We start from the raw sequence: 56,163 nt of genomic DNA, 5'->3' as shown, positions 1-56,163 counted from the left end.
GGCGCCCGCATGGTGCCCTTCGCAGGCTACGACATGCCGGTGCAATACCCGGCCGGCGTGATGAAGGAACACCTGCAGACCCGTACCGCTGCCGGCCTCTTCGATGTCTCCCATATGGGCCAGGTCATCATCAAGGCGAAGTCCGGCAAGTACGAGGACGTGGCGCTCGCGCTCGAAAGCCTCGTGCCGGTCGATATTCTCGGCCTTGCCGAAGGACGCCAGCGCTACGGTTTCTTCACGGATGAGAATGGCGGCATCCTCGACGACCTGATGATCACCCATCTCGACGACCATCTCTTCGTCGTCGTCAACGCCGCCTGCAAGGATGAGGACGTCGCGCATCTGCAGAAGCATCTGTCTGGCACCTGCGACATCACCGTGCTCGACCGCGCCCTGATCGCGTTGCAAGGTCCTCGCGCCGTCGAAGCACTTGCCGAACTCTGGGCCGATGTCGCCGCCATGAAATTCATGGACGTGCGCCACTGCCGCCTGCACGACGTTTCCTGTCTCGTCTCCCGCTCGGGCTATTCCGGCGAGGACGGGTTCGAAATCTCCATTCCCGCCGACAAGGCCGTGGATGTCACCAACCGGTTGCTCGAGCACCCCGATGTCGAGCCGATCGGCCTCGGCGCCCGTGACTCGCTGCGCCTTGAAGCCGGCCTCTGCCTCTATGGCAACGATATCGACACGACGACTTCACCGGTCGAAGCGGCCATCGAATGGGGCATGCAGAAGGCCCGCCGCACCGGTGGCGCCCGCGCCGGCGGTTTCCCGGGTGCCGAGCGTATCCTCGGCGAACTGGACAAGGGCGTTTCCCGCAAGCGCGTCGGCCTGAAGCCGGAGGGCAAGGCGCCGGTGCGCGGCCATGCCAAGCTCTATGCCGATGCCGAAGGCAAGGCTGAGATCGGCGAAGTCACCTCGGGTGGCTTCGGCCCTTCCGTCGAAGGCCCCGTCGCCATGGGCTATGTGCCGGTTTCCCACATGGCACCGGGCACACAGATCTATGCGGAAGTGCGCGGCAAATATCTGCCCATCACCGTTTCCGCCCTTCCCTTCATCACGCCGACCTACAAACGCTGACCCTTATTGCGAGAGGATTTTTCCATGCTGAAATTTACCCAGGAACATGAATGGCTGAAGCTCGAAGGCGATGTCGCGACCGTCGGCATCACCACCTACGCTGTCGAGCAGCTCGGTGACCTCGTTTTCGTTGAACTGCCTGAGGTCGGCGCCACCTTCTCCAAGGATGGCAATGCCGCGACCGTCGAATCCGTCAAGGCGGCTTCGGATGTCTACTGCCCGCTCGATGGCGAGATCGTCGAAGTCAATCCGGCTATCGTTGCCGACCCGTCGCTCGTCAATTCCGATCCGCAGGGCGCAGGCTGGTTCTTCAAGCTCAAGCTCAAGAACCTCTCGGACGCCGATGGCCTGCTCGACGAAGCAGCCTACAAGGAGCTGACTGCGTAATGACGACGCCTACCGAATTCCAGTTCACCGACTATCAGCCCTATGACTTCGCCAACCGTCGTCATATCGGCCCCTCGCCGTCTGAAATGTCGGATATGCTCGGTGTCATCGGCTACAAGAGCCTCGATGCGCTGATCGACGCAACCGTGCCGCCCGCCATCCGCCAGAAGGCGCCGCTCCTCTGGGGGGCGCCGATGACGGAGCGCGAGGCGCTCGACAAGCTGCGCGAAACCGCCAACAAGAACAAGGTTCTGACCTCGTTGATCGGCCAGGGCTATTACGGCACGATCACGCCGCCGGTCATCCAGCGCAACATCCTGGAAAACCCGGCCTGGTACACSGCCTATACGCCCTACCAGCCGGAAATCTCGCAGGGCCGCCTCGAAGCGCTGCTGAACTACCAGACGATGATCTGCGACCTGACCGGCCTCGACGTCGCCAACGCCTCGCTGCTCGATGAAGCCACCGCCGCTGCCGAAGGCATGGCCATGGCCGAGCGCGTCTCCAAGTCGAAGGCCAAGGCCTTCTTCGTCGATGCCGACTGCCATCCGCAGACGATCGAGCTGATCAAGACCCGTGCCGAGCCGCTTGGCTGGTCTGTTATCGTCGGCGACCCCTTCAAGGATCTCGATCCGGTCGATGTCTTCGGCGCGATCTTCCAGTATCCGGGCACGCACGGCCATGTGCGCGATTTCACCGGCCTGATCTCCCGCCTGCACCAGACGGGCGCGATCGCCGTCGTTGCCGCCGACATCCTGTCGCTGACGCTTCTGAAGTCGCCGGGCGAAATGGGCGCCGACATCGCCATCGGCTCCTCGCAGCGCTTCGGCGTTCCGGTCGGCTACGGTGGCCCGCACGCGGCCTACATGTCGGTCAAGGATGCCATCAAGCGCTCCATGCCCGGCCGTCTCGTCGGCGTTTCCGTCGATGCCCGCGGCAATCGCGCCTATCGCCTGTCGCTGCAGACGCGCGAACAGCATATCCGCCGCGAAAAGGCGACGTCGAACATCTGCACCGCGCAGGTTCTGCTCGCCGTCATGGCCTCCATGTACGCCGTCTTCCACGGTCCGAAGGGCATCAAGGCGATCGCCCAGCAGGTCCACCAGAAGGCCGTTCTGATGGCCAAGGGTCTGGAAAAGCTCGGCTATAAGGTCGAGCCGGACACCTTCTTCGACACGATCACCGTCGATGTCGGACATATGCAGGGTCTCATCCTGCGCGCAGCCGTCGCCGAAGGTGTCAACCTGCGCAAGGTCGGTCAGACGAAGATCGGCATGTCGCTCGACGAGCGCACCCGCCCGGCAACGCTGGAAGCCGTCTGGCGCGCCTTTGGCGGCAATTTCCAGATCGCCGATTTCGAGCCGTCCTATCGTCTGCCGAAGGATCTCTTGCGCACCAGCGAATACCTGACGCATCCGATCTTCCACATGAACCGCGCCGAAAGCGAAATGACCCGCTACATCCGCCGGCTCTCCGACCGCGATCTGGCGCTCGACCGCTCCATGATCCCGCTCGGCTCCTGCACGATGAAGCTGAACGCCACGGCCGAAATGCTGCCGATCACCTGGCCGGAATTTTCCGACATCCATCCTTTCGTGCCGGCCGATCAGGCGCTCGGCTACCGCGAAATGATCGATGACCTGACGGAAAAGCTCTGCGCCGTCACTGGCTATGACGCATTCTCCATGCAGCCGAATTCCGGCGCGCAGGGCGAATATGCGGGCCTGCTGACCATCCGCAATTACCACATTGCCAATGGTCAGGGTCACCGCGACGTCTGCCTCATCCCGACCTCGGCGCATGGCACCAACCCGGCCTCGGCCCAGATGGTCGGCATGAAGGTCGTGGTCGTCAAGGTACGTGAAAACGGCGATATCGATCTCGACGATTTCCGCGCCAAGGCAGAAGAACATGCGGCAAACCTTTCCTGCTGCATGATCACCTACCCCTCGACGCATGGCGTGTTCGAGGAAACCGTCAAGGAAATCTGCGATCTCGTGCATCAGCACGGCGGCCAGGTCTATCTCGACGGCGCCAACATGAACGCCATGGTCGGCCTGTCCCGTCCTGGTGACATCGGCTCCGACGTCTCGCATCTCAACCTGCACAAGACCTTCTGCATCCCGCATGGCGGCGGTGGTCCCGGCATGGGTCCGATCGGCGTCAAGTCGCATCTGGCGCCTCACCTGCCCGGCCATCCGGAAACGGACGGTCGTTCGGGCGCGGTTTCGGCAGCAGCTTTCGGTTCGGCCTCCATCCTGCCGATCTCCTGGAGCTACTGCCTGATGATGGGCGGCGAAGGTCTGACGCAGGCAACGAAGGTGGCGATCCTCAACGCCAACTATATCGCCGCCCGCCTGAAGGGTGCTTACGACGTGCTCTACAAGTCGGCTGCCGGCCGTGTGGCGCATGAATGCATCATCGACACGCGTCCGCTGGTCGATAGCTGCGGCGTGACCGTCGATGACGTTGCCAAGCGCCTGATCGACTGCGGCTTCCATGCCCCGACCATGAGCTGGCCGGTTGCCGGAACGCTGATGATCGAGCCGACCGAGTCCGAAACCAAGGCCGAACTCGACCGCTTCTGCGAAGCGATGCTGGCGATCCGTCAGGAAGCCCGCGATATCGAGGAAGGTCGTTCGGACAAGCTCAACAACCCGCTGAAGAATGCCCCGCACACGGTCGAAGACCTTGTCGGCGAATGGGATCGACCCTATTCGCGTGAACAGGCCTGCTTCCCGCCCGGCGCCTTCCGCGTCGACAAGTACTGGTCCCCGGTCAACCGCGTCGACAACGTCTTCGGCGACCGCAATCTGATCTGCACCTGCCCGCCGGTCGAGGCCTACGCAGAGGCAGCCGAGTAGCGGCCAAGCTAGCTGCCCAAAGCGCAAGCGAAGGGCCGAGAATCAAAGCCCCTTCCATCATGGGAGGGGCTTTCCTAATTCTGATAGAAATGCGCGAAGGAAGTCACACCATGCCTCAGGATCAAAGCGAAGCTAGAATGCAGGCGCCATGGTCGAAGCCCGTGCTCGTCGCACTCGAAGAGCCCGGCCAATATGAGACCATCGCCAATACTCAGGCGGCCTCCTGGGCGATGATCGAGGACTGGCCGACGGAAGATGGTGCCGCACTGGATCAGGCGCTGCTGATCTGCGCCGATGTCATCAAGGGCAAGCGCACCGGCGAGGATGCGCGCAAGGCTTTCATCGCCGCCGCAGTCGAAGCTGGCCTCGACATCAAGGCTTGAGCAGCGGCGATTGGCAAAGAGCCGCGAGACTGGACGATGCGCGGCTCTGCTTTCCCGGCGATGAGGGCGTTGAGACTTTTTCGGGACTTTTGCCCGCACCGGTGAACCATTTTCGATTCTCTGCGTAATCATTCATGCTGGATGCTTTAAAGACCAGCTGGGAGAAGGGCTGCCTGCCCCTGTACCGGGCGCCCTTCTCCTGTATCCGCCATCTGCGGCAGGTTAACCTTACTGCCTAACCGTCTGTTGAAGCTCCGTTCGCCTGCGGACGTCGTTTCTGGCATAAAGACACCACGCCCCTCGTAGCTCAACGTCAGAGCAGCTGTCTGGTTTGCAGCCGATCCAGGTTCAATTCCTCGGCAGGGGCACCAGTCTCCCGGCCCCCTGCTCTCTGTCGTTGGCGAAGCGAGGGTTTGATGCCTAGAAGCGCTCGCCAACCATTTCTTCACTCCTGGCCCACAATGCCTTCGCCGTTTCGGGATCGAGCGCATAGGAGCGTACGCCCTCGGAAATCGGGCTGATCTCGGCGTCCGTCACGTGTGAGACGTGGCAATTCTCGCAATATTTGCCGCCGATCGCGTCTGCCGGGGCGACGAAACCGGCCCACACGGAAGTCGCTGCACCCTGCGGTATTGTCTTCCACTCGAAGCCCGACTTGCCCTCGGCAGCAAGTGCCGCGTTGATCTGCGCCAGCATGCCTTCGATCATGCCGGGGTCGAGATGACGGCCGAGCTCGGTCTGGATGCCGCCGGGATGCAATGCCGTTGCGCGGATGCCGCGCTCCCCGAGGCGCCGGTCGAGCTCCACCGCGAAGAGGATATTTGCGGTTTTCGATTGGGCATAGGCCGCCCAGGGCTCATAGGTCTTGCTCTCGAAATTGAGGTCGTCGAGGCTGAAAGGTGCCATGCGATGGCCTGAGGATGCGACGATCACCACACGGCCACCGGATTTGACGAGCGGCGCTATGCGGTTGACCAGCACGAAATGACCGAGATGATTGGTGCCGAACTGTGTTTCGAAACCGTCTGCGGTGCGGCCGAAGGGGGCGGCCATCACGCCGGCATTGGCAATGATGACATCGAAGGGCCGCCCATCCGCAATGAGCGCATCGGCGCAGGCTCGTACGCTTGCCAGAGAAGCAAGATCGAGCTCGACGATCTCAAGGCCGCCTCCGTCGGCCGCACCGGCGCGCACGACCTCCGTTGCCACCCTCGCCTTTGCGAGATCACGTGCCGTACCCACGACTTGTGCTCCATGGCCAGCCAGCACCCGCGCGGTTTCCACACCGAGACCGGCCGAAACACCTGTCACGAAAACACGCTTCCCCTTGAGATCGATGCCGGAAAGCACCTCGTCGGTGGTCGATGTCGCGCCAAAAAGTCCACTCATGATTATCTCCTTGATCATGGACGCACCGCTCCGGGCTGGTGGACCATTGCCCGCCGGCCTCTGATGGAATAAAAGGAGGATGCCTCCAGATAAATACGGAGGGACCCTCCGTTTATCAAGGGGACGTCTCGAAAAATGGCCGGAAAAAGTGACGGGCCTGCCGTCCGAAAGCCGCGTGCGGATGCCGAGCGCAATCGCCTTTTATTGATGGAAACGGCAAAGACCGTCTTCGCCGACAAGGGCTCCAGCGCCAGCCTGGAGGAAATCGCCCGCCTCGCCGGCGTTGGCATTGGTACGCTCTATCGCCATTTCCCGACGCGCGATGCGCTGATTTCCGCCGTCTATCGCAACGAGACTGCCCAGCTTGCGGCTGCGGCCGGGAGCTTGTCCGAAACGCATCCGCCTGTCGAAGCGCTCCGCCTGTGGCTGGTGCAGTTCGTCGACTATGTGGTGACCAAACACGGCATGTCCGAGCTGCTGGATTCGCTCGTAGGAGGCACGTCGCAGCTCTATGCCGATTCCGTTACCCCGATCACCGATGCCGTCAATCTGCTGATCGACCGCGCCACTGAGGCCGGCGAGATCCGCCTCACCATGGACCCGCTCGACCTTCTTCGGGCACTTGCCGGTGGTGCAAGCATCAGCTGCGGCCCGGCCTGGAGGCAAGCGGCCCGCCAGCTCATCGATATCCTGATCGCGGGCATGAGGGCCAATCGCTAAGGCCTCGTGCCATTCCGGCACAGCCGTTTAAACACCCTCGCCTTTCGCTAACCGAAGCCGTTCAGCATTCCCTAAATCCTTGCCGATACAACGCTCATGTCCGGAACAGGGAAACGGTCGATGAGCATTTCTGCAATCACGCATACGGCTCTTTCGGGAATGCTGGCGCAGACGAAGCGCGCAGGCGCGATCGCCAACAATGTCGCCAATGCGAGCACGCCGGGCTACGGCCGGCTGAACACGAGCTTCCAGTCTGTTGAACCGACGGGTGTTCAGGCAAGCGTCACCGCGACCGACCAGGACGTGGATTTCGCCACCGAACTGACCGACCTCGTCGAAACCGAACAGAGCTACAAGTCCAATGCCGCGGTCTTCGAAACCGGCGCCGATCTCTGGGACGTGCTGATGAGCATCAAGCGCGATTAACGCGCTCTCCTGCTCTATACGATCGAATAAGCCACCGAACCGAGCGCCACCGCGCCGAAGGCGATCAGCATGTAGCTTGTCGCTCGGCCGACCTTGGCCGTGAAATCGGTCGACAGCCGGTCTCTTGCAAGGCTGACGGCGCCGCTCAGGCAGAACCACCAGAGCAGAGATCCCATGAAGACGCCCGAGACGATCATTGCCGAACTGAACCGGCGCGTCTCCTCCGTCAGGCCGAGGCCGGCAAACAGTGCGCCGAACGAGAGGATCGTTGCCGGATTGGAAATGGTCAACAGGAAGGTCGAGATGGTCGTATGCAGGAAGTCGGCTGCATTGATCTTGGCCGCCTTGATCTTTCCCTTGTTTTTCAGCCCGCGCCAGCCGAGCCAGAGCAGCATCAGCCCACCCCCAAGCGCCAGCGGAATGGTGGCCATCGACATGGTTTCGGAGAAAACGGCAATCCCGGCGACAGCGACCAGTGCATAGCTTGCATCCCCGAGCGCGGTCCCTAGTCCGCCGGAAAAGCCATACCAGAACCCCTTCTCGAGGCTGCGGTTGATGCAGAGCGTTCCGATCGGCCCGAGCGGCGCAGTGATGATGACACCCAGGAGGGCGCCCTTGAGGAACAGGAGGAGCATTGTCCGCTTCGTTTCTTCTTGGTCGCTTGTCGATCTCGGACAGGCTCGTCAAAATCAAAAGGCCGCCAATTATGGCGGCCATCAGGCAATTTCAATGGAAAACTGTTAATGCTGAGCCGGAACCACGGCATCGCCGCGCGCGGCAAGGGCTGCGAGATCGGCGGGCTTCAGCTCGACAGATTCACCACATCCGCAGGCCGAGGTCTGATTTGGATTCGTAAAGATGAAGCCGGAGCGCAGTGTCGTCGTTTCAAAGCCGAGTTCGGTGCCGAGCAGGTAGAGAACGGCCGAAGGCTCAATCCAGACCCTGGCGCCGTCGCGCTCGATCAGGTCGTCCTTGGCATTGGGTTCTGTCACCATGTCGATGGTATATTCCATCCCGGCGCAGCCACCCTTCTTGATGCCGACGCGAATGCCTTTGGCATCCGGCCCGCCATTCTCGACGATCGCCTTCACGCGGTCCGCGGCGGCTGTCGTCATGCTCATTACTGCAAAGCCCATGGGCCAAATCTCCTTCCACGACCGGGGTCAAGATCCGGCGCTTCATGAATCAATGTAAGGCGATCACCTTAAGCGATCAATACCACGGTACCGTATCAGTACCAGCCAACCGCGACCTGCGCTTCTTCAGACATGCGGTCCGGCGTCCACGGTGGATCGAAGGTCATGGAAACCTCGACGCCCGAAACACCTTCGACTGCGCCCACGGCATTTTCCACCCAGCCCGGCATTTCGCCGGCAACCGGGCAACCAGGAGCCGTCAGCGTCATCATGATTTTCACCATGCGGTCATCTTCGATATCGATCTTGTAGACGAGGCCGAGCTCAAAGATATCTGCGGGAATTTCCGGGTCGTAGACGGTCTTGAGAGCGCCGATCACGTCCTCGCTGAGCCGCGCCAGTTCCGCTTCCGGAATGCTGGAATGCACGATGCCCTCGCGCACGTCGATCTTTTCTTCATCCAGGCTCATGGCTTCTTCCTCAAGCAAAGAACTTGCGCGCATAGTCGAGCGCATCGGCCAGCGCATCCACTTCGGCGCGGGTATTATACATGCCGAAGGATGCACGGCATGTGGAGGTGACGCCGAAGCGTTTCAAGAGCGGCATGGCGCAATGCGTGCCCGCGCGCACAGCAACACCCTGTCGGTCGATTACCATCGAGACGTCATGGGCGTGGATGCCTGCAAGCTCGAAGGAGAAGATCGCGCCTTTGCCCGGGGCATTGCCGAAGACGCGCAGCGAATTGACCGCCTTCAGCCGCTCTTCCGCATAGGCCGAGAGATCAGCCTCATGGGCTGCGATATTCTCGCGGCCGATCTTGTCCATGTAGTCGAGCGCATAACCGAGCCCGATCGCCTGCACGATCGGCGGGGTGCCGGCTTCGAAGCGATGCGGCGGATCGTTGTAGGTGACGATGTCTTCGCTGACTTCGAAGATCATCTCGCCGCCACCCTGGAACGGCCGCATCTCCTTCAGCCGGTCCTTCTTGCCATAGAGCACGCCAATTCCGGAGGGGCCATAGAGCTTGTGGCCGGTCATGACATACCAGTCACAATCGATATCCTGCACGTCGACGGGCAGATGCACAGCACCCTGTGAACCGTCGATCAGCACCGGAATGCCTCGCTCATGGGCGATGCGGCAAACTTCCTTGACCGGGACGATGGTGCCGAGCGCATTCGACATATGGGTGATCGCGACGAGCTTGGTCTTGTCGGTCAGGCTCTTTTCGAAATCCTCGATATGGAAGGCGCCCTCATCATCGACAGGCACCCAGACGAGCTTGGCGCCCTGCCTCTCCCGAATGAAATGCCAGGGCACGATATTGGAGTGATGCTCCATGATCGTCAGCACGATCTCGTCACCCTCGCCGATCTTGGGCATGCCCCAGCCGTAGGCGACGGTATTGATCGCCTCGGTCGAGTTCTTGGTGAAGACGATATCGTCTACAGAAGGCGCATTCAGGAAGCGGCGAACCTTTTCGCGCGCCGCTTCATAGGCTTCCGTTGCCGCATTGGAAAGGTAATGCAGGCCGCGATGCACATTGGCATATTCATGGCTGTAGGCATGCGAGATCGCATCGATCACCGCCTGCGGCTTCTGGGCGGAAGCGCCGTTGTCCAGATAGACCAGCGGCTTGCCATGCACCTTCTCCGCAAGGATCGGGAAATCCCTGCGGATGGCTTCGACATCATAGGCGGTTGCCGGTACGATCTTGTCCATGGCGTTTTCCGATCAGGCGTGCTTTTCCAGCCAGGCCGAGATGACGCCTTCCAGCGCCTCGACTAGGGCTTCGTCTTCCAGTTCCTCGACAATCTCGGCAACGAAGGCGTTGACGAGCATGGCGCGCGCCTTGTTCTCCGGGATGCCGCGAGCCATCAGATAGTAGAGATGGTTGTGGTCGATATCGGCAACCGTCGCACCATGGCCACACTGAACGTCGTCGGCGAAGATTTCGAGCTCGGGCTTGACCGAGAACTCTGCATCATCGGACATCAGCAGCGTGTTGCAGGCCATCTTGGCATCGGTCTTCTGGGCATCGGGTGCAACCCGGATCATTCCCTGGAAGACACCCTTGGCGCGGTCGAAAACGACGTTGCGGATAACTTCCGTCGAGCCGGTATGCGGCACGTTGTGGCCGAGAACCATCGTCACATCGGTATGCGTCTCGCCGCCGAGCAGGTTGATGCCGCGCAGCGTCAGATCGGCGCCCTCGCCGCTCACCTTGATGTTCAGCTCCTGGCGCACAAGCTTGCCGCCGGCATTGATGACGAAGAGCTTCAGCTTTGCGTCAGGGCCGAGATCGACGCGGATCTGGCCAAGATGCGTATCCTCGGCGCCCTGCTGCTGCAGGATGATCCAGGTCAGCTCCGTGCCCTGCCCGACCGTGATCTCGCTGACATGCGACACAAGCGCGGCATTGTCGGTCACCGACTGGTGACGCTCAATGACGACACCCTTCACATTCGCGCCAAAGGCAACCGGCAGGCGGGTATGAACGTCGCCGCCAGCATGGATGAACTGGATTTCCAGCGGCTCTTCAAGCTCGGTGCCCTCGGGTACTTCGACGACATAGCCGTCCTTCACGAAGCTGCCATTGATACGGCCGACCGCGTCGTCATTGCCGAGCGCATCAAGGCCTGCAGCGGCAGAACCGTCGATCAGTTTTTCGGAATAGGGAAAAACCTGGACATCGCCAGCCGAAGCCTTGTTGGCTGCCTTGCCCTGGATGACGGACAGAACCGGAGACCCTTCGACCAGCGGCTCCAGCGCTTCCGAACCGGCGTCACCCGCCTGGATCGGAACATTGCGCAAGAGATTCTTGAGGTCGGTATAGTGCCAGGCCTCGATACGGCGCGTCGGCAGGCCTTGCTTCTTCAGGTCGTCGAGCAGCCGGTCACGCAGCGCGGTGACCGCGCCATTACCCGGCAATTCGCCGATCTTCTCGTTGAAGGCTTCGATCAGCGCCGATTCGGCCGCGGTCAGGCGGCTCGTCGTTTGCATATTCATGGACGTCGTCCTTTCCGCCACGCTCAGGCTGCGGCGCCGATGATATCGGCGTAACCGTTGGCTTCCAGCTCATGAGCGAGCGTCTTGTCACCGGACTTGATGACCTGGCCCTTGTAGAGAACGTGGACCGTATCGGGCACGATGTAATCGAGCAGGCGCTGGTAGTGGGTGATGACGATAACGGCACGGTCGGGCGAACGCAGCGCGTTGACGCCGTCGGCAACGATCTTCAGCGCGTCGATGTCGAGGCCGGAGTCCGTTTCGTCGAGCACGCACAGCTGCGGCTCGAGCAGCGCCATCTGCAGGATCTCGGCGCGCTTCTTTTCACCGCCGGAGAAGCCGACGTTTAGCGGGCGCTTCAGCATGTCGGTATTGATCTGCAGCTTGGCGGCAGCGTCCTTGACGCGGCGCATGAAATCCGGCGTCGTCAGTTCGTCTTCGCCGCGCGCCTTGCGCTGCTCGTTCATGGCAACCTTCAGGAACTGCATGGTGGCGACACCCGGGATTTCGACCGGGTATTGGAAAGCGAGGAAGATGCCCTTGGCCGCACGCTCGGCCGGATCGAGCTCGAGAATGCTCTCGCCATTATAAAGGATGTCGCCCTCGGTCACTTCGTAATCTTCACGACCGGACAGCACATAGGAGAGCGTCGACTTGCCGGAGCCATTCGGACCCATGATGGCGGCCACTTCGCCGGCCTTCACGGTCAGGTTCAGGCCACGGATGATCTCGGTGCCGTCTTCGGCGATGCGGGCATGAAGGTTCTTGATTTCAAGCATTTCGTTTTTCCTGTCCATAAGCGGGTTCAAGTGCCGCCTGATTGACCGTTCGCACCGGTCCTCGATCGTCATCCTCGGGCTTGTCCCGAGGATCTAAGCCGTCAATTGTAATCGCTCCACTCCCGCGTATTCGGATGCGGTCGATAGATATTCTCGATTTCATCAATCCGCTCGTAGAGATCCATCCAGGTCGGGTTGAACTCTTCAACAAGCTTGATTTTCCATTCACGCATGTAGCGCTTCAGAGATTTTTCCCGTCTGATTGCCAACACGATATTAGGATGGTGCTCAAACCAGACGAGATTCTTTGCTCTGTATTTCTGCGTGAAACCCTTCTGGATTTCGTTGCGATGTTCCCAAATGCGTCCGTGCAAATCGCTCGTGACGCCGATGTAGATCACTCCTCGTGGCTTGTCGGACATCATGTAGACGAAACCACTCATTTTGACCTCTGGCCACGGCAGATCCTCGGGACAAGCCCGAGGATGACGGAGCCTATTTAACCGACGCTGCCTTCCAGCGAAATGCTGATCAGCTTCTGTGCCTCGACGGCGAATTCCATCGGCAGTTCCTGCAGGACTTCCTTGACGAAGCCGTTGACGATCAGCGCGATCGCCGCTTCGGTCGGAATGCCACGCTGCAGGCAGTAGAACAGCTGGTCTTCGGAGATCTTCGAGGTGGTTGCCTCATGCTCGAACTGTGCCGTCGAGTTCTTGGCCTCGATATAGGGCACCGTATGAGCACCGCACTTGTCGCCGATCAAGAGCGAGTCGCACTGCGTGAAGTTGCGGGCGTTCGATGCCTTGCGGTGAGCCGAAACCTGGCCGCGATAGGTGTTCTGCGAAACGCCGGCAGCAATGCCCTTGGAGACGATGCGGCTCGACGTGTTCTTGCCGAGATGGATCATCTTGGTGCCGCTGTCGATCTGCTGATGGCCGTTGGAAACGGCGATCGAATAGAACTCGCCTCGGGAGTCATCGCCGCGCAGAATGCAGGACGGATATTTCCAGGTGATGGCCGAACCGGTCTCGACCTGCGTCCAGGAGATTTTCGAACGGTCGCCACGGCAATCGCCGCGCTTGGTGACGAAGTTGTAGATGCCGCCCTTGCCGTCCTTGTCGCCCGGATACCAGTTCTGGACGGTCGAATACTTGATCTCGGCATCATCGAGCGCAACAAGCTCGACCACCGCGGCATGCAGCTGGTTTTCATCGCGCTGCGGTGCTGTGCAGCCTTCGAGGTAGGAGACGTAGGCGCCTTCCTCGGCGATGATCAGCGTGCGCTCGAACTGGCCGGTATTCTTCTCGTTGATGCGGAAATAGGTGGAAAGCTCCATCGGGCACCGCACGCCTTTCGGCACGAAGACGAAGGAGCCGTCGGTGAAGACAGCCGAGTTCAGCGTCGCATAATAGTTGTCGGTCGTCGGAACGACGGAGCCGAGATATTTCWGCACGAGATCCGGATGCTCGCGGATGGCTTCAGAGATCGACATGAAGATCACGCCGGCCTTCTTCAGCTCTTCCTTGAAGGTCGTCACGACCGAGACGGAATCGAACACAGCATCGACGGCGATCTTCGGCCTCTCGACGCCGGCGAGGATCTCCTGTTCCTTCAGCGGAATGCCGAGCTTCTCATAGACCTTGAGAATTTCGGGATCGACTTCGTCCAGCGACTTCGGGCCTGGCGTGCTCTTCGGCGCCGCGTAGTAGTGGATCGCGTTGAAATCGATCTTCGGATAGTCGACGCGCGCCCAGGTGGGCTCCTCCATCGTCAGCCAGCGCTTGTAGGCTTCGAGACGCCATTCGAGCATCCATTCCGGCTCCTGCTTCTTGGAGGAGATCAACCGGATGATGTCTTCGGAAAGGCCCTTGGGTGCCTTGTCCATTTCGATGACGGTTTCGAAGCCGTATTTGTACTGGTCCACGTCGATCTGGCGGACGCGATCGACTGTTTCCTGGACAGCAGGCATGTCACTCTCCAATCTCGCCGGAGAAAAGGTCCGGCAGCTTGTCAGTGGGGCTATTTTTCTTTGCCCCTGATGTAAGTGGCCAAAAGGGACTTTTCAGCCCTGATGGCAAGTAGAAATTTGCGTTTCCGCAAGATTATGAGGCGTTCAGGCTGCCTCGCCCGCCAGCTTTCGCCGGGAGGCAATTTTCGCAAAGGCCACAATCGCACGATCCACGTCGTCTTCCGTCGTCGAAAAGCCGAGCGATATGCGCAAGGCCCCGAGCTTCGGATCGCGGCCCATCGCCGTCAGCACATGGCTTTCGCCGACCCTGCCGGAGGAGCAGGCAGACCCCGCCGAAAGCGCCACCCCTTCGAGATCGAAGGCGATCTGGCCGGTCTCTGCCTTCATGGAAGGAAGCGTGAAGAAGATCGTGTTGGCAACGCGCGGACCGTCCGCGCCGTGGATGATGACATCGGGCGCGGCAGCACGCATGCCGGCTTCCAGCCGGTCTCGCAACGCTGCAATTGCCGCATTCCGTTCCTCAAGGTTCTGGAGGGCGGCGTCTGCCGCGGCGCCAAAGCCGATCAGCGCCAGTGAATTCTGTGTCCCCGAGCGGTGACCCTTCTCCTGCCCGCCACCACGGATCAGCGCCTTCGGCATCAGCGCCTCGCCGCGGGCAATCAGTGCGCCGGCACCCTTCGGGCCGCCGATCTTGTGGGAGGATATGATCATGAAATCCGCGCCGATCCGTTCGATCTCGATGGGCAGACGCCCAGCCGCCTGAACGGCATCGACGACGAAGAGTCCGCCATGGGCGCGCACGATCCTGCCCGCCTCCTCGACCGGCTGGACAATGCCCGTCTCGTTGTTGACGAACATGATCGCCACCATCGGCAGGCCGCTCGCCTTGTCGTGAGCGTCGAGAAGAGCGGCCAGCGCCTTCAGATCGACGATGCCGGCGTCAGTGACCGGAATTTCCGTCGTTTTTTCTTTCGGGAAGCGTCCGCCTTCGCGCACGGCCAGATGCTCGACGGCCGAATGATAGAGACGGCCGAGCTTCAGCGGTGTGCGGCCCATGCTGAATTCCGGCGTCAGGACCATATTGGCGGCTTCGGTTGCACCGCTCGTAAAGATCACATTGGCGGAATCAGTGCCTGACAGAAGCGCGATCTTGCGGCGTGCGCCCTCGATGGCTGCACGCGCAGCACGGCCTTCGCCGTGCACGGAATTGGGATTGCCGAAGACATCCACGGCGCGCATGACCGCGTCACGCGCAGCAGGGTGCATCGGCGATGTTGCGTTCCAATCGAGATAAAGGCGTGGCGGCGCCATTGTCTTCGGTCCTGCGCTTGACGAGCTTGCTCGGGCGCGGCGGTGCATTTTTCTTGAAATTTCCGCCGGGCTTGCCGTATGACACGTTCCACGCTGCGTGGATCGCCATGCAAGTTTCGAATTGTTCTAAACTGCGTTTTAGAAAAGCTGACAACCGTCGTCAAGTCATGTTGTCGCCAAACGTAGCGTGAACGCGAAATAAAACCGGAGTACCGATGCCCGAAGTTATTTTCAACGGCCCAGCCGGCCGTCTTGAAGGCCGCTACCAGCCCTCCAAGGAAAAAAGCGCACCGATCGCCGTCATTCTGCACCCGCATCCGCAGTTTGGTGGCACGATGAACAACCAGATCGTCTACCAGCTCTTCTACATGTTCCAGAAGCGCGGCTTTACGACACTGCGCTTCAATTTCCGGGGCATAGGCCGCAGCCAGGGCGAATTCGACCACGGTGCGGGCGAGCTTTCGGATGCCGCCTCCGCCCTCGACTGGGTGCAGAGCCTGCATCCCGATTCGAAGACCTGTTGGGTTGCCGGTTATTCCTTCGGCTCCTGGATCGGCATGCAGCTTCTGATGCGCCGCCCGGAAATCGAAGGTTTCATGTCGATCGCGCCGCAGCCGAACACTTACGACTTCTCGTTCCTGGCACCCTGCCCCTCCTCCGGCTTGATCATCAATGGCGAGGCGGACAAGGTGGCGCCTGAAAAGGACGTCAATGGTCTCGTCGAGAAGCTGAAGACCCAGAAGGGTATTTTGATCACCCACCGCACGGTGCCGGGCGCCAACCACTTCTTCAACGGCCAGGTCGATACGCTGATGGCCGAATGCGAGGATTACCTCGACCGCCGCCTGAATGGCGAACTCGTGCCGGAACCGGCCGCCAAGCGCATCAGGTAACGGCCTGCCGCATGGCGGCCGTCATCTCGAATTCTACGCCCTTGACACCTTCGATAAAGATCGGCCCGCGCTCCCGCATGCCGATCTTTTTCAATATGTGCTGCGAGACCAGATTGTCCGGGTGGGTGAAGGCCACGAAATGCGGCGCGATGCCTTCGGCGAAGAACCAGTCCGCGAGCCCCGCTGCGATTTCGCTCGCATATCCCTTGCCCCATTCGCCGGCGTAAAACGCATAACCCATTTCATATTCGCCGGTATGAAAGAGCGAAATCCCGGCTCGCCCGATGAAGCGACCGTCCTCGCGGCTGACGATCTTGTATTTTGTCGTGCCGTCGCGCGCCTGCTCGGCAAAATAGGATCGCAGCCGCTCCTCGCATTTTTCGCGTGACCACGGGGCCGCTCCAGACATGTAGCGCGTCGTCTCGATGGTCGAATGCAGGTCCTGGATCAGATCAGCATCGCCGTTCCCGCATCCGGGCGACAAGGCGCGGCGTTCGGAAAATAACGTCGCCGCTCATCTTTCGGGCTCCGACAGCACGCCGCCGCTCACCGGCTGGCTGACACCTGTCGTGCCGGGATAGGTCAGCGGCAGGCCCTCCAGCGAGCGGACGGCGAGATAGGCCCAGGCTTCTGCCTCCATGGCATCCCCATCGAAACCGGCCTCTTCGGCGCTCATGACACGAGAGCCGTTCTTGCCGGCCATGTCGGCTAACTCAGCCATGATCGTGCCATTCAGCCGTCCACCACCGCAAACGATGTAGACGGACGGCCTGTCAGGCAGATAACCGGCCGATTTGATGATCGAGCCCGCAGCGACATGCGCCAACGTGCGCGCGCCATCCTCAAGGCTCGCCTCACCGTGCGCCAGTGGCTTGAAATCGCCGCGATCAAGCGAGCGGCGGATATTGCCGCTGAAAAACGGGCTACCGAGGTAGCGCGCGGCGATGTCAGGCACCATCTGCCCGCGCCCCGCGATCTCGCCGCCCGGATCGTAAGTCCTGCCCGTGTGCATCTCCACCCACTGGTCGATCAGCGTATTGCCGGGGCCGCTGTCGAAGGCAGCGATGCGCCCCTCCGCGCCGATGTAGGTGAGGTTTGAGATGCCGCCGATATTGACGAAGCAGACGGCCTGTCCATCCTTCTGGAAGCGGCCGGCGAGCGCCGCGTGGTAGGCAGGCACCAGCGGCGCGCCCTGCCCGCCATGCACCATGTCGTTGGCGCGCATGTCATGGACGACGGGAATGCCGCATCGTTCGGCCAGAAGCGCACCATCGCCGATCTGAATGGTCAGCGCATCATCGGGCCGGTGCAGCACGGTCTGGCCGTGGAAGCCCAGCACGTCGATATCGCCCCTGACGAGGCCGAACTTTTCTAGAAATGCCGTAACGGCATCTGCGTGACGCAAGGTCAGTTCGACCTCGATCTCGCGCAGTTCGTCCGGCCGCGCGCCGCGATCGCTCAGCGGGCGCGCCAGATCAAGGGCCCGCTTCAACCGCTCGCGAAAGCCGCCGTCATAGGCCACGCCCAGAAACGGACCGCGCTCGATGAAGCCCCGTCCGTCTGTCCTGAGAAGTGCCACATCGATGCCATCCATCGAGGTGCCGCTCATCAAGCCGATCGCAGTCCTGACGATATCCATTGCGCCATGCGCCTTTCATGCGATTCCCGGATGCACTTTTGCAAAAACAGTGCTAAACGCGCCGCGATGCTTCAACAAGCATCAATCCCATCTTCCGTTCGACGTTCAAGAGACGAAACCCATGTCGCAGTTCAAGTCCGATTTCCTCCGCACGCTGCAAGAGCGCGGCTTCATTCATCAGATCTCTGATGAAAGTGGCCTCGACGATCTCTTCGCCAAGGAAATCGTGACCGCCTATATCGGTTTCGATCCGACCGCACCCAGCCTGCATGCCGGATCGCTGATCCAGATCATGATGTTGCACTGGATGCAGAAGACCGGTCACCGCGCCATCTCGCTGATGGGCGGCGGCACGGGCATGGTCGGCGACCCCTCCTTCAAGGAGGAAGCCCGCCAGCTGATGACCGTCGATACGATCGAAGGCAATATCGCTTCCATCAAGCGCGTCTTCTCGAACTACCTGAATTACGGCGACGGTCCGAAGGACGCGCTGATGATCAACAATGCCGAATGGCTGCGTTCGCTGAACTATCTCGAGTTCCTGCGCGATGTCGGCAAGCATTTCTCGGTCAACCGCATGCTGTCCTTCGACAGCGTCAAGACGCGCCTCGACCGCGAACAGTCGCTGTCCTTCCTGGAATTCAACTACATGATCCTCCAGGCCTACGATTTCGTCGAGCTTGCCAAGCGCTATGATTGCCGCCTGCAGATGGGCGGCTCGGACCAGTGGGGCAACATCGTCAACGGTATCGACCTCGGTCACCGCATGGGGACGAAGCAGCTCTACGCATTGACCTCGCCGCTGCTGACGACCTCCTCCGGTGCCAAGATGGGCAAGTCGGCCACGGGTGCCGTCTGGCTGAATGCCGACATGCTCTCGGCCTACGATTTCTGGCAGTACTGGCGCAATACGGAAGACGCTGACGTCTCGCGCTTCCTGAAGCTCTACACCACGCTGCCGATGGATGAGATTGCCCGCCTCTCGGCACTCGCCGGTTCCGAGATCAACGAGGTCAAGAAGATCCTGGCGACCGAGGTCACTGCGATCCTGCACGGCCGTGAAGCCGCCGAACAGGCTGCCGAGACGGCCCGCAAGACTTTCGAGGAAGGCGGCCTCTCCGACAACCTGCCATCGGTCGAGGTTCCCGCCTCCGAACTCGATGCCGGCATCGGCCTTCTGTCGCTGATCGTCCGCGCCGGTCTTGCCGCGTCGAACGGCGAAGCCCGCCGTCACGTCCAGGGCGGCGCCGTGCGCATCAATGACCAGGCCGTCAGCGACGAACGCAAGATGATCGGCAGCGGCGAGATCACCGCAGATGGCGTCATCAAGTTGTCGCTCGGCAAGAAGAAGCACATCCTGATCCGCCGCGCGGCCTGAGCCGCGCAAGCGATACGAAAAGAAAAGCCGGCCGTCGCGCCGGCTTTTTCTTTGCCGCCTGTCAGCATGACGGCGGGTAGATTTTCTCCGTCATGACACTATCAGGCAGCGCTGGTCCCCAGCGGATTACTGGAATTCGAAGATCTGACGGAAGACGCCGGGCGCGATCACCGAGAGCGGATTGATCTGCAGGTTCGGCTGATCGAATTTTCCGGTCAGCTTGAAGGTGATGCCGATCAGGCCGCGGTCCGAACCATTGCCGAGGATGACGCCGATCAGCGGCAATTCGGCGAAAAGCCGGTTAAGACCGTAAGCCGGCATGAAAGTGCCGGTCATGTCCATATTGCCCTTCCGGTCGCGCACCATTCCCTGGAACGTGGCGCCGATCTGATCGCCGCGCAGCACGCCGTTTTCGATGGAGATCGTCCCCCCGCGTGAGACGACACGGGCAAAGCCACGCTGGAAGCGCTGCGAGGAGGTATCGATGTCCCGCTTCACGGCTTCGCTGAGACTGCGCTGGTCCGATCCGACCGGTGTGGAGACGATCGACCGCAGGCGTTGTTCGTTGACGATCGAGAAGCGGCGCACGTCGACCGATCCATCCCAGCCGCTACCTGCGCTGAGGCGGATAGCCAGGTTGAGAAGCCCGCCCTGCATATGCTGGTAAAGATCAGCAAAGCGTGACACGGAGCCGGCATCGCCGCTGGTGATGTTGATGACGCCGCCACCCTGCATCCGGCTGACGACCGCCTCGCCGCTGTCGGTGATGCCGGAGAAATTCAGCGATTGCAGCCGGCTGCCGCTCAGGGCGATCTGTGCCTGGAAATTGCCGATCTTCTCGTCATTGAAGCCGATGATGTTCTGCAGCTTTGCCCGCACGCTTACGCTGGTGTCGTCGCTGCCACTACTGTCCGAATCCGATTTCAGCCTGGCGATGATTGGTCGCGCATCGGCGCTGGCGCCGGCTATCGAAATATCGAAGCCGCCTTTGCTGCGCTTCAGTGACAAGCCGAAATCATCGACAGACGACAGCTTCACACTATCGAAATCTGCCGATATCAGGCCGCTCTTGCCGATCATGAGTGCTCCGGTCGCCCCGAAGCCATCTCCCTTCAGGCGGAAATTCTTGACCTGCGTATTGTCAGGCGGGCCTGAAACCTCGAATTCGGCATTGGCAGGAATACCGACACCCTTCGACCAGCCGATCCAGGGAAGATCGAGCGATGCTTTGCCGAGGTCGAGCTGCACGTCCTGCCGGTTTTCGTCCAGTCGTGTCAGCACCAGTTTGACGCTGCCGCCAAGGATACTGGACAGGCCAGGCAGCAGCCTGTCGCGCTGGTCGCCGTTGAGTGTTGCCGAAATCACGCGCTGCGGCTCGATGCCGGAAGATTTGTCGACGGGCTCCAGCATGTCGATATCGGCGGAGACGCCATCGATGTCGGCGTTGCCTTTGACCTTTATCTGCTGCGGATCGGCATCGAGCGTGCCGTCGAGATCGGTGATCATGCGCCCCGAAAATGGCTTGGCAAGCGCGACATCGGTGAGCTTCATCTGTGCCTGCCATTCGGGCGGCGGCGGGTTCTGCGAGGACAGAAGTCCGAAATGCGCCTTCACATGCGCGTCAATATTGCCCTTGAGGTCGTCAGGCACGAAGCCCGCGCGCTGCAATACCTTGATCGGCTTGTAGGTCAGAAGCTCGCCGACCGCATCCGCTGAACCTGAGACGGAAATGTCGGCGTCCGCCATCAATGGCTTGTCGTAGGTCGATGGCAGCACGAAGGTGCTCGGCTGCAGCGTCACGGAACGCCCCGACGGAAAATAGGAGGTGCCGCTCTTGAGGGAGATGGTCGCCCGCCCGCCCGACAGGTCGAAATGCGCCGCGGTATCGCGCACCGGAGGTATCTCGCCTGCGACATTCAGGCGAGTCCCGTCGATGTCGAAAGCGATGCGGAGCTGATTTTCGTCGAGCCGCAGCCCACGGCCTTCTGCCGCCTCGTCCAGGCGCCCTGGCGGGATGTAGACGGAAATGGAGGCATCGGTCACCAGGCCGCCGAAGAGGTTTGCCAGTACCCACACCCGCGCTTTGGACGCCATCCAGAAGGGCCAGAGCTGCTTGATCGCGGTCGTTTGCATCTGCTGCGATTGCCCGGCAAAGCTGATCTCCGGTGATTTCTCGTTCAGCCGGATATGCAGAGCCCCATAGAGGGAGCCAAGCGGCGAGGAAGCCACCATATTCGTGAACTGGAATTCGCGGCCGGCGACGAGATAGCGTCCGGTCGCCTGCAGATCGAAGGACAGCGGCTGCTCGCCGGAATTGGGTGCTGCCGTGCCGCCGCTGATCAGCGCGTCGATGCCGAACCCCTTGCCCGCATTCGGATCGAGCTTGTCGAGATCGATGACCGCGCCGCTGATTGGCAGCACTGTCGGCCCGAGATGGAGCTGCGATTTGGCAATCTCCAATGTCTGCTTGTCGAAGTCATAGGCCAGATTGACTTGCCCATCCGTCAGCTGCTGAGAATCGCCGTCGACATAGATAAGGCCCGGATCGAGCTTGAGAGCGGCATTGAGAAGCGGCTTGGCGCCGTCGGCTGCCCTGACCGCGGAAATCGTGAGATCGCCGAAGGTGTTGAGCCCCTGGCGGATCTCGCCCTGTTCATTGCGCCTCAGCGTAAACGGCGTCAGGTCGCCGTGTGATAATGTGGCGATGAGCCGGGTTGCGTGCCCGCCCGCCTGCTCCGTGATTACATTGAGATCGGCCGTCTCGCCGTTGATGGAAATCTGGCCGCTCAGCTGCAGCGAGTTCGGCCCGGCATGTTCGAAGGCGAGATTGTCGATGACGAGCGAAAGCGGCCCGTTTGCCGTATCCGCAAGCTTGATATCGATCCCGGAGAAGCGCACGGAATCGGTGGCCCCGCGTTCGATGAAGTTCTCGAACAGGTCGAGATGGGAAAAGATCGTCTCCATTGCCGCCGGGATGGCATCGACGCGCAGATCGTCAAGCTTGATGGGAGCGCTGGATGGAAGCAGTGAGGTGTCGAGGGCGATATCGTCGGCTTCCACCGATGATATGGCGATGCGGCCGCGGAAGAGTTGCAGCGGATCGAGCGCCATGCGCATGGAAGCTGTGGTCGAAAGATGCTGACCGCTCTGCTGGTCGATCATGTTGACGTCCCGCGCTTCGAGCGCCAGCCGCATGCCGGAGGTGAAGCGGATGACGGTGGAACCGACCTCGGCGCGGTATCGCGGCCCGAGCGCACTGTTCAGCGCCGACTGCGCCTGCTGCGACAGGGGCGCGTCGATGATCCCGCTTTCGATGGTAAAGACGATCGCCGCCAGGATGAGCAGGATGACTGCGCAGAAACCGCCGGTAGCCTTCGCCGTGCCGCGCATGCGGGAGCGCGGGGGCGGGCAATGCACGATGAGAGGATCCTGCACCTGCGCTGAAGGCAGGTTGTGCAAGGCGACGATGTCCTTCTTTCGGAACGTGACCTTTTCGCCGCGGATGGCTGACATGCGCCTTGGGAAACTCCTGAGTTTGGTTTGAATCACTCTGTGCGGGACGCCGTTTCGTCCACTATATACCGGTTCGATATAGTATCTCTCCTAAACCCGGCAAAAGAAAGTTTTGAGATGTCCGCACCCGGTATTGGCTCCCGTGCTCCCGATTTCAGCCTCCCGCGCGACGGCGGCGGGCATATTTCGCTCTCCGATTATCATGGCAAGCCGGTGGTGCTTTTCTTCTACCCCAAGGACGACACGACGGGCTGCACGACGGAATCTCTGGATTTTACCGCACTTGCAGATGAGTTTGCAGCCGCCGGAGCTGCCATCGTCGGCATGTCGCCCGATTCGGCCGCCTGCCACGACCGCTTCATCAAGAAGCACAAGCTGACGGTGGCACTCGCATCGGACGAGGATAAGACGGTGCTGCAGGCCTATGGCGTGTGGAAGGAAAAGAAGATGTATGGCCGCACCTTCATGGGCGTCGAACGTACCACGTTCCTGATCCGTAGGGACGGCACCATCGCCACCATCTGGCAGAAGGTGAAGGTCGCGGGGCACGCCGAAACGGTGCTGGCAGCCGTCAGGAACCTCGCTGCGTGACGGCGATCACCTCGGTGCGCGGTGGCGCGATCGATGCAATCCGTTCGGCAGATCTCGACCGCAAGACGGAACTGGCGCAGGAAAGCGCCAACAGGTGGTTCGCCCGGCGCATCTCGCTGCGCTCGCCGCTGGATGCACCGCTGCCCGAGCGCCCCGGCAGGCCGGAAAAGCCTCTGCTGGTGCCGCCGACCCAGGTCGAGAAGCGTTCGCTGCATACCGTGCCTGGCCGTATCGCCCTGCTCCACGCGATTGCCCATATCGAGCTCAATGCGGTCGACCTGGCACTCGACATCGTGGCGCGATTTGCCTCGGCGCATGTGCCGAACTCTTTCTTCGACGGCTGGATGCAGGTTGCCTTCGAAGAGGCCAAGCACTTCCGCATGGTGCGCAAGCGACTCAATGATCTCGGCGCCGACTATGGCGATCTGCCCGCCCACGATGGCCTCTGGCAGGCAGCGCACTCGACCCGCAACGATCTCACCGCCCGCCTTGCCGTCGTGCCGCTGATTCTCGAGGCGCGCGGACTGGAGTTACGCCTGCCCTGCAGGCCAAGATGCGCGAAACCGGCGATCTCGAAAGCGCGGCGGTACTCGACGTCATCTACAATGACGAGAAGGGCCATGTCGCCGTCGGCGCCAAATGGTTCCGCTTCCTCTGCGCCCGCGAAAAGCGTGATCCTGCAAGGACGTTTCAGGAATTGGTGCGTGCCAATTTCCGCGGTCCGCTGAAGGCGCCGTTCAATGATGTGGCGCGCGCCGAAGCCGGGTTGACGCCCTCCTTCTACAGGGCACTGACCTCGACCAGCCAGAGCTGATTGGTAAGCTCTGGCTTGCTGACGTAAACCGGCTGTTAACCATAAAAGTATGTAATCATCTCCCAATGGGGCAGGCGCTAAAAAGCGAATCTTCGGGGGATCCTCGGTGACGAACGGACATCACAGTCGGGTATTCGGCAAGAGGGCGCAGGAACATGTCCTTATTCTTGCGAGTGGCGACAAGGTGCGTCACATGACGGTCAAACCCTGGATGGCGGCATTGGCTTTCTGCTTTGTCGGGGTCTTTTCGATCGGCTATCTGCTCGCCACCTCCTACCTCGTGCTGCGCGACGATCTGATCGGCGCGACCATGGCCCGCCAGGCCCGTATGCAGCACGACTATGAGGATCGCATCGCGGCGCTGCGTGCCCAGGTCGATCGCATCACCTCCCGCCAGCTTCTCGATCAGCAGGTCGTCGAGGACAAGGTCGACAAGCTGATGGAGCAGCAGATGGCGCTGACCTCACGCCACGGAAAGCTCGACAACCTGCTCGACCGCGCCGAAAGCTCCGGTCTGACGAGCAAGGATGCTCCGGTGACCGATATCCCGGCGCAGTCCTATGCGCCCGACATCAAGGACAAACGTGCGTCGCTGACCGGCGGCGCGCAGGCAATTGAAAAGATGCTGGCAGGCGACGGCAAACCGGCCGACGCCGAAACCCCCGACAATTCCACCCTTGCCTATGTTCCCGCAGAAGAAACCGTCGGCGATCGCGCCGACCGCATCTTTTCGAAGGTCACGCTCTCGCTGAAGACCGTTGAGCAGGATCAGAAGAGCCGCATCGACCAGCTGACGAGCGACGCCGGCAACGCCACCAATACGATCGAAGGCGTGCTGGACCGCTTCCATATCGCCGTTCCGGCCGAGACGATCGCCGCCAAGGAAGACGAAGACGCAGTTGGTGGCCCATATGTGGAGCCCGAAAGCAACGACGATTTCAACAATTCGCTGATCCAGCTCGACGGCGCGCTGACGCGTCTGGAAGCCGTGCGCAGCACCGCGGAATCCCTGCCCTTCCGCAATCCGGCCATCGGCAAGGAAGTCACCAGCCCCTTCGGCAACCGGCGCGATCCCTTCCTCGGCCGGCTTGCGCTTCATTCCGGCATCGACTTCCGCTTCTCGCCGGGGGAAAGGATCCGCCCGACCGCGCCGGGCAAGGTGATTGCAGCCGGCTGGACCGGAGGCTACGGCAACATGGTCGAGGTCGATCATGGCAACGGCATTTCGACGCGCTACGGCCATATGTCGGAAATTCTGGTCAAGGTCGGCGATACGGTTGGCCGCAACAATGTCATCGGGCTTGCCGGCAGCACGGGCCGTTCAACGGGTACGCACCTGCATTATGAGGTGCGCCAGGATGGACATGCGGTTGATCCGATCTATTTCATGAATGCCGGCCTTAAACTTGCCACTTATATAAAATAGCCGGTCGCGGTAACGAATGCTTCACCTCGCTACCTGGGGTGGAGACGCTATTCCTTGACTTGCCGGCCGTTTCGGAATATGTCGCCCACATTGCGGCATGCAATCCTGCCGACTCGCCAGAGACCGGCCGAACGAAACGGAAACAGTTTTCCCTTTGACGACATTTGCTGAACTTGGTTTGAGCCCCAAAGTGCTCTCCGCTGTTACCGATGCGGGCTACACGATCCCCACTCCCATTCAGGCCGGGGCAATTCCCTTCGCGCTGGAGCGCCGCGATATCTGCGGTATCGCGCAGACCGGCACCGGCAAGACGGCTTCCTTCGTTCTTCCCATGTTGTCGCTTTTGGAAAAAGGCCGTGCCCGCGCCCGCATGCCCCGGACCCTTATCCTGGAGCCGACCCGCGAACTGGCCGCCCAGGTTGCCGAAAATTTCGAAAAATACGGTAAGAACCACCGCCTCAACGTCGCCCTCCTCATCGGCGGCGTTTCCTTTGAAGATCAGGACCGCAAGCTGGAGCGCGGCGCGGACGTGCTGATCTGCACCCCCGGCCGCCTTCTCGACCATTTCGAGCGCGGCAAGCTCCTGATGAGCGGTGTTGAAATTCTCGTCATCGATGAAGCCGACCGCATGCTCGACATGGGCTTCATTCCCGATATCGAACGCATCGCCAAGCTGATCCCCTTCACCCGCCAGACGCTCTTCTTCTCGGCCACCATGCCGCCGGAAATCCAGAAGCTCGCGGACCGCTTCCTGCAGAATCCGGAGCGTATCGAGGTCTCCAAGCCGGCCTCGGCATCGAGCACGATCACGCAGCGCTTCGTCGCCTCGCACGACAAGGATTACGAGAAGCGCGCCGTCCTGCGCGATCTCATCCGCGCTCAGGAAGATCTCAAGAATGCGATCATCTTCTGCAACCGCAAGAAGGATGTCGCCGAACTCTTCCGTTCGCTGGACCGCCACGGCTTCTCCGTCGGCGCCCTGCACGGCGACATGGACCAGCGCTCGCGCATGACCATGCTTTCCAATTTCAAGGACGGCAACATCAAGCTGCTCGTTGCCTCCGACGTCGCCGCCCGCGGCCTCGATATTCCCGATGTCAGCCACGTCTTCAATTTCGACGTGCCGATTCACTCCGAAGACTATGTTCACCGCATTGGCCGTACCGGCCGCGCCGGTCGTTCAGGGGCCTCCTTCACCATCGTCACGCGCCGCGACCAGAAACATGCCGACGCGATCGAAAAGCTGATCGGCGAGAAGGTCGAATGGCTGAGCGGCGATCTCGCCGCCCTGCCGCCGGCCGAAGAGAGCCGCGACGGCGAGCGCTCTCCCCGTCGCGGCAAGGGCCGTGAGCGGGATAAGGATCGTGGCCGCGAGCGCCGGTCTTCGGGTCATAAATCTGATATCAACGCCGAAGATAATGGTGGCGAAGTCGTGGAAGCAGCAGCAAAGGCCGACAGCGTGAAGAACGAGCGCAAAGCAGAACAGAAGCCGCAGAACAATGCGCGCGGCGGTCGGCCCTATCCGGCAAACGACGACAATCGCGAGCGTCGCCGTCACCGTGATCATGACGATGGCCCCACACCGGTCGGGTTCGGCGACGACATTCCTGCCTTCATGCTGATCGCGGCCAACGCCAAGATCTGAGACCCTCAATGGGCAAGCCCGGCATTGATTTCCCAGGCCTCGGTGTAGGCCTGGTGATTTTGCGCGACGGCAAGATCCTTCTCTACAAGCGCGTGAATCCGCCTGAAGCTGGCTACTGGAATATCGTCGGCGGCAAGGTCGACCATATGGAGCCCGCTGAGGAAGCCGCGCGCCGCGAAGCCGAAGAAGAAACGGGCCTCACAATCGGCCGCGTCGAGCGGATCGGCTCTACCGAGCAGATCATCGATGCCGACCGCCAGCACTGGATTTCCCTTCTCTATATCGCCCGCGAAGTAACGGGTGAACCGCAACTGACGGAACCGGACAAGCTGTCGGATTTTGGCTGGTTCGGTCTTGCCGACCTGCCGGAGCCGCTATCGGCTTTCACGAAGGCCGCGATATCGGCTCTTCCGGCCGGCGAATTGCGCTGATCATTCGGCCCGCAGTGCGGCCTCATAGGCAAGCCGCACCCAGCGCGCCATGACATCTGGGTCGTCATAGGCTTCGTCGGGGATGCTCCAATAGGGCATTTTCACCGGAGCGCCCTTTTTGCCCTCGTAGAACCATTGGCTGGCACCTGCCGCGGCAAATTCCGGCGCGCTCTCTTCATCCGCCTTCAGCAGGATTTCGTCGCGCACCTCGAGCGCCAGGATACGGCCGAGATGGTAGATGCCMTTGCCGCCGAACATGCGCTTGATGGTGACGGGTCCAAGCGACTGAAACATTTCCTCGATGCCGGCATTGTCCATCGCTTCAGACCTATACCGAGTGATAGCCGCGGTTCAGATAAAGCAGCGCCGGATGTATTTCGGTAAAGCGCACGGCGGCGACCTCGCCGAAAATGACATTGTGGGTCGGCATTTCCTTGATATCGGTCACCCGGCAATCGAAAACGGCAAGTGCATCGGCAAGGACCGGCGCGCCCGTTACCAGCGTCTCGAAGCGGGCGCTCTGAAAACGCTCGTCGTTTTCGAGCTGCGTGCGGCCCGAAAAGGCATCGGCAACGCCTTCATGGTGGGCGCCGAGCGAGTTCAGCGCGAAGATGCCGCTGCGCCAGAAGATCTCGTTCTTCACATTGGTATTGTTGAGGCAGACGAGAACCGAAGCCGGATTGTCGGAGACCGAGCAGGCGGCCGTGATCGTGACCCCGCGCCGCGCTTCGCCGAGCGCCGTCGTCACCAGCTGCACATGGCCTGCATAGCGGCTCATGGCATCGCGATAGAGGCCGGGATCGATATGCTGCCTGTTCAACACATGCTTCTCCACAATCAGTGTCTTGTTTTTGTTATTTTCCCAATATGGCGGGCATCGGTTACATTTTCTACAATAGCACCCGCCAAAAGCCGCAGAATACGCTTGTTTTTCTTTGACGATTGCCGCCGTGCGGATAAAAGGGCATGGACAAGACGAGAGACCTGCACCTTTCATGATGAGCCTGCGTGTCATAGCCGCCCTTCTGTCGCTCACGGCGTTGACGGCCGAAAGCCGCGCGGCCGGCGTGACGATTGGCGTTGTCGCGCCACAGGACGGCACTTTTGCCTCGCTTGGCGCCCAGATTTTTTCCGGCGCGAATTTCCAGATCCGACAGGCGGGCGATACGGTCGTTCCTGTCCCCGAAACCTGCCAGGACAATAGCGGCCAGGCGGTCGCCGATGCACTGATCGCAGCCAAGGTCCAGGTCGCTATCGGCTTCCTTTGCAGCGAGACGCTGGAAGGCGCCCTGCCGAAGCTGAAGGACGCCAATATTCCCGTCATCACGGTGTCCGTGCGCTCGCGCATTCTGATGGAGGATTCGCTGAAGAACGGCTGGCCCCTCTTCCGTCTGGGCCCGCAGGACAGCGATGAAGCCGCCAAGGTCATCCAGATCATCCTGCAGCAATGGACGGCGTCTCCGATCGCCCTTATCGAAGACGGCACGATCCACGGCCGCGAACTGACGGAAGCCGTGCGCAACGCGCTCGAAGAAAATGGCCTGAAGCCCGTTTTCACCGATACCTACCGGCCGGGACAGGAACAGCAGATCGGCCTCGTGCGCCGCCTGAAGCGGGCCGGTGCCACCAAGGTCTTCATCGGCGGAGACAGAAACGATGTCGCCACCATCGCCCGTGACGCGAAGGCCGAAAACATCGCGCTCGGCATTCTGAGCGGCGATGCGATGCGCGCGGCAAACCAGCCGCTCGCGCTGGCAGATGGCGTGCGTGCCGTCGTCATCCCCGAATATGCGCTTCTGCCGGATGCAGCCGCGGCCGCCGAGGCCCTGCGCGCCGCCGGGACCGAGCCGGAAGGTTATGTCCTGCCGGCCGCAGCCGCAGCGCTGATTGCCGATCAGGCCGTGCAGGCGGCGGTGGCCGAGGGCAAGCCGGTGGCGGAAAAGCTTATCGGGACGCAATTCAATACGCCGATCGGCCCAGTGACCTTCACACCGGCCCATGAGCTGGCGCAAAATCCCTATCGTCTTCTCGAATGGCGCGGCGATGCTTTCGTTCCGCCGACCGACGGGACGGACTGACCTGTTGAAACTTGCCGTGAGGCGGCGCGCCTGCTGACGGTTGAGATGGAGATCCAGACCCATGACGACACTGCCCATCCGCATCGCCCCATCGATCCTAGCGGCAGATTTTGCAAAGCTCGGCGAGGAAGTGCGCAACGTTACCGCGGCCGGCGCCGACTGGATCCATCTCGACGTCATGGATGGCCATTTCGTGCCGAACATTTCCTTCGGCCCCGATGTCATCAAGTCGCTGCGCTCCTACACGGATGCGACCTTCGACTGCCATCTGATGATTTCACCTGCCGACCCCTACCTTGAAGCCTTCGCAAAGGCCGGCTGTGACCGCATCACAGTGCATGCAGAGGCCGGACCACATCTGCATCGCTCGCYGCAGACGATCCGCCATCTCGGCAAGAAGGTCGGCGTCACGCTCAATCCGGCAACGCCGCTCTCTGTGGTCGAGAACGTGCTTGACGATGTCGACCTCATTCTCATTATGTCCGTCAACCCCGGTTTCGGCGGCCAGAAATTCATTCCGGCAATGGTAGACAAGATCGCTGCGGCAAAGTCACTCATCGGTGACCGCCCGATCGAGCTTGAGGTGGATGGCGGCGTGACGGTCGATACCGCACCTGCCGTGGCAAAGGCCGGCGGCAATGTGCTCGTCGCCGGATCGGCAATTTTCAAGGGCGGCTCGGTCGAGGCCTATCGCCAGGCCATTACCGCTCTTCGCAACGCGGCTGAGGGGGCTCGCTGATGACGAAGCGCATGTTCATGGGTGGATTTCTTGCCGCCCTGCTGACCGGCATGGCTGCCACGGCCTCAGCCGGCGATATCGCCAATGTGCAGCCCGTCGGCTTTTCCGCCGATGGCAAGGTCTTTGCCTTCCAGGAATTCGGCATGAAGGATGGCAAGGTCCCCTATTCGGATACCTATTTCATCGATACCGACACCGGTGCCGATCTCGAGGGCACGCCCTTCCATCTGGAATTGACGGACAAGGATGCCGATCTGTCCAAGGCCCGCCGCCAGAACCTGACGGCAGCACGCCAGCAGATGGACAAATACGACCTTCTGACCAATCCGGGCCTGATCGCCGCCTTCAACCCGCCGACCGAGCTCGGCTCGCCGATGAAGACGATCCGCTATACGACGCTTGCAACCGACGGTCCTGCGCGTGGAGCCTATACGCTGCTGCTGGGCGATGCCCAGGTCGCGACGCCCGATGCCTGCAAGGGCATGAACCACGTCGTCGGCTTTACGCTGCAGCTCATCGAGAAGGACGGTGCACCGAACCGCCAGCTCGTCCACGAGGACAAGGCTATCCCGGCCGACCGCGGCTGCCCGGTGGAGTACCGCATGGGCGGCGCCCTCGTCTATCAGCCTGAATCGGGCAAGCCCGTCCATATCGCCCTCATCCTGGCGCTGAGTGCATCTCCTGACGGCCGCAACGGCCGCTGGATCGCTGTTCCGGTACACCCCTGAGAATGAACCGTCTGCGGGCGGCGTGGCCGCCCTTATCCGAACTTTTCATCGGCGCCCCGCTCTGGGGCGCCCAGATGCTGGTCTCGGCAATGGCCGGGCTCTACCTGCGCAATGGCATGGAGACGAGCCATGTGCTCGATCTGGCGCTGCTCTATTTCGGCGGCGGCCTGCTTTCCTGGCCCTTCAATCTGATCGCCGGGCGCTACTTCGCGCTCCGTCGAGAGATGGAGACGCGTTTCGCAGCCTTCTTCCTGGCGATGACGACAGGCACGATCCTCATGACGGCCTTTCTCTTCGCCATGGACTACCGGATCTTTTATTCCCGCTGGCATTCGCCGCTCGGTTCCGTCATCTGGATGTTCCAGTTCGTCTTCACCGGTGCAAGTGCCGTCTACCAGTTCCTCGTTCTCGGTCTGGGACTGTTTTTGCCCGTCGGTTTGGTCTGTTTGCTTGCCACCAGCTACGCTCTTGCCAAACGCATGCGTTGAGATTGCCGGCCGTCTTTGCTACAGGGGCCGCAGCTACTGTCACGAAATGAAGGCGCTCGCCCATGATCCCTCGTTATTCCCGGCCCGAGATGGTCGCCATCTGGTCTCCCGAAACCAAGTTCCGCATCTGGTTCGAGATCGAGGCTCATGCCTGTGATGCGCTTGCGGACCTCGGTGTGATCCCGAAATCGGCCGCCGCCACCATCTGGGAAAAAGGTGGCAAGGCGACCTTCGATGTTGCCCGCATCGATGAGATCGAGGCCGTGACCAAGCATGACGTCATCGCCTTCCTCACCCATCTTGCCGAAATCGTCGGCCCCGACGCCCGTTTCGTCCACCAGGGCATGACCTCGTCGGACGTGCTCGACACCACCCTGAACATCCAGCTCGTGCGCGCTGCCGATATACTGCTCGCCGACATGGACCGCGTTCTCGCCGCCCTGAAGGCCCGTGCCTTCGAGCACAAGGATACGATTCGCATCGGCCGCAGCCATGGCATTCACGCCGAGCCGACGACGATGGGCCTCACCTTCGCTCGCTTCTATGCCGAGATGAGCCGCAACCGCGCCCGCCTCGTCGCTGCCCGTGCGGAAATCGCGACCGGCGCCATTTCCGGCGCCGTCGGCACCTTCGCCAACATCGATCCTGTCGTCGAAGAGCATGTCTGTGCCGCCCTCGGCCTCGTTCCGGAGCCGGTCTCCACGCAAGTCATCCCGCGTGACCGCCATGCGATGTTCTTCGCCACGCTCGGCGTCATCGGTTCGTCGATCGAAAATGTGGCGATCGAGATCCGCCACATGCAGCGCACCGAAGTTCTGGAAGCCGAGGAGTTCTTCTCGCCTGGCCAGAAGGGCTCGTCGGCCATGCCGCACAAGCGCAACCCGGTCCTGACCGAAAACCTGACGGGCCTTGCTCGCCTCGTACGCATGTCGGTTGTTCCCGCAATGGAAAACGTGGCGCTCTGGCACGAGCGCGATATCAGCCATTCGAGCGTCGAGCGCGCTATCGGCCCGGATACGACCATCACCCTCGATTTCGCACTCAACCGTCTGGCCGGCGTCATCGAAAAGCTCGTGGTCTATCCCGAGAACATGATGAAGAACCTCGACAAGTTCCGCGGCCTTGTGCATTCGCAGCGCGTTCTCCTGGCGCTGACGCAGGCCGGCACCTCCCGCGAGGATGCCTATCGCCTCGTGCAGCGCAATGCGATGAAGGTCTGGGAACAGGGCAAGGATTTCCTCGAAGAGCTCCTGGCCGACGCCGAAGTGCGTGCCGCGCTCTCCGAGTCGGATCTCCGCGAGAAGTTCGATCTCGGTTATCACACCAAGCATGTCGACACGATCTTCCGCCGCGTTTTTGGCGACGCTTGATCGACACAAGACATGTCATGAGACGGCGCCCGTGAGGCGCCGTTTTCATTTTCGCTTCCGGGATGCAGTTGCCGGTGCAGCGCGCTTCTTTTTCTCCGGCTTGTCGACCGGCGTATCGGCCGGCTCTTCCGATATCTCGCAAATCTCTGTCGCGCCCCGGCCTTTGGCGGCCTTCGCCACTAGGCGGTCGAGATGCTTGAGGTCCTCCTCGTCGAGATTTTCGATGCCGATGAAGCGGTTCTCGGCGTGGCTCGTGAGGATGATTTCGTTGAGCTTCGCCTGGATGGCCCGTGTATCGCGTGTCTGCGCATTCTGCAGCACGAAGACCATCAGGAAGGTAATGATCGTCGTGCCGGTGTTGATCACCAGCTGCCAGGTTTCCGAATAGCCGAAGACAGGGCCGAGGGCAGCCCAGATGATCACCGCGATGAGTGCCAGAATGAAGGTTACCGGCTTGCCCGCCCACTCCGATATCTTCGTCGCGAAGCGGGCGAATGCATGGCGTACAGTCACCTTGAAATCCTCCTTCGAAGTCGGCGCAAAACAAACTCCAGGGAGGGTTCCGAGGTTCCAACCTATGTCGAAAATCCGGGGTATCGCGTGAATTCGCGATCCCCCGGGAATTCTGGCGTCACATGGCTTCGCGGCTGATCAGCTTGCGGTAAAGATGCCAGGTCGCATGGCCGAGGATGGGGATGACGAGTGCAAGGCCGATGAAGAGCGGGATCGTGCCGATGACGAGTGCCACGGCTACGATCAGGCCCCAGAGCAGCACTGGTATCGGATTGATGAAGGTTGCCCGGACCGAGGCGACCATCGCAGCCACCGCCCCGCAATCCCTGTCGAGCAGCATCGGGAAGGTAACGACGGTGATCGCCAGAACGACGAGGGCAAAGCCGAGGCCGACCAGATTGCCCCACAGGATCAGCTGCATGCCTTCCGGCGTACCGAATACCTGCTGAACGAAGAGCGACATGGAGCGCGGGAAGACCTCTCCGAGGAGGTTTGCGTAGATGGTCTGCGCCGTGACCAGCCAGACGGTGAACATCCCAAACAGCAGGAGGCCGACGGCGATGATCGACGGCAGAGCCGGCGAATGGCGCACGTCGAGTGCATGTGTCCAGGAGGAATCGAGCCCGGCCTCGCGCCGGCGGCTGATTTCGTAGAGGCCGATCGCGGCTATTGGCCCGATCAGGACGAAGCCCGACATCAGCGGAAAGATCATCGGTGCGAGATTGGCGCCCGAACTCAGCATCGTCAGGAAGATGCCGGCGATCGGATACATGAGACACAGGAAAACGTAGTGCGAAGGCTTCTCGCGGAAATCCTCGAAACCGAGCCTGAGCGCGTCGAAGACGTCGGCAATGCTGATCCTGTTAACCACGGGCCGTGCGAAGTTCTCACCGGCACCCGTCATGACATGAAATGTCGTCATGGCTTTCTCCTCCTCAGCCAAGATGAGCCGGAGGCGAATGTGGCGGCACAAAGCGGGCCGACACGAGAACGCAACCGGCATGCAGCCACCATAGCAAATTTCTTGAGCTAAGTCGCTCTTTCCCTTGACATCGCGGTCAAGCTTTCTCACATCGGCGACATTATGAGAGCTTCAGACGCAGATATCCTCATCATTCCCGGCTATACCAACTCCGGTCCCGACCACTGGCAGAGCCGCTGGGAGGCAAAATTGAGCACCGCGCGCCGCGTCGAGCAGGCGGAATGGTCCAAGCCCGTGCGCGAGGACTGGAGCGTCCGCATCGCCGAAGCGGTCAATGCTTCCACTCGCCCCGTGGTACTCGTTGCCCATTCCCTCGGCGTGCCCTCGGTGATCCACGCAATCCCGATGTTTCAGAAGCGCGTTGCCGGCGCCTTCTTCGTTGCGCCGCCCGATGTCGCCAATCCGGATATTCGTCCGAAGCATCTCATGACCTTCGGCCCCTACCCGCGCGATCCGCTGCCCTTCCCCTCGATCACTGTCGCCAGCCGCAACGATCCTTTCGGCACTTACGAGCATGCCGACGATATCGCCAACAGCTGGGGTTCCTTCCTGGTCGATGCCGGCGATTCCGGCCACATCAATGCCGAATCCGGTCACGGCCCCTGGCCGGAAGGCACGATGGTCTTTGCCCAGTTTCTAAGCCGCCTGCCGGGCTGAGGAAGCCAAAAAATCCGGCATTTCCAGTGAATTAAGCGATCGCTTTCTAAGCATTTCTTAATGGAAAGACCGCAGACTGCGCTGACGCAAGAAAAGCGAGAGCGCGCCCCGTGAAGCAAAGCCATCCGCCCAAAACCGCCGCCGATGTCAATCGCGACGAACAGGCTGCTGACGGGTTTGCAAGCTACACCGACGATTCAGATATCAACGAGCGCGAAAGCCGATGGAACTACGCGCTCGTCGGTTCCGGCCTCGGCGTCTGGGACCACAATTACCGTCTCGACAAGAAATACTATTCGCAGACCTGGAAGAGTATTCGCGGCATGGCCCCTGACGAGGAGGCCGACGGCGAGTACGAAGCCTGGCTGCAACTCGTCCATCCCGACGATCGTGATTTTGTCATCGACGCCATCGAGCGCCAGAATGCCGGTGATCCGGACTATCATGTCTTCGAGTATCGCGAACGCCACAAGGACGGCCACTGGGTCTGGATCGAGTGCCGCGGTGCGCCGGTCGAATGGGATGAGAACGGCACAGCCCAGCGCGTCGTCGGCACGGATACCGACATCACCGCACGCAAGGAAACGCAGGAGATGCTGGCGCAGCTCTCCCGCCGCCTCGACCTTGCTTTGCAGATCAGCGACATCGGCGTTTTCGAGGCCGACATCGACCACGGGACCGTCGAATGGGACGAGCGTCTCATTGCCATCTACGGCCTGAAGGGCATCGATCATCTCTCGGCCGTAACTGCATGGCCTGACGCAATCCATCCCGAGGATCGCGAGCGCGTGCTTGGCACTGTCGAGCGCCATGTCCGCGACCAGACCGGCTTCAATCACGAATTCCGAATCATCAGGGGTGACGGTGCCTTGCGCATCATTCGCGCCCGTGGTGCCTTCTTCGTCGACGGCAATGGCTGCCGCAAGCTGATCGGTGCCAATTGGGACGTCACGGAAGAAGTGGCGCTGCGCAACGAGTTGCGGCGCGCCAAGGATCTTGCCGAAGCCCGCAACCGTGAACTCGAAGCCGCCAAGGAAAGCATCGAGCATCTGGCGTTCCACGATTATCTGACCGGCCTGCCGAACCGCCGCTATCTCGACAAGATGCTGGAGGAACGCTCCGCCCATTGTCGCGAGGAAGGGCTGGCGCTTGCCGTCCTTCATATCGATCTCGATCGCTTCAAGCAGATCAACGACACGCTCGGCCACCGCGCCGGCGATCATATGCTGAAACACGCCGCCAAGGTGCTGCGCGACTCCATTCGCGCCACCGACTTCGTCGCTCGCATCGGTGGCGATGAATTCGTCGTTCTCTGCATCGTCGACACCGCGTCCAAGAAGATCGCCACCGTCGCCGAGCGCATCATCCGCGAGCTGCGCAAGCCCATCAAATACGAGGGACATGATTGCCGCTTCGGTGCCAGCATCGGCATCGCCATCGACAGCGGCCCGAAGCTCGATGAAAAACAGCTCCTGCTCAACGCCGATATCGCCCTCTACCGGGCGAAAGGCTCCGGCCGTAACCGCCACGAATTCTTCTCCAATGCAGCGCGCCGCACGATCCTGACGGCCAAGCGCCTGGCCGATGAAATCCTGATCGGCCTGGAGCGCAACGAATTCGTGCCCTTTTACCAGCCGCAGTTCGATGCCCGCACGCTCGATATCGCGGGTATCGAGACGCTGGCCCGCTGGCAGCATCCCGAACATGGCCTGCTCGCCCCCGATCGCTTCCTCGACATTGCCGAAGACCTCGACGTCGTCTCCATCATCGATGCGCTCATCCTGGAACAGGCAATAGCCGACCGGAAAACCTGGATCCGCGAAGGCTTCGCCATTCCCCGCATCTCCGTCAATGTCTCCGGCCGGAGACTGTCCGATCCGCAGCTCGGCAAGAAGCTGCGTTCTCTCAAGATCGAGCCCGGCACGGTCTCCTTCGAACTGCTTGAATCGATCTCGCTCGATGATTGCGACGAGGCGGTTACCGCCAATCTCAAGAAGCTGAAGAAACTCGGTATCGATATCGAGGTCGATGATTTCGGCACCGGTCATGCCTCGATCGTCAGCCTGTTGCGGTTGAGCCCGAAAACACTGAAGATCGACCGCGAACTCATCAGCCGGCTGCCGCAATCGGCCGAACAGCGCAAGCTCGTTCGCTCGATCATCGACATCGGCCGCTCGCTGAATATTCTCGTTACCGCAGAAGGCGTCGAGACGGCCGATCACGTTCGCATCCTTGAGGAGCTCGGCTGCGACATGCTGCAGGGCTATGCCCTCGCCCGGCCGATGTCAGGCCTGCAGATTCCGGCTTTCATCCGTGGCGAAAGCTGGCGGCGGTCGGAGGGGGAAGCGCGCGCGCTGCAGAGGGATCTGCGCCGGTCGGTCGATCGGCCTGTCTCCAAGACGGCCTCCAGATAAAGCCCTGTATAAACCCTCCGAGATTTTGCCTTCATTCCACCGTAAAGAAAAAGGCGGTAGTCTCCTCCTGGCAAGATTTCGATTCTCTTTGCGGTTTTCCCGCCCAAGGCCGGAAACCGGGGAAGGAGTGACAGGCGGATTGTGAAACTCTCTCTTTTCCTTTAAGGGGACGCCACGAGATCGATCCACGCGCACTATCCCAAGAGCGCCAACAGTTAGAGAATAACCACAATGAACCGTCGCCGCCGTATCTACGAGGGCAAGGCAAAGATTCTGTATGAGGGACCTGAACCGGGCACGCTGATCCAGTTCTTCAAGGACGATGCCACTGCTTTCAACAAGAAGAAACACGAAGTCATTGATGGCAAGGGCGTCCTCAACAACCGTATTTCTGAATATATCTTCAGCCATCTGAACAAGATCGGCATTCCCACCCACTTCATCCGCCGGCTCAACATGCGCGAGCAGCTGATCAAGGAAGTGGAGATGATCCCGCTCGAGATCGTCGTGCGCAACGTTGCCGCCGGCTCGCTCGCCAAGCGTCTCGGCATCGAGGAAGGCGTGGTCCTGCCGCGCTCGATCATCGAATTCTATTACAAGTCGGATGCGCTCGAGGACCCGATGGTCTCCGAAGAGCACATCACCGCCTTCGGCTGGGCCAATCCGGCCGAGCTCGATGACATCATGGCGCTCGCCATCCGCGTCAACGACTTCATGACCGGCCTCTTCCTCGGCGTCGGCATCCAGCTCGTCGATTTTAAGATCGAATGCGGCCGCCTCTTCGAAGGCGACATGATGCGCATCATCCTGGCTGACGAAATCTCCCCGGACAGCTGCCGCCTCTGGGATATCGAGACACACAAGAAGATGGACAAGGACCTGTTCCGCCGCGATATGGGCGGTCTGCTGGAAGCCTATTCCGAAGTTGCCCGCCGTCTCGGCATCATCAATGAAAACGAGCCCGTGCGCGGCACGGGCCCCGTTCTGGTCAAGTAAGTAAAAGCAGGGAAAAACACGTGATCAAGGCTCGCGTCACCGTCACGCTGAAAAACGGCGTTCTCGATCCTCAGGGCAAGGCCATCGAAGGCGCGCTCGGTGCCCTCGGTTTCGGCGGCGTCGGCCATGTCCGCCAGGGCAAGGTTTTCGACCTCGAGCTCGAAGGCACCGACAAGGCCAAGGCTGAAGCGGATCTCAAGGCCATGTGCGAAAAGCTGCTCGCAAACACGGTCATCGAGAATTACGCGATCGCGATCGACTGACGATCATAGGCCCGTCGCATGGGCGGGCCTTCAGGATGAAGCGTCATGCAGGCAAAGCTGGAGACGGAAGTCTCGAAATTCATGAGCTATGTTTTGCGCCATGCGCCGGAAGCCGCAAGCCTGACGCTCGATGCCGAGGGATGGGTATCCTTCGATGATTTCGAAAAGGCGGTGACATCGAAATATGATGTCACGCGCGACGATATTATCGGGATCATCGAAAACAGCCCGAAGAAGCGCTTTGCGCTGGTCGATAACAGAATTCGCGCCAATCAGGCCATAGTGTCGAAGTCGATCTGGCATTGAAGGCGGTCGAGCCGCCCGCAATACTCTTTCACGGCACGTCGCTGCTGAACTGGCCGCTGATCGAGCGCGAAGGCCTGAAGAAGATGGAACGGCATCACGTCCATCTCTCTGCGGATGCGCAGACGGCGAAGGTCGTTGCAACGCGCCGCAAGGGCGACCATATAATCCTGCGTGTAGACGCAGCCCGCATGTTTTCAGAAGGGCATTCTTTCTTTGTCTCGGACAATGGAGTATGGCTCGCCGAAAGCGTTCCAGTTCAATATCTTTCGCCAAATGCGGGGACCTTATGAAATCAGCCGTCGTTCAACTTCCGGGCCTCAATCGCGATCGTGACATGATCGCCGCTCTCACCAAGATCTCCGGTCATCAGCCGGTGACGATCTGGCAGACGGAGACGGAAATCCCTGACGTCGACCTGATCGTCATTCCCGGCGGCTTCTCCTACGGTGATTATCTGCGTTGCGGCGCCATTGCTGCCCGCATGCCGGTCATGCAGGCAATCATCGAGAAGGCGAACCAGGGCGTGAAGGTGCTGGGTGTCTGCAACGGCTTCCAGATCCTCGTCGAGGCCGGCCTGCTGCCGGGCGCGTTGATGCGCAACGCCTCGCTGAAATTCGTCTGCCGCGAGATCAAGCTCGAAGTCGTCAATGCCGAAACGGATTTCTCCCGTGCCTATGCAAAGGGCCAGATCATCCGTTGCCCCGTCGCCCATCACGACGGCAACTATTTTGCCGATACGGAAACGCTGGCCGCCATCGAAGGCAACGGCCAGGTCGTTTTCCGCTATGCCGATGGCACCAACCCGAATGGTTCGGTCAACGACATTGCCGGCGTCATGAATACCAAGGGCAATGTTCTCGGCATGATGCCGCATCCGGAAAATCTCATCGAAGCCGCCCATGGCGGTTCGGATGGCCGCGGCCTCTTTGCCTCGGCGCTCGACGTCATCGCCGCCTGATTTCTGCCGAAGAGCAAGATAGATGCGCCCTCGCCTTTTCGCAGCCATCACTAACGCCGCTGCCTTTGCCGCCCTTGCCGCGCTCGTCGCTGCCTGCCAGTCCTCGACACCTGCAAAGGGGCCGGACCGGAGTGCGTTGTCGACCATGGAGCGTGTGGCGCTCGGCGCCAATAGCTGCTGGTTCAAGTCGGGCGACACAGCTTTCGCCGCTTACAGGCTCGCACCGGAACTCAATTCCTTCTCCGGCCGCCCGCGCATCCTCGTGGTGCACAAGGGCAGCCCGGAAAGCCGGCCGCTGCTCGTGGTGCAGGCCGAAGGCAATCCGGCCAAGATGCAGGCCTTCGGTCCGATGATGTCCGAGCCGGTCGCCGGTCGCATCGCTGCCGATGTCACCCGCTGGTCGGGCGGCAACCGCGCCTGCAGCTAGAGCAATTCAGCAAAATCGTGCAGCGGTTCTGCGCCCGGAATTGCCTGAAATAATGGATGGAGTATTTCCCGTTTTCGAGAAAAGGGAAATGCTTCAGCCTTGATCCCAGAAAAACGACTTGCTGACCTCGCGTGCGGCATCGGAGTGCGACAGGCCGATATCCTTGAGCTGATCCGCCGTCAGTCCGCGTAGCGCCCGGCGTCCCTCCCGCTTCTGGCGCCACAGAAGCAAGCTTGCCCACAAGCGGCCGAGCTGAGTTGTGGCCGGCGCCTGCCTCGGGAGGACAATTTCGTGCGGGCTATCGATAGAGACAATCGATACAATATCACCCTTCATTTGAGGTACAACGGACATCCCTTGCTCCTGTTGTTTCCGTCTTCGTGATTGTCACATAGTCTTGACAGTGTGAGGGTGACAATCTATTCATTGTCACCATGACAAATTGGCTCCCAGATCTCTCGCAGGGCTCCGGCCCGGTCTATATGCGGCTCGCGGACAATATCGAATCCGCCATTGCTTCCGGTGCTTTGCCGGCAGGCAGCAAGCTGCCGCCGCAGCGAAATCTTGCCTATGACATCGGGGTGACAATCGGAACAATCGGTCGTGCCTATGCGCTAGTCCATGAGCGCGGTCTCGTCGCCGGCGAAGTTGGCCGCGGCACCTATGTCCTCGACCGAGCTGACACGCCGCCGAGCGAGCAGGTGGATCCCGTTACACTTTCGCTGAGCGGCACCCGCATCGCGGATGCTCCGGCAAACAAGCTTCGCTTCGACACGACCGCCGCCCCGGATCTTGGTCAGGGCAAGATCATCGCCGGCATCATGGCAGAGATCGGCGAGCAGCATCTGGCGGAAATCTCCTCCTATTCGCGCAGCTTCCCGCGCAACTGGTTCGAAGCCGGCCGCCTGTGGCTGGCCCGTGCCGGCTGGTCGCCGGACGTCGAAAACGTTGTTCCGACGCTCGGCGCGCATGCCGCCGCCATTTCGGTCATAGCCGCCGTGTCTGCGCCCGGTGACAAGATCGTCTTCGAGAACCTCACCTATACGCAGGTCAGCCGCAGCGTCCGCCTCCTCGGCCGGCGCACGCTGACTGTGGAGTCGGATGAGAACGGTGTCATTCCCGAGGATTTCGAGCGGCTCTGCCTACAGCAGCATCCGAAGCTGATCTTCCTGATGCCGACGGTCCACAATCCGACGCTTGCGATCATGCCCTATGAACGGCGCGTCGCCATTGCCGATATCGCCAGGCGGCATGGTGTATGGATCATCGAGGATGATCTCTATGGCGGCATGGCCAATGACGCTACGCCGTTGCTCGCGGCAATCGCGCCCGATCGCACTTTCCTGGTCAACGGCCTGTCGAAGTCGGTTGCCGCCGGCGTGCGTGGCGGCTGGGTCGCCTGCCCGCCGCATTTCGCCCAGCGCATCAAGGTCACCCACAAGATGGTCACGGGCGGCCTGCCCTTCATCCTGGCCGAAACATGCGCGCGGCTGATCCAGAGCGGCAAGGCGCACGAGATCCGCAATGCAAGCGTTGCAGAGCTGTCAGTCCGTGTGAAGCTTGCGCGCGAGCAGTTGCAGGGTTTCGAGTTCGAATCCCATCCGCATGCGCCCTTCCTGTGGCTGAAACTTCCCGAGCCCTGGATGTCCGGCACGTTCAAGAACGCCGCCTACCGGGATGGCGTTCTGGTAGACGACGAGGATGAGTTCAAGGCGGCCCGTGGAGAGAAGGTCTATCACCGCGTGCGCATCGGAATCTCCTCGCCGAAGGATAGAAACGAGATGTTGTCAGGGCTTATGATATTGAAACGTCTACTGGAAAACGGCGGCTCCGCCTATGATGGGGAAATCTGACCTGTTGCAATTTGGTGTCAGGGCCGTGGAAACGACCGCAACTGGAACACCCGCGCTTTACCGCTGACACCCGGATGTTACCTCTGTCCCATTCCGCTGTTTAAGCGGGAATCAAAGGACAGCAGATGAAATCCGATTTCCGTTCATGCCTGCTACGCCTGTCGAGTATCGCGTCAGCCGCAGTTGTTGCCAGCAGCTTGGGAATGTCATCGGCGAATGCCGCAGGCAGGATCTTCGACGAATTGCGCTTCGGCGCCTCCGCCTCCGTTCAAGGTGGTCATTCCCGAGAAGACGGCGTTTTCCCGGAGATTACGGCCCTCTTCGATCCCTTCGGTTTCGAGCAGGCCACAGGCTGGAAGCAGCAGCTCATGCATCCGCGCGTCCATGTCGGCACGTCGATCGGCACTGAGGGCGAAGCCACGCAGTTTTTCGCCGGTTTCACCTGGACTGTCGATCTCAGCGACAAGATCTTTGCCGAAGCCGGTTTCGGCGGCGTCATCCATACCGGTGATATCAGGGGCAATGACGACGGTCCGGATCTCGGCTGTCGCGTGCTCTTCCACGAATATCTCGGCGCCGGCTATCGTTTCACCAGCAATTGGAACCTGATGGCGCAGCTTGCGCATTCCTCGAATGCCAATCTCTGCGACGGTCCGAACGACGGCATGACCCGCGCCGGACTGATGGTCGGCTACAAATTCTGATCGGCCGCGACCGTTCACGACATGGCTGCGAATTCTTTGATGCCTGCCCTCTGTTGATGGCAGGCATTTTCCTGTCGCGCGCACTTCCTACATAAGCTAAAGACACGACAAACGCGCTGGGGCATGTCTGTTTTCCGTAAATCACAGGCACGCTCCATCTCTTTGTTTTCACGCAATCCGAATGCAAAACCGCTGCGCACTTTTGCTGGATTGCTCTAGGCAGGGATTTTCGAGAGCTCATGACCATTCCAAACACCATCCAGATCACGCCGGAACTCATCGCTTCCCACGGCCTCAAGCCGGATGAATACCAGCGCATTCTGGATTTGATCGGCCGCGAACCGAGTTTTACCGAGCTTGGCATCTTCTCGGCCATGTGGAACGAGCACTGCTCCTACAAATCCTCCAAGAAGTGGCTGCGCACCTTGCCGACCAAGGGACCGCGCGTCATCCAGGGACCCGGCGAAAATGCCGGTGTTGTCGATATCGATGACGGCGACTGCGTCGTCTTCAAGATGGAGAGCCACAACCACCCCTCCTATATTGAGCCCTATCAGGGAGCCGCAACCGGTGTCGGCGGCATCCTGCGCGACGTCTTCACCATGGGCGCGCGCCCGATCGCTGCCATGAACGCGCTGCGTTTCGGCGAGCCGGATCATCCCAAGACCCGCCATCTCGTCGCCGGCGTCGTTGCCGGTGTTGGCGGCTACGGCAATTCTTTCGGCGTGCCGACGGTCGGCGGTGAAGTGGAATTCGACGCCCGCTATAACGGCAACATCCTCGTCAACGCCTTTGCCGCCGGTCTCGCAAAGTCCAACGCCATCTTCCTGTCGGAAGCCAAGGGTGTGGGCCTGCCCGTCGTTTATCTCGGTGCCAAGACCGGCCGCGACGGTGTCGGCGGCGCCACCATGGCTTCGGCCGAATTCGACGAGTCGATCGAGGAAAAGCGCCCCACCGTTCAGGTCGGCGACCCCTTCACCGAAAAGTGCCTTCTCGAAGCCTGCCTCGAACTGATGAAGACCGGCGCCGTCATCGCCATCCAGGACATGGGTGCCGCCGGCCTCACCTGCTCGGCCGTCGAAATGGGCGCCAAGGGCGACCTCGGTATCCTGCTCGAACTCGACAAGGTGCCGGTGCGCGAAGAGCGCATGACCGCCTATGAGATGATGCTGTCGGAAAGCCAGGAGCGTATGCTCATGGTTCTGCAGCCGGAAAAGGAAGAGGAGGCCAAGGCGATTTTCGTCAAGTGGGGCCTCGATTTTGCGATCGTCGGCAAGACCACCGACGACCTGCGTTTCCGCGTCATGCATCAGGGCGAGGAAGTCGCCAACCTGCCGATCAAGGATCTCGGCGATCAGGCGCCGGAATATGACCGCCCGTGGCGCGAATCCGACAAGCGCGCGCCCCTGCCCGCCAACCTCGTCGCCGCTCCCGGGAATTACAACGAAGCGCTGCTGCAACTCGTCGGTTCCGCCAACCAGTCCAGCCGCCGCTGGGTCTACGAACAGTATGACACGCTGATCCAGGGCAATTCGCTGCAGCTCCCCGGCGGCGACGCCGGCGTCGTGCGCGTCGAGGGTCATCCGCTGAAGGCGCTGGCCTTCTCCTCCGACGTCACCCCGCGCTATGTCGAGGCCGATCCGTTCGAAGGCGGCAAGCAGGCTGTGGCTGAATGCTGGCGCAACATTACCGCAACCGGCGCCCTGCCGCTGGCGGCCACCGACAACCTCAATTTCGGCAATCCCGAAAAGCCCGAAATCATGGGTCAGTTCGTCGGCGCCGTGAAGGGCATCGGCGAAGCCTGCCGTGCACTCGATTTCCCGATCGTCTCCGGTAACGTCTCGCTCTATAACGAGACCAATGGTGTCGCGATCCTCCCGACCCCGACCATTGCCGGCGTCGGTCTGATGCCCGACTGGCGCAAGATGGCCCGCATCGGCAGCGCTGCCGAAGGCGACAAGGTTGTTCTTATCGGCACCGACGGCAGCCATCTCGGCCAGTCGATCTATCTGCGCGATATCGTCGGCAGCACCGAAGGTCCGGCTCCCGAAGTCGATCTCTTCGCTGAACGCCGCAACGGCGATTTCGTCCGCTCGGTCATCCGCAATGGCCAGGCGACCGCCTGCCACGATATTTCCTCAGGCGGCCTCGTGCTGGCGCTTGCTGAAATGGCGATGGCCTCGGGCAAGGGCCTCGACATCAGCCTCAGCGAAGGCAAGGGTGCGGCCCATGCCCTGCTCTTCGGCGAGGATCAGGCGCGTTACGTTCTGACGGTTCCTGGTGATGTCGCCGATTTCGTCTGTGCCAATGCAGAAGGCGCCGGCGTGCCCTTCCGCCGCCTCGGCACCGTCAAGGGCGATGCCCTCGTCGTCGACGATCTGATTGCACTGCCGATTCAGCAATTGCGCGATGCACATGAATCGTGGTTCCCTGATTTCATGGATGGCCGCGGCGAGCTTGTCGCTGCGGAATAATGTGCAAGGAGTAACGATCATGGCCATGAAACCCGGTGACATCGAAGACATGATCAAGGCCGGGATTCCCGGTGCCAAGGTAACGATCCGCGATCTGGCGGGTGACGGCGATCATTACGCTGCCGAAGTCGTCGCGGAGGCCTTTCGCGGCAAGAGCCGCGTACAGCAGCACCAGATGGTCTATGAGGCGCTGAAGGGCAATATGGGCGGCGTCCTGCACGCTCTAGCCCTGCAGACCTCGGCGCCGGATTGACATGCTGGCTTCGGCCGACTGAGGATCTGAAATGAACAGACCCGGCTGGAAGGCTTCTTCCGCCGGGTCTCTTTGTTTTGAAACGGAAGCGATCGGTTTCGAACGTACGCCTCTTCGCCCTTTCTTTGCTGAGCTCTCAGGCCGGCAGCTTGTCCTGCTCGGGATCGGCAAAGACCGATGCCGGCATCGGGCCAGCGGTCAGCAGCGTGAAATCGAAGGAGGATTTCTTGTCCGGACCCAGCACATACTGGCGATGAACGCGTAACTGATCCTTGCGGATCTTCTTGTAGTGCTCCGGCGTCAGCATCTGCCGCACGCGGATATGGATCATGCGCGCCTGCGGCGCGTCCGGATGGCCGGACACGCTGACGACAGGCACCTTGTAGAAATTGATCGAGTCCGTCAGGCACTGCACATCGAGCCAGAAAATATCCGGGCACCGCGCAATCAGCCCGACGCGCGAGCGCAGGAGTGTAGCAGACGACATCAGCGCGCATTGCAGGATCGCACAGCCGAGTGTCGCAAAGACCACGCGTTTCCCCTTGAAGACATGCGGCTCCCGCTCCAGCAGAATGCCGACGACATGGGCCGCAACGCTGGAGCCCATGCTGTGCGAAGAGATGACATATTCATCGGCCTCTTCGTTGAGCGCTGCGCGCATCGATGTCGCGCATTGTTCCAGCCAATCGTTGAAAACAGGCTTGTCCATGCGTGCGAGCGCCACGGCCATTTCCCAGTCGGCAAAAAGATGCAGCGTGTGGAAGCGCTCCGAGAACGGCAGGAAGCCGAAGATGAAGAAGATGGCCGCGAGCGGCGCGCTCCAGCCGATGTGCCAGACGGGTAGTCCGAGCAAATATTGCAGCGTCAGGATCTGCAGCGTGACGACGATTGCGAGAGCCGTCAGCAGGAAGGGAAAGATGAAGAAGAGGCCAAAGCGCCAGGCATGCCGGAAATAGCCGGCCATGCCGCCCTCGCGCACAACCTGCCAGAAGCTTGCAAAGCCCGCCGCGATGCGGCTTGCCGTATTGCCGGCGCGCAACCGCTGCACCAGCTCGTCATGGTCGAAGACATGGACGCGGGTCTGCGTCTGCCAGCCATTAGCGCTGGCACCGACATCGAAGGAAACATAGGGACCGGTATCAGCAGTACCCGTCTCGATGTTATAGCCCCAGACGGATGCGCTTTGCCTTGCTGTACGCTCATACCGTGCCCGGTGCGCTGCGCCATCAAGTGGTTCAAATCCGGGGAAATGCAGCACAACCCGCTTGTCGATCAGTTTCATAGTCTTTTTCTTCTTTCCGGCGGGTTGAGTGCGCCGTTGCCAGGATGACGGGTTCGCCTGAAAATACGGCGAAAAACCGGATAAAACCGTCGAGCCGCCTTGCTAAGCGAACTCTTCCGGAATTCAATAGGGGCAGCTGCGTTTCGGCAGGGTCGAGGGGGATTTTGTGGGCAATCTCGTGAATGAACTGGTGTCAGGCGTCGTCAATAGCGTGCTGAAGGAAATCCTGAAGAAGACAACGGGCCGTACCACAACCAAGCGCAAGCGCCGCAAGGCAGCGTCTGCAACGGCGAGCCGCACCACCCGCAAGGCAACGCCGGTGAGTCGCAAGCCTGCTCGCAAGCAGGTCAGCAAGCGCCGCACGGTAGCAGGCCGCAGCAGGCAGCGCCGCGCTTAGAGCCTTCTCCACCGATACCGGGATTGAACGGATCAAGGTCTATCGCAACGAGGCGTAACGCATAGGCAACAACCTGTGCCGCTAAGTGTCGCGGATTGGTCTTTTTTTGGTTTTCGCGGGTGGAATTCCGGCTTCCACATGCTATCTAAGGGAAACGATTGAAACGGCGGGCCTTTAACCTGCCTGTTGAAAGGATTAGGTCCCATGAGCGGTATCAACGAATTCATCGAAAACGAGATCAAGAGCAACGACGTCGTCCTCTTCATGAAGGGCACGCCGCAGTTTCCGCAGTGCGGTTTCTCCGGTCAGGTCGTCCAGATCCTCGATTACATCGGTGTCGACTACAAGGGCATCAACGTGCTCGCCGATTCGGAAATCCGCCAGGGCATCAAGGATTACTCCAACTGGCCGACGATCCCCCAGCTCTACGTCAAGGGCGAGTTCATCGGCGGCTGCGACATCGTCCGGGAAATGTTCCAGGCCGGTGAGCTCCAGCAGCACCTCCAGGAAAACGGCGTCACGGTCAAGACCGCCGTCGCCTGATCGGTCACCGGGCGTCCGTCCGGTTTCCAAATCTGTATCTTGAGTTCGAGGCGCTGCGCCAAGCAGCGCCTTGACCTGTTTATGGGAATTTCATTGTGACAGATTCATCACAAGCCATGTCCGCGGGTCGGCTGCCCATGGGCAAGCTGGAATTTATCGCGCTTGCGGCTTTCCTGATGGCAGTCAACTCGCTGGCCATCGACATCATGCTGCCCGCACTGCAGCAGATCGGCTCCAGCCTCGGCGTCGAGAACGAAAATCATCGCCAGTATGTCGTTTCCGCTTATCTTTTCGGTTTCGGTCTCGCCCAGCTTTTCTACGGCCCGCTTTCCGATCGCTTCGGCCGCCGTGTTCCGCTGCTGATCGGCCTCGGCATTTACGTCGTTGCCGCCTTCGGCATCGCTGTGGTCCCGACCTTTGCCGGGCTTCTGACGCTGCGCTTCATTCAGGGGCTCGGTTCTGCCGCCACCCGCGTCATTACTATTTCCATCGTCCGCGATGTCTACGGCGGAAGGCAGATGGCGGAAGTCATGTCGCTTATCATGATGGTCTTCATGGTCGTGCCGGTCATTGCGCCGGGCAGCGGCCAGATCATCATGCTCGTCAGCACCTGGCACATGATCTTCGTCTTCATCGGCACCATGGCGACGGCCGTCGGCATCTGGATGTATCTGCGCCTGCCGGAAACGCTGGATCCCGCCAATGTCCGTCCGTTCACGGTCCGCTCGGTGGCGCAGGGCTTTGCGATCTTCTTTTCCAACCGCATCGCCCTCTGTTACACCATTGCCAGCACGATCCTCTTCGGCGCGTTGTTCGGCTTCATCAACTCTGCCCAGCAGATCTATGTCGGCATCTACGGTCTCGGCGTCTACATGCCCGTCGCCTTTGCCGGAGTGGCGCTGTTCATGGCCTTCTCGTCCTTCATCAATTCCCAGCTGGTCGGCCGCTTCGGCATGCGCCGGCTCTCGCACGCATCCCTCCTCGGTTTCTGCGGCTTGAGTTTCATCTGGCTGATGGTGCAGATATCAGGGCCGCAGCCGATGCCTTTCCCGATCTTCATCGTCTTCTTCGCGCTGGTGATGTTCCAGTTCGGCTGGATCGGCTCGAACTTCAATTCGCTCGCCATGGAGCCGCTCGGCCATCTCGCCGGCACGGCTTCCTCGGTCATCGGCTTCATGAGCACGATCGGCGGCGCATTGATCGGAGCCATGGTCGGACAGGCCTTTGACGGCACGGCAACGCCGATGATCGCCGGCTACTTCGGCGTCTCGCTGATCGGTATCGTCTTCGTGCTGATCGCAGAAAAGGGCCGGCTGTTCAGGGCGCAGCATGCGCCGCTGTCGAAGGACGCATCACTTTCCAGCTTCAGCGATATCGGGCACTGAGATCAGGCGCCCAATCAGCACTGAAGCTTTCAGACACATCAGGCGGCGGCACATTTTGGTAGGGGTTCGCCGCCCTCCCACACAATATTCGGCCGCTTTCCGGCCGCTCTTCCGTCATTCAGGGGGATACGGATGACTCCGACGCACAAACCGCACACGGAAAACCAGGGTTCTGCCCGCATTGGCATGGGCTTCTTCGAATTCGTGGTGACCATCGCCATCATGACCGCCAGCATTGCCATGGCGATCGACAGCATGCTGCCGGCGTTGCCCAATATCGGCCATTCGCTGGGTGTTACCAGCAACAATGATGCGCAGCTCGTCATCGGCGTCTTCTTCTTGGGCTTCGGCGCATCCCAGATCATATTCGGCAGCCTGTCGGATGCCTTCGGCCGCCGCAACATCCTGCTTGGCGGCCTTGCCTGCTACGTGGTCGGCATGTTTGCCGCTGCGGCCACCGGCAGTTTCGAAATGCTGCTGATCATGCGCTTCGTTCAGGGTATCGGCGGCGCGGCCGTGCGCATCACCACCATGGCGATCGTCCGCGATTGCTTCGGTGGCCGTGAGATGGCCCGCGTCATGTCCTATGTCATGATCGTCTTCATGATCGTGCCGATCGTCGCCCCCTCTGTCGGCCAGCTCATTATCACCTATGCGCATTGGAACTGGATTTTCATCCTGCTCGGCATCGTCGCGACGATTCTCTTCGTCTGGGCGCTCCTGCGCCTGAAGGAATCGCTGCCGCCGGAAGAGCGCATTCCGCTGTCCGTTGGCGCTGTCGCCGATGGCTTCAGGACGGTTCTCACCAACCGCATCACCTGCGGCTACATGATCGGCCTCACCATGTTCACCGGCGTCATCAGCGCCTATGTGATCTCGGTTCAGCAGGTTTTCGGTGAGGTTTACGGTCTCGGCGACTGGTTGCCGATCGCCTTTGCCGCTACGGCAGGCGGCATCGCCGTTGCCAACTTCCTGAACGGCATGCTGGTGCGCACCTTCGGCATGCGCCGCATCTCGCATGCTGCCATGCTGCTCTTCACCATCGTCTCGGCGGTCGGCTTTGTCGCAGCACTTGGCGGCACCCCGTCCTTCGCCTTCTCCTACGCCCTCTTCTCGATCCTGCTGATGATGTTTGCCGTCATCGCCACCAATTTCACCGCGATCAGCCTGGAGCCGATGGGCAATCTCGCCGGCACGGCAACGGCTGTCACCGGTTTCGTGTCGACGACGTTCGGCGCCCTCCTCGGCGGCGGCGTCGGCCAGCTGTTCAACGGCACGGTTCAGCCGCTGTTCGGCGGTTTCGCGCTCTTCGGCGCGGTCACCGTCGTCATGGTTCTCTGGGCGGAAAAGGGCAAGCTGTTCACCCATCCCGGCGACAGCCCGCAACTCGACCCCGGTGCTGTTCACATGTAATGCTGCTTGAGGCCTAAAGCGTGCAGCGATCATTCAGCTTCGCTTGCCACGTTTTAGGCTTTTGTTTTCGCAGTCGCTCTCGCAAGGCCGCTGCACGTTTATGCGCGACTGTCTTTGACCGGAAGTACACGATGAGCCGTTTCTGGAGCCCCCTTGTTCAATCGCTGACACCTTACGTGGCGGGCGAACAGCCTGTCATCGAAGGGCTGGTGAAGCTCAACACCAATGAGAACCCTTACGGCCCTTCGCCGCGTGCCTTGGCGGCAATCTCGCAAGCCGTCAACGACACGCTGCGGCTCTATCCCGAGCCGACTGGCCTGAAAGTGCGCCAGGCGATTGCCTCGAGCCATGATCTCGATCCCGGCGAGGTCTTCGTCGGCAATGGCTCGGACGAGGTTTTGGCCCATACGTTTCAGGCGCTCCTGAAGCACGACCTGCCCCTGCTCTATCCCGATATCACCTACAGCTTCTACCCGACCTATTGCGGTCTCTACGGCATCACCTTCCGCGAGATCCCGCTGGACGAGAAGATGCAGGTGCGCATCGAGGACTACCGCCAGCCCTGCGGCGCGATCATCCTGCCGAACCCGAATGCGCCGACCGGCACGGCGTTGCCGCTTGCGGCGATCGAGGCGCTGGTACAGGAACATCCGGATCAGGTCGTCGTCATCGATGAAGCCTATGTGGATTTCGGTGGCCAGAGTGCCATTCCGCTCGTGCGGAAATATCCGAACCTGCTCGTCATCCAGACCTTCTCCAAATCGCGCGGCCTTGCCGGCCTGCGCGTCGGTTTCGCCGTCGGCCAGCGGCCGCTGATCGATGCGCTGGAACGGGTCAAGGACAGCTTCAATTCCTATCCGCTGGACAGGCTGACACAGGCCGGCGCCGTGGCCTCTTGGGAGGATCAGGACTGGTTCGAGAAACATTGCGCGCTGATCGTCGCAAGCCGTGAGCGGTTGACCGCCGCCCTCGGCGAGTTCGGCTTCGAGGTTCTGCCCTCCTCCGCCAATTTCGTCTTCGCTCGCCACAGCACCCGCGGCGGCGCCGAGCTGGCTGCGGAGCTGCGCAAGCGTGCGGTGCTGGTCAGGAATTTCCGCGGGCAGCGCATCCAGGATTTCCTGCGCATCACCATCGGCACCGATGCCGAATGCGACACGCTCCTTGATGCATTGAAACAGATATTGGCCTGAGTTCGAACTCAGGCCAGTTCAGGTTTAGACCGTCGCGACCTCGCGGCGGAAGATTTCCCAGCTCTCCTTGTCCGGCGTAATCAGCAACCCGCCGGTCACATGATGCGGCAGATAGGCCGAACCGTCGAAACGGGCGGCATAGGCGCCGGCTTCCTGGCAGATCAGCGTGCCGGCCAGGTGATCCCAAGGCATCAGCTTGTTGTACATCAGGTAATGCACATGCCCGCCGGCAAGGGTGCGGTATTCATGTGCTGCGCAGCGGTAGTTGGTGAGGAAGCGAACCTTGGCAAGATTGCCAAGGATTTCGGCGCGCTTTTCCTGCGGCAGGTAGCCGGTGGAAGCCATGCCGACCATCTGGTCAAGCGCGACAGGTTCTGCCACTCGCAACCGTTGCGCCTCGCCATCCGGCCGGCGCAGCCAGGCGCCGCCGCCCTTTTCCGCCATAACCCAATCGTCGCCCATCGGATCATAGATGATGCCGGCAACCGTCTCGCCCTTGGAGACGACCGATGCCATGACGCCGAAGGCCGGAATGCCGGAAGCAAAGTTGAAGGTGCCGTCGACGGGATCGACGACGATGGCGAGATCGGCACCTTTGAGCTTGTCCAGAAGTGCTTCGTCAGCGGCAACCGATTCCTCACCGATGAACAATGCCTCCGGCCAGAGGCGCGCGGCCTCGGCTTTCATCATCCTTTCGGCCAGCTCATCGGCCTCGGTCACGAGGTCGGTCGCTTCCGTCTTGGCGCGCACATCGCTGCTGCCCAGTCGGCGAAAGCGCGGCAAGATCTCGGCTTTCGCTGCCTGCCGCAGGAGATCGGCAAGCTTCATCGTATCTATGGCAGTCGTCATGGCGGTTCCTTTCGGTTTATCGGTAGCCGACGATCTCGGTTCGGATCATCTGCCAGCTGTCCTTATCGGGAGCAGAGATGATGCCGCCGGAAATCTCGCCGGGCCTGTAGGGCGTTCCGTCGAATTTGGCGGTATGGCCGCCGGCTTCCTGATGGGTCAGCACGCCGGCCAGATGATCCCAGGGCATCAGCTTGGGGTGGCCGATGAAATGCAGCTTGCCCGAGGACACCATCCAATATTCGTAGGCCGAGCAATTGAACGCGAAGGTCATCTTGACCTTCGCCATATTGCCGGCAACACGCGAACGATCCGGCTCTGCCATATGGCTGCAGGCCATGGCGCCGATCATGAGGCCCAGCTCCAGAGGTTCCGCGACCTTGAGGCGGGCAGGCTCGCAATTGCGTCTCTGCTGGAAGGCGCCGGCACCCTTGAGGGAAACGACCGTGTCGCCGAGCACCGGATCGTGAATGATGCCGGCAACCGTTTCTCCCCTTACCGTCACGGCAAGGATCGTACCGAAAACCGGCATGCCGGCCGCAAAATTGAACGTGCCGTCGACGGGATCGATGACGAAAGCAAGATCGGCATCGGCAAGCGCCGGCACGACCGAACGATCCGCCTCATAGGCTTCCTCGCCGACAATGAGTGCCGAGGGAAAACGCTCGCGGATTGCTGCCGTAAGGTAAGCCTCGGAGCGCAGGTCGGCTTGCGTTACGAGATCGACGGAAGACGTCTTTTCGGAAACATTGGCCGCAGCCGCATTGCGGAAGCGCGGCATGATCTCTTCTTCGGCGACATGCCTGAGGCAATCACCGAGGAACTCTATGTCTTTGTCTGGGAAAATCATTTTGGACTCGTTGCATGGAACTGCTGAGGCTCATAGCAAGTCCATTATGACGTTTGGGTGACGGCCAGCGCAGAAAAGTCGAAAAGTTTCGGATCGAGCAGGTGTGACGGGTTCACATGCGCGAGCGCACGCAGCATCGTGTCCTTGCGGCCGGGCATGCGGCGCTCGATATCGGCGAGCATATCCTTCATCGCATTGCGCTGCAGACCGTCCTGAGAGCCGCAGAGATCGCAGGGAATGATTGGAAACTGCATGGCAGCGGCAAACTTGGCCATGTCGTCCTCGGCGCAATAGGCGAGCGGCCTGAGCACCATCAGATTGCCTTCGTCGTTCAGAAGCTTCGCCGGCATCGCGGCCATCCGTCCACCGTGGAAGAAGTTCATGAAGAAGGTTTCAAGAATGTCTTCCCGATGATGGCCGAGCACCAGCGCGTCGCAGCCTTCTTCCTTGGCAATCCGGTAGAGATTGCCGCGGCGCAGGCGCGAGCAGAGCGAACAGTAGGTCGCTCCCTCCGGTACCTTCTCCTTCACGATCGAATAGGTGTCGCGATATTCGATGCGATGTTTGACGCCGATCTTTGAAAGGTATTCCGGCAGCACATGCTCCGGGAAATTCGGCTGGCCCTGATCGAGATTGCAGGCGATCAGCTCCACCGGCAGCAGACCACGCCATTGCAGATCGAGCAGCAGCGCCAGCAGGCCATAGGAATCCTTGCCGCCGGATATGCCGATCAGCCAGCGTTTCTGGCCCTTGAGCATGTCGAAATCTTCGAAGGCCTGGCGCACCTGCCGCAGCAGACGCTTGCGCAGCTTGTTGAAGGAGACCGAGTGGGGCGCGTCGGCAAACAGCGCATGGCCGATGCCGGCTTCAGCCGCTTCCAGATCGTCGGCAATATTGGCTGCGATATTCATCTTGCTACCTGTCTGATGTGCCTGCCCTGCTTAGCAGAAAGCCGCCGGCCAACACAGCCTCAATCGCCGAAAACGGACCAGCCCGTACGCGCCGCCAGCATCTCCAGCGCCACGGCGCCAAGCTGCGAATTGCCGACCTTGTTCAGCCCCGGCGACCAGACCGCGATCGAGGCGATGCCCGGCGCCACGGCAAAGATGCCGCCGCCGACACCGCTCTTGCCCGGCAGGCCGACATGATAGGCGAAGTCGCCCGATCCGTCGTAATGGCCGCAGGTCAGCATCAGCGCATTGATGCGCCGCGCTCGTTTCGGCGACACGACCGAATGGCCGGTCAGCGGATTGCCGCCGCGTGCCGCAAGGAACAGGCCGGCGCGGGCCAGCTGCTCGCAGGTCATGGAGAGCGCACACTGGTGGAAATAGACGCCGAGCACATGATCGACGGGGTGATCGAGATTGCGGTAGGAGCGCATGAAATTGGCGAGCGCGAAATTACGATAGCCGGTCGCCGTCTCCGAGCGTGCCACCTTGTCGTCGATGGTGATGGATTCGTCGTCAGCGAGGTAACGCACGAAGCGCAGCAACTCGCCGATCGCCTCGCGCGGCGCATGGCCGGCCATGACGACATCGCTGACGGCGATCGCGCCGGCATTGATGAAGGGATTGCGCGGGATGCCGTGCTCATGCTCGAGCTGGACGATGGAATTGAAGGCTGAGCCCGAAGGCTCGCGGCCGACGCGTTTCCACAGCCCCTCGCCCACCTTGCCGAGCGCCAGCGTCAGCATGAAGACCTTGGAAATGCTCTGGATGGAAAAGGCGACATCGGCATGGCCGACGCTGTAGACCTTGCCGTCGACGGTGATGATCGACATGCCGAACTGGTTCGGATCGACCTTGGCAAGTTCGGGAATATAATCCGCGACCTTGCCCTCGCCGATGCGGGGCGTCAGCTCCTTGTAGATGCTGTCGAGGACTGCCTGCAAATCCACCATCTTCCCTCCGGATACGAAAAAGCCGCCCCGAGAGGCGGCTTTTCCAGAATGCGAAAACGCCTCTCGCGATTAGCGAGAATAGAATTCGACGACCAGATGCGGTTCCATGACAACCGGGTACGGAACGTCGGCAAGCGTCGGAACGCGTGCGAAAGTGGCAACCATCTTGTTGTGGTCGACTTCGACGTAGTCAGGAACGTCGCGCTCTGCGAGCGAAACCGATTCCAGAACCGTAACGAGCTGCTTGGAGCGCTCACGAACTTCGATGACGTCGCCGACCTTGCAACGGTAAGAACCGATGTTGACGCGGACGCCGTTGACCGTAACGTGGCCATGGTTGACGAACTGACGGGCAGCAAAGACCGTCGGAA

General features: G+C 60.8%; 55 protein-coding genes, 1 tRNA gene and 3 pseudogenes (2 of these 59 cut by a window edge). 35 read left to right on the top strand and 24 right to left on the bottom strand.

Annotated elements, in window-relative coordinates; translation table 11 throughout:
• The 5 genes from gcvT to AC1DF8_RS14410 all read left to right on the top strand — a co-directional run.
• Positions 1-1,080, top strand: partial view of a glycine cleavage system aminomethyltransferase GcvT gene (gene gcvT, locus AC1DF8_RS14430; RefSeq protein ID WP_029868841.1) — the 3' portion only. 57 nt of this gene lie to the left of the window's left edge; only the last 1,080 of its 1,137 coding nucleotides appear in the window; its start codon lies beyond the left edge, outside the window; it ends in the stop codon at positions 1,078-1,080.
• A gap of 24 nt (positions 1,081-1,104) precedes the next feature.
• Positions 1,105-1,467: a glycine cleavage system protein GcvH gene (gene gcvH, locus AC1DF8_RS14425; protein WP_029868842.1), complete on the top strand. Its 363-nt coding sequence runs from the start codon at positions 1,105-1,107 to the stop codon at positions 1,465-1,467.
• Positions 1,467-4,331 (top strand): aminomethyl-transferring glycine dehydrogenase, encoded by a 2,865-nt coding sequence (gcvP, locus tag AC1DF8_RS14420; RefSeq protein WP_029869120.1) that lies wholly within the window; start codon positions 1,467-1,469, stop codon positions 4,329-4,331. The genes gcvH and gcvP overlap by 1 nt, the downstream gene beginning before the upstream one ends.
• 137 nt (positions 4,332-4,468) lie before the next feature.
• The gene (locus tag AC1DF8_RS14415) at positions 4,469-4,714 is read left to right on the top strand and encodes a DUF982 domain-containing protein (RefSeq protein ID WP_029869121.1); all 246 of its coding nucleotides are present in this window, start codon (positions 4,469-4,471) and stop codon (positions 4,712-4,714) included.
• 295 nt (positions 4,715-5,009) lie between these two features.
• Positions 5,010-5,085, top strand: a tRNA-Thr gene (locus AC1DF8_RS14410).
• Positions 5,086-5,134: 49 nt separating this feature from the next.
• On the opposite strand, the gene AC1DF8_RS14405 is transcribed toward AC1DF8_RS14410, so the two are convergent.
• Positions 5,135-6,103, bottom strand: a complete 969-nt coding sequence (locus AC1DF8_RS14405; protein ID WP_478153992.1) for an SDR family NAD(P)-dependent oxidoreductase — start codon at positions 6,101-6,103, stop codon at positions 5,135-5,137.
• Between the two features lie 135 nt (positions 6,104-6,238).
• On the opposite strand from AC1DF8_RS14405, the gene AC1DF8_RS14400 reads away from it, so the two are divergent.
• Positions 6,239-6,823 carry a TetR/AcrR family transcriptional regulator gene (locus AC1DF8_RS14400; RefSeq protein WP_113148210.1) on the top strand — a complete coding sequence of 195 codons (585 nt, stop codon included), beginning with the start codon at positions 6,239-6,241 and terminating at the stop codon, positions 6,821-6,823.
• Between the two features lie 120 nt (positions 6,824-6,943).
• The gene (locus AC1DF8_RS14395; protein ID WP_478153991.1) at positions 6,944-7,249 is read left to right on the top strand and encodes a flagellar basal body protein; all 306 of its coding nucleotides are present in this window, start codon (positions 6,944-6,946) and stop codon (positions 7,247-7,249) included.
• Positions 7,250-7,263: 14 nt separating this feature from the next.
• On the opposite strand, the gene AC1DF8_RS14390 is transcribed toward AC1DF8_RS14395, so the two are convergent.
• The 9 genes from AC1DF8_RS14390 to AC1DF8_RS14350 all read right to left on the bottom strand — a co-directional run bounded on the left by AC1DF8_RS14390 (position 7,264) and on the right by AC1DF8_RS14350 (position 15,453).
• Positions 7,264-7,884, bottom strand: coding sequence for a LysE family transporter (locus AC1DF8_RS14390; protein WP_112968178.1), 621 nt, complete (start codon positions 7,882-7,884; stop codon positions 7,264-7,266).
• A 105-nt stretch (positions 7,885-7,989) separates the two neighbouring features.
• On the bottom strand, positions 7,990-8,385 hold the full coding sequence (gene sufA, locus AC1DF8_RS14385) for a Fe-S cluster assembly scaffold SufA (RefSeq protein ID WP_112547711.1): 396 nt from the start codon (positions 8,383-8,385) through the stop codon (positions 7,990-7,992).
• Positions 8,386-8,480: 95 nt separating this feature from the next.
• A complete protein-coding gene (locus AC1DF8_RS14380) occupies positions 8,481-8,855 on the bottom strand; it encodes an SUF system Fe-S cluster assembly protein (protein WP_112547712.1) in 375 nt (124 codons plus the stop codon).
• A 10-nt stretch (positions 8,856-8,865) separates the two neighbouring features.
• Complete coding sequence (locus AC1DF8_RS14375; protein WP_478153990.1) at positions 8,866-10,107, bottom strand: cysteine desulfurase; 1,242 nt, start codon at positions 10,105-10,107, stop codon at positions 8,866-8,868.
• Between the two features lie 12 nt (positions 10,108-10,119).
• Positions 10,120-11,394 (bottom strand): Fe-S cluster assembly protein SufD, encoded by a 1,275-nt coding sequence (gene sufD, locus AC1DF8_RS14370; RefSeq protein ID WP_478153989.1) that lies wholly within the window; start codon positions 11,392-11,394, stop codon positions 10,120-10,122.
• A 23-nt stretch (positions 11,395-11,417) separates the two neighbouring features.
• Positions 11,418-12,173 (bottom strand): Fe-S cluster assembly ATPase SufC, encoded by a 756-nt coding sequence (sufC, locus tag AC1DF8_RS14365; RefSeq protein WP_112547715.1) that lies wholly within the window; start codon positions 12,171-12,173, stop codon positions 11,418-11,420.
• Between the two features lie 101 nt (positions 12,174-12,274).
• Entirely contained in the window at positions 12,275-12,616 is a 342-nt protein-coding gene (locus AC1DF8_RS14360; protein WP_112547716.1) for a GIY-YIG nuclease family protein, read from the bottom strand.
• Between the two features lie 56 nt (positions 12,617-12,672).
• Positions 12,673-14,142 (bottom strand): Fe-S cluster assembly protein SufB, encoded by a 1,470-nt coding sequence (gene sufB, locus AC1DF8_RS14355; RefSeq protein WP_478153988.1) that lies wholly within the window; start codon positions 14,140-14,142, stop codon positions 12,673-12,675.
• A gap of 144 nt (positions 14,143-14,286) precedes the next feature.
• Complete coding sequence (locus tag AC1DF8_RS14350) at positions 14,287-15,453, bottom strand: cysteine desulfurase family protein (RefSeq protein WP_112547718.1); 1,167 nt, start codon at positions 15,451-15,453, stop codon at positions 14,287-14,289.
• A 215-nt stretch (positions 15,454-15,668) separates the two neighbouring features.
• On the opposite strand from AC1DF8_RS14350, the gene AC1DF8_RS14345 reads away from it, so the two are divergent.
• Entirely contained in the window at positions 15,669-16,346 is a 678-nt protein-coding gene (locus AC1DF8_RS14345) for an alpha/beta hydrolase (RefSeq protein WP_025668882.1), read from the top strand.
• Here AC1DF8_RS14345 and AC1DF8_RS14340 read toward each other — a convergent pair.
• A pseudogene (locus tag AC1DF8_RS14340) lies at positions 16,339-16,864 on the bottom strand (GNAT family N-acetyltransferase). The gene AC1DF8_RS14345 and the pseudogene AC1DF8_RS14340 overlap by 8 nt on opposite strands.
• The gene (locus tag AC1DF8_RS14335; RefSeq protein ID WP_478153987.1) at positions 16,861-17,985 is read right to left on the bottom strand and encodes an anhydro-N-acetylmuramic acid kinase; all 1,125 of its coding nucleotides are present in this window, start codon (positions 17,983-17,985) and stop codon (positions 16,861-16,863) included. Before AC1DF8_RS14335 ends, AC1DF8_RS14340 begins: the two are co-directional and overlap by 4 nt.
• A 121-nt stretch (positions 17,986-18,106) precedes the next feature.
• Here AC1DF8_RS14335 and tyrS point away from each other — a divergent pair, with 121 nt between their 5' ends.
• On the top strand, positions 18,107-19,363 hold the full coding sequence (gene tyrS / locus AC1DF8_RS14330) for a tyrosine--tRNA ligase (protein WP_113015842.1): 1,257 nt from the start codon (positions 18,107-18,109) through the stop codon (positions 19,361-19,363).
• A 126-nt stretch (positions 19,364-19,489) separates the two neighbouring features.
• On the opposite strand, the gene AC1DF8_RS14325 is transcribed toward tyrS, so the two are convergent.
• Positions 19,490-22,876, bottom strand: coding sequence for a hypothetical protein (locus tag AC1DF8_RS14325; RefSeq protein WP_478153986.1), 3,387 nt, complete (start codon positions 22,874-22,876; stop codon positions 19,490-19,492).
• 117 nt (positions 22,877-22,993) lie between these two features.
• On the opposite strand from AC1DF8_RS14325, the gene AC1DF8_RS14320 reads away from it, so the two are divergent.
• From AC1DF8_RS14320 to AC1DF8_RS14300, 5 genes and pseudogenes are all read left to right on the top strand, one after another.
• Positions 22,994-23,467 carry a peroxiredoxin gene (locus AC1DF8_RS14320; protein WP_112547723.1) on the top strand — a complete coding sequence of 158 codons (474 nt, stop codon included), beginning with the start codon at positions 22,994-22,996 and terminating at the stop codon, positions 23,465-23,467.
• A pseudogene (locus tag AC1DF8_RS14315) lies at positions 23,464-24,281 on the top strand (ferritin-like domain-containing protein). Before AC1DF8_RS14320 ends, AC1DF8_RS14315 begins: the two are co-directional and overlap by 4 nt.
• A gap of 106 nt (positions 24,282-24,387) precedes the next feature.
• On the top strand, positions 24,388-25,707 hold the full coding sequence (locus AC1DF8_RS14310; protein WP_478153985.1) for a peptidoglycan DD-metalloendopeptidase family protein: 1,320 nt from the start codon (positions 24,388-24,390) through the stop codon (positions 25,705-25,707).
• A 97-nt stretch (positions 25,708-25,804) separates the two neighbouring features.
• A complete protein-coding gene (locus AC1DF8_RS14305) occupies positions 25,805-27,352 on the top strand; it encodes a DEAD/DEAH box helicase (protein WP_478153984.1) in 1,548 nt (515 codons plus the stop codon).
• Between the two features lie 8 nt (positions 27,353-27,360).
• Positions 27,361-27,783, top strand: coding sequence for an NUDIX domain-containing protein (locus AC1DF8_RS14300; protein WP_183884813.1), 423 nt, complete (start codon positions 27,361-27,363; stop codon positions 27,781-27,783).
• Here the strand turns inward: AC1DF8_RS14300 and AC1DF8_RS14295 are convergent, their stop codons facing one another.
• Together AC1DF8_RS14295 and AC1DF8_RS14290 are read right to left on the bottom strand one after the other, a co-directional pair.
• Positions 27,784-28,101, bottom strand: a complete 318-nt coding sequence (locus AC1DF8_RS14295) for a TfoX/Sxy family protein (RefSeq protein WP_478153983.1) — start codon at positions 28,099-28,101, stop codon at positions 27,784-27,786.
• 10 nt (positions 28,102-28,111) lie between these two features.
• A complete protein-coding gene (locus tag AC1DF8_RS14290; RefSeq protein WP_112547729.1) occupies positions 28,112-28,606 on the bottom strand; it encodes a flavin reductase in 495 nt (164 codons plus the stop codon).
• A 172-nt stretch (positions 28,607-28,778) separates the two neighbouring features.
• Here AC1DF8_RS14290 and AC1DF8_RS14285 point away from each other — a divergent pair, with 172 nt between their 5' ends.
• The 5 genes from AC1DF8_RS14285 to purB all read left to right on the top strand — a co-directional run bounded on the left by AC1DF8_RS14285 (position 28,779) and on the right by purB (position 33,186).
• Positions 28,779-29,861: an ABC transporter substrate-binding protein gene (locus AC1DF8_RS14285; protein ID WP_478153982.1), complete on the top strand. Its 1,083-nt coding sequence runs from the start codon at positions 28,779-28,781 to the stop codon at positions 29,859-29,861.
• Positions 29,862-29,922: 61 nt separating this feature from the next.
• Complete coding sequence (gene rpe / locus AC1DF8_RS14280) at positions 29,923-30,600, top strand: ribulose-phosphate 3-epimerase (RefSeq protein ID WP_478153981.1); 678 nt, start codon at positions 29,923-29,925, stop codon at positions 30,598-30,600.
• Positions 30,600-31,328 carry a DUF2259 domain-containing protein gene (locus AC1DF8_RS14275; protein ID WP_113117021.1) on the top strand — a complete coding sequence of 243 codons (729 nt, stop codon included), beginning with the start codon at positions 30,600-30,602 and terminating at the stop codon, positions 31,326-31,328. The genes rpe and AC1DF8_RS14275 overlap by 1 nt, the downstream gene beginning before the upstream one ends.
• A gap of 2 nt (positions 31,329-31,330) precedes the next feature.
• A complete protein-coding gene (locus AC1DF8_RS14270) occupies positions 31,331-31,816 on the top strand; it encodes a hypothetical protein (protein ID WP_184404054.1) in 486 nt (161 codons plus the stop codon).
• 62 nt (positions 31,817-31,878) lie between these two features.
• Positions 31,879-33,186 carry an adenylosuccinate lyase gene (gene purB / locus AC1DF8_RS14265; RefSeq protein ID WP_113117020.1) on the top strand — a complete coding sequence of 436 codons (1,308 nt, stop codon included), beginning with the start codon at positions 31,879-31,881 and terminating at the stop codon, positions 33,184-33,186.
• 45 nt (positions 33,187-33,231) lie between these two features.
• Here the strand turns inward: purB and AC1DF8_RS14260 are convergent, their stop codons facing one another.
• Both AC1DF8_RS14260 and AC1DF8_RS14255 read right to left on the bottom strand, forming a co-directional pair.
• Positions 33,232-33,699, bottom strand: a complete 468-nt coding sequence (locus tag AC1DF8_RS14260) for a low affinity iron permease family protein (protein ID WP_113202576.1) — start codon at positions 33,697-33,699, stop codon at positions 33,232-33,234.
• 118 nt (positions 33,700-33,817) lie between these two features.
• Positions 33,818-34,621 (bottom strand): DUF2189 domain-containing protein, encoded by an 804-nt coding sequence (locus tag AC1DF8_RS14255; protein WP_112547736.1) that lies wholly within the window; start codon positions 34,619-34,621, stop codon positions 33,818-33,820.
• A 162-nt stretch (positions 34,622-34,783) separates the two neighbouring features.
• Between AC1DF8_RS14255 and AC1DF8_RS14250 the strand changes: the two genes are divergently transcribed.
• The 7 genes and pseudogenes from AC1DF8_RS14250 to AC1DF8_RS14220 all read left to right on the top strand — a co-directional run bounded on the left by AC1DF8_RS14250 (position 34,784) and on the right by AC1DF8_RS14220 (position 40,702).
• Positions 34,784-35,338: an RBBP9/YdeN family alpha/beta hydrolase gene (locus AC1DF8_RS14250; protein WP_113015835.1), complete on the top strand. Its 555-nt coding sequence runs from the start codon at positions 34,784-34,786 to the stop codon at positions 35,336-35,338.
• A gap of 110 nt (positions 35,339-35,448) precedes the next feature.
• Positions 35,449-37,752, top strand: coding sequence for a putative bifunctional diguanylate cyclase/phosphodiesterase (locus AC1DF8_RS14245; RefSeq protein ID WP_478153980.1), 2,304 nt, complete (start codon positions 35,449-35,451; stop codon positions 37,750-37,752).
• Between the two features lie 231 nt (positions 37,753-37,983).
• Positions 37,984-38,748: a phosphoribosylaminoimidazolesuccinocarboxamide synthase gene (gene purC, locus AC1DF8_RS14240; RefSeq protein ID WP_007826228.1), complete on the top strand. Its 765-nt coding sequence runs from the start codon at positions 37,984-37,986 to the stop codon at positions 38,746-38,748.
• Positions 38,749-38,768: 20 nt separating this feature from the next.
• Positions 38,769-39,011 carry a phosphoribosylformylglycinamidine synthase subunit PurS gene (purS, locus tag AC1DF8_RS14235; protein WP_007826230.1) on the top strand — a complete coding sequence of 81 codons (243 nt, stop codon included), beginning with the start codon at positions 38,769-38,771 and terminating at the stop codon, positions 39,009-39,011.
• Positions 39,012-39,056: 45 nt separating this feature from the next.
• Positions 39,057-39,607: pseudogene (locus AC1DF8_RS14230) on the top strand (RNA 2'-phosphotransferase).
• Entirely contained in the window at positions 39,604-40,275 is a 672-nt protein-coding gene (gene purQ / locus AC1DF8_RS14225) for a phosphoribosylformylglycinamidine synthase subunit PurQ (protein WP_112968194.1), read from the top strand. Before AC1DF8_RS14230 ends, purQ begins: the two are co-directional and overlap by 4 nt.
• Before the next feature lie 22 nt (positions 40,276-40,297).
• A complete protein-coding gene (locus AC1DF8_RS14220) occupies positions 40,298-40,702 on the top strand; it encodes a hypothetical protein (RefSeq protein WP_478153979.1) in 405 nt (134 codons plus the stop codon).
• 93 nt (positions 40,703-40,795) lie between these two features.
• On the opposite strand, the gene AC1DF8_RS14215 is transcribed toward AC1DF8_RS14220, so the two are convergent.
• Positions 40,796-41,056, bottom strand: coding sequence for a DUF1127 domain-containing protein (locus tag AC1DF8_RS14215; protein ID WP_113015830.1), 261 nt, complete (start codon positions 41,054-41,056; stop codon positions 40,796-40,798).
• A gap of 80 nt (positions 41,057-41,136) precedes the next feature.
• Here AC1DF8_RS14215 and AC1DF8_RS14210 point away from each other — a divergent pair, with 80 nt between their 5' ends.
• The 4 genes from AC1DF8_RS14210 (at position 41,137) to AC1DF8_RS14195 (ending at position 45,986) form a co-directional block, all read left to right on the top strand.
• Positions 41,137-42,555: an aminotransferase-like domain-containing protein gene (locus AC1DF8_RS14210; RefSeq protein WP_112547743.1), complete on the top strand. Its 1,419-nt coding sequence runs from the start codon at positions 41,137-41,139 to the stop codon at positions 42,553-42,555.
• A gap of 125 nt (positions 42,556-42,680) precedes the next feature.
• Positions 42,681-43,259: an acyloxyacyl hydrolase gene (locus AC1DF8_RS14205; RefSeq protein WP_478153978.1), complete on the top strand. Its 579-nt coding sequence runs from the start codon at positions 42,681-42,683 to the stop codon at positions 43,257-43,259.
• Positions 43,260-43,498: 239 nt separating this feature from the next.
• Complete coding sequence (gene purL, locus AC1DF8_RS14200; protein WP_113117014.1) at positions 43,499-45,733, top strand: phosphoribosylformylglycinamidine synthase subunit PurL; 2,235 nt, start codon at positions 43,499-43,501, stop codon at positions 45,731-45,733.
• Positions 45,734-45,752: 19 nt separating this feature from the next.
• Positions 45,753-45,986, top strand: coding sequence for a BolA/IbaG family iron-sulfur metabolism protein (locus AC1DF8_RS14195; protein ID WP_004676237.1), 234 nt, complete (start codon positions 45,753-45,755; stop codon positions 45,984-45,986).
• Between the two features lie 136 nt (positions 45,987-46,122).
• Here AC1DF8_RS14195 and AC1DF8_RS14190 read toward each other — a convergent pair whose 3' ends face one another.
• On the bottom strand, positions 46,123-47,268 hold the full coding sequence (locus AC1DF8_RS14190; RefSeq protein WP_478153977.1) for a hypothetical protein: 1,146 nt from the start codon (positions 47,266-47,268) through the stop codon (positions 46,123-46,125).
• 166 nt (positions 47,269-47,434) lie between these two features.
• Here AC1DF8_RS14190 and AC1DF8_RS14185 point away from each other — a divergent pair, with 166 nt between their 5' ends.
• The 5 genes from AC1DF8_RS14185 to hisC all read left to right on the top strand — a co-directional run bounded on the left by AC1DF8_RS14185 (position 47,435) and on the right by hisC (position 52,196).
• Positions 47,435-47,665, top strand: a complete 231-nt coding sequence (locus AC1DF8_RS14185) for a hypothetical protein (RefSeq protein ID WP_112547747.1) — start codon at positions 47,435-47,437, stop codon at positions 47,663-47,665.
• A 204-nt stretch (positions 47,666-47,869) separates the two neighbouring features.
• Positions 47,870-48,208, top strand: coding sequence for a Grx4 family monothiol glutaredoxin (grxD, locus tag AC1DF8_RS14180; protein WP_112547748.1), 339 nt, complete (start codon positions 47,870-47,872; stop codon positions 48,206-48,208).
• Positions 48,209-48,345: 137 nt separating this feature from the next.
• On the top strand, positions 48,346-49,593 hold the full coding sequence (locus tag AC1DF8_RS14175; protein WP_112968375.1) for a multidrug effflux MFS transporter: 1,248 nt from the start codon (positions 48,346-48,348) through the stop codon (positions 49,591-49,593).
• Between the two features lie 132 nt (positions 49,594-49,725).
• The gene (locus AC1DF8_RS14170; RefSeq protein ID WP_113148193.1) at positions 49,726-51,006 is read left to right on the top strand and encodes a multidrug effflux MFS transporter; all 1,281 of its coding nucleotides are present in this window, start codon (positions 49,726-49,728) and stop codon (positions 51,004-51,006) included.
• Between the two features lie 131 nt (positions 51,007-51,137).
• On the top strand, positions 51,138-52,196 hold the full coding sequence (hisC, locus tag AC1DF8_RS14165) for a histidinol-phosphate transaminase (protein ID WP_478153976.1): 1,059 nt from the start codon (positions 51,138-51,140) through the stop codon (positions 52,194-52,196).
• A gap of 24 nt (positions 52,197-52,220) precedes the next feature.
• On the opposite strand, the gene AC1DF8_RS14160 is transcribed toward hisC, so the two are convergent.
• From AC1DF8_RS14160 to rpsD, 5 genes are all read right to left on the bottom strand, one after another.
• Positions 52,221-53,045 (bottom strand): inositol monophosphatase family protein, encoded by an 825-nt coding sequence (locus tag AC1DF8_RS14160; RefSeq protein ID WP_478153975.1) that lies wholly within the window; start codon positions 53,043-53,045, stop codon positions 52,221-52,223.
• A 16-nt stretch (positions 53,046-53,061) separates the two neighbouring features.
• Positions 53,062-53,892 carry an inositol monophosphatase family protein gene (locus AC1DF8_RS14155; protein ID WP_478153974.1) on the bottom strand — a complete coding sequence of 277 codons (831 nt, stop codon included), beginning with the start codon at positions 53,890-53,892 and terminating at the stop codon, positions 53,062-53,064.
• A 44-nt stretch (positions 53,893-53,936) separates the two neighbouring features.
• Positions 53,937-54,803, bottom strand: a complete 867-nt coding sequence (ttcA, locus tag AC1DF8_RS14150) for a tRNA 2-thiocytidine(32) synthetase TtcA (RefSeq protein WP_478153973.1) — start codon at positions 54,801-54,803, stop codon at positions 53,937-53,939.
• 59 nt (positions 54,804-54,862) lie between these two features.
• A complete protein-coding gene (locus AC1DF8_RS14145; RefSeq protein ID WP_112547754.1) occupies positions 54,863-55,792 on the bottom strand; it encodes a glutaminase in 930 nt (309 codons plus the stop codon).
• Positions 55,793-55,861: 69 nt separating this feature from the next.
• Positions 55,862-56,163: the 3' portion of a 30S ribosomal protein S4 gene (rpsD, locus tag AC1DF8_RS14140; protein WP_112547755.1), read on the bottom strand. 316 nt of this gene lie beyond the right edge of the window; the window shows 302 of its 618 coding nt (coding positions 317-618); the start codon falls outside the window, past its right edge; it ends in the stop codon at positions 55,862-55,864.

This window comes from Rhizobium sp. 05N49 (assembly GCF_056396805.1).
The sequence above is the reverse complement of the archived record's forward strand: the minus strand, read 5'-3'. Positions and strand labels throughout refer to the sequence as shown.

Coding starts and splice junctions, on each gene's coding strand:
- gcvH (WP_029868842.1), top strand. CDS start 1,105: ATGCTGAAATTTACCCAGGAACATGAATGGCTGAAGCTCGAAGGCGAT.
- AC1DF8_RS14415 (WP_029869121.1), top strand. CDS start 4,469: ATGCAGGCGCCATGGTCGAAGCCCGTGCTCGTCGCACTCGAAGAGCCC.
- AC1DF8_RS14405 (WP_478153992.1), bottom strand. CDS start 6,103: ATGAGTGGACTTTTTGGCGCGACATCGACCACCGACGAGGTGCTTTCC.
- AC1DF8_RS14400 (WP_113148210.1), top strand. CDS start 6,239: ATGGCCGGAAAAAGTGACGGGCCTGCCGTCCGAAAGCCGCGTGCGGAT.
- AC1DF8_RS14395 (WP_478153991.1), top strand. CDS start 6,944: ATGAGCATTTCTGCAATCACGCATACGGCTCTTTCGGGAATGCTGGCG.
- AC1DF8_RS14390 (WP_112968178.1), bottom strand. CDS start 7,884: ATGCTCCTCCTGTTCCTCAAGGGCGCCCTCCTGGGTGTCATCATCACT.
- sufA (WP_112547711.1), bottom strand. CDS start 8,385: ATGGGCTTTGCAGTAATGAGCATGACGACAGCCGCCGCGGACCGCGTG.
- AC1DF8_RS14380 (WP_112547712.1), bottom strand. CDS start 8,855: ATGAGCCTGGATGAAGAAAAGATCGACGTGCGCGAGGGCATCGTGCAT.
- AC1DF8_RS14375 (WP_478153990.1), bottom strand. CDS start 10,107: ATGGACAAGATCGTACCGGCAACCGCCTATGATGTCGAAGCCATCCGC.
- sufD (WP_478153989.1), bottom strand. CDS start 11,394: ATGAATATGCAAACGACGAGCCGCCTGACCGCGGCCGAATCGGCGCTG.
- sufC (WP_112547715.1), bottom strand. CDS start 12,173: ATGCTTGAAATCAAGAACCTTCATGCCCGCATCGCCGAAGACGGCACC.
- AC1DF8_RS14360 (WP_112547716.1), bottom strand. CDS start 12,616: ATGAGTGGTTTCGTCTACATGATGTCCGACAAGCCACGAGGAGTGATC.
- AC1DF8_RS14350 (WP_112547718.1), bottom strand. CDS start 15,453: ATGGCGCCGCCACGCCTTTATCTCGATTGGAACGCAACATCGCCGATG.
- AC1DF8_RS14345 (WP_025668882.1), top strand. CDS start 15,669: ATGCCCGAAGTTATTTTCAACGGCCCAGCCGGCCGTCTTGAAGGCCGC.
- AC1DF8_RS14335 (WP_478153987.1), bottom strand. CDS start 17,985: ATGGATATCGTCAGGACTGCGATCGGCTTGATGAGCGGCACCTCGATG.
- tyrS (WP_113015842.1), top strand. CDS start 18,107: ATGTCGCAGTTCAAGTCCGATTTCCTCCGCACGCTGCAAGAGCGCGGC.
- AC1DF8_RS14325 (WP_478153986.1), bottom strand. CDS start 22,876: ATGTCAGCCATCCGCGGCGAAAAGGTCACGTTCCGAAAGAAGGACATC.
- AC1DF8_RS14320 (WP_112547723.1), top strand. CDS start 22,994: ATGTCCGCACCCGGTATTGGCTCCCGTGCTCCCGATTTCAGCCTCCCG.
- AC1DF8_RS14305 (WP_478153984.1), top strand. CDS start 25,805: ATGCAATCCTGCCGACTCGCCAGAGACCGGCCGAACGAAACGGAAACA.
- AC1DF8_RS14300 (WP_183884813.1), top strand. CDS start 27,361: ATGGGCAAGCCCGGCATTGATTTCCCAGGCCTCGGTGTAGGCCTGGTG.
- AC1DF8_RS14285 (WP_478153982.1), top strand. CDS start 28,779: ATGATGAGCCTGCGTGTCATAGCCGCCCTTCTGTCGCTCACGGCGTTG.
- AC1DF8_RS14275 (WP_113117021.1), top strand. CDS start 30,600: ATGACGAAGCGCATGTTCATGGGTGGATTTCTTGCCGCCCTGCTGACC.
- AC1DF8_RS14270 (WP_184404054.1), top strand. CDS start 31,331: ATGAACCGTCTGCGGGCGGCGTGGCCGCCCTTATCCGAACTTTTCATC.
- purB (WP_113117020.1), top strand. CDS start 31,879: ATGATCCCTCGTTATTCCCGGCCCGAGATGGTCGCCATCTGGTCTCCC.
- AC1DF8_RS14255 (WP_112547736.1), bottom strand. CDS start 34,621: ATGACGACATTTCATGTCATGACGGGTGCCGGTGAGAACTTCGCACGG.
- AC1DF8_RS14250 (WP_113015835.1), top strand. CDS start 34,784: ATGAGAGCTTCAGACGCAGATATCCTCATCATTCCCGGCTATACCAAC.
- purC (WP_007826228.1), top strand. CDS start 37,984: ATGAACCGTCGCCGCCGTATCTACGAGGGCAAGGCAAAGATTCTGTAT.
- purQ (WP_112968194.1), top strand. CDS start 39,604: ATGAAATCAGCCGTCGTTCAACTTCCGGGCCTCAATCGCGATCGTGAC.
- AC1DF8_RS14220 (WP_478153979.1), top strand. CDS start 40,298: ATGCGCCCTCGCCTTTTCGCAGCCATCACTAACGCCGCTGCCTTTGCC.
- AC1DF8_RS14215 (WP_113015830.1), bottom strand. CDS start 41,056: ATGTCCGTTGTACCTCAAATGAAGGGTGATATTGTATCGATTGTCTCT.
- AC1DF8_RS14210 (WP_112547743.1), top strand. CDS start 41,137: ATGACAAATTGGCTCCCAGATCTCTCGCAGGGCTCCGGCCCGGTCTAT.
- AC1DF8_RS14205 (WP_478153978.1), top strand. CDS start 42,681: ATGAAATCCGATTTCCGTTCATGCCTGCTACGCCTGTCGAGTATCGCG.
- purL (WP_113117014.1), top strand. CDS start 43,499: ATGACCATTCCAAACACCATCCAGATCACGCCGGAACTCATCGCTTCC.
- AC1DF8_RS14195 (WP_004676237.1), top strand. CDS start 45,753: ATGGCCATGAAACCCGGTGACATCGAAGACATGATCAAGGCCGGGATT.
- AC1DF8_RS14190 (WP_478153977.1), bottom strand. CDS start 47,268: ATGAAACTGATCGACAAGCGGGTTGTGCTGCATTTCCCCGGATTTGAA.
- grxD (WP_112547748.1), top strand. CDS start 47,870: ATGAGCGGTATCAACGAATTCATCGAAAACGAGATCAAGAGCAACGAC.
- AC1DF8_RS14175 (WP_112968375.1), top strand. CDS start 48,346: ATGGGCAAGCTGGAATTTATCGCGCTTGCGGCTTTCCTGATGGCAGTC.
- AC1DF8_RS14170 (WP_113148193.1), top strand. CDS start 49,726: ATGACTCCGACGCACAAACCGCACACGGAAAACCAGGGTTCTGCCCGC.
- hisC (WP_478153976.1), top strand. CDS start 51,138: ATGAGCCGTTTCTGGAGCCCCCTTGTTCAATCGCTGACACCTTACGTG.
- AC1DF8_RS14160 (WP_478153975.1), bottom strand. CDS start 53,045: ATGACGACTGCCATAGATACGATGAAGCTTGCCGATCTCCTGCGGCAG.
- AC1DF8_RS14155 (WP_478153974.1), bottom strand. CDS start 53,892: ATGATTTTCCCAGACAAAGACATAGAGTTCCTCGGTGATTGCCTCAGG.
- ttcA (WP_478153973.1), bottom strand. CDS start 54,803: ATGAATATCGCAGCCAATATTGCCGACGATCTGGAAGCGGCTGAAGCC.
- AC1DF8_RS14145 (WP_112547754.1), bottom strand. CDS start 55,792: ATGGTGGATTTGCAGGCAGTCCTCGACAGCATCTACAAGGAGCTGACG.